We start from the raw sequence: 55883 nt of genomic DNA, 5'->3' as shown, positions 1-55883 counted from the left end.
GACCCTTTCCCAACCTGACGGGCAAGACAGTCCTGTTAGTCGATGACGGCATTGCTACGGGGGCAACGTTCCAGGCGGCCATTGCCACATTGCGTCAGTACCATCCTCGCGAAATCATCGCTGCCGTGCCGGTGGCACCGCTAGACACCTGTCGGGAACTGCAGCGAGAGGTGGATCGATTAATTTGCTTGAGAACCCCCGAACCATTTTATGCTATCGGCCTGTGGTACGACCACTTCGATCAAACCTGCGATCGAGAAGTGCAGCAGTTACTCGAATGGGCGAATCAATCGTTGCCAGCCAGCGATCGCGTCGCGGTGAAGTCCCATGCCTGCAGCTATTAGGCGGATTGGAATCATAGCTTTTTAGGCGCTTGTAAGATACAAGGGTCTGATACAGCGCGATCGCAGTTTTCACTGGGGTTTGCCCGCACGCGCAGATTGAGGAATCCAGCCCATGCCCGCTACCCTTCCCCGTCTCGATCGCCTCCACATTGAAGTCACCAATGTCTGTAATTTCAAATGTGAATTTTGCCCCGATGCGATTATGGAGCGCAAGCGGGGGCACATGGACTTGGGGTTGTTAGAACGGCTGTTGGACGAAATTGCCGAGGGGCAACTGGCGAAGATCGTCACCTTTCACCTGATGGGGGAGCCCCTCATTTATCCCCATATCTTTGAGGCGATTGCCTTAGCCGTAGAACGCGAGCTGGAATTACACCTCACCACCAACGGCAGCACCTTTGCCATCCGTCCCGACCATGTGGAGCGCCTCGTCGCCTCCGGCATTCCTAAGGTCACCATCTCGCTGCAAACCCCCGATACCGAGACCTTTACCATTCGCGGTGCGCCCCCCCGCCTCCAGCCCGATCGCTACTTTGACGGCATCACTCAGTACGTCCAAACCAACCTTGCGGACCAGCATTCTAAAACGCGAGTCAATATCAAGTTTTTGGATTCCACCCCCCATCCGTTTTTAGTTCCCCACAAGCCGCTCAAAATTGTGGAAGGGCGAGAACACATGCAGGTGGAATTGAATCGATGGGCTGACATCCTGTTTGAGGGCTATCCCGATCCGCCCGATCGCCAGTGGATGGAGCAGCAGATTCGCCAGCACAAACCGGGACGCTGGCAGGTGGTGGAGTTACACCCCAAGTTAGGCTTGGAAACGTTCCCGCTGGATAGTTGGGGGAATGTGGAGTTGGGGGCTGCCGTGATTCCGGCGAAGTTTGGCACCTGTAATGGGGCGTCGAGTCAGGCGGGAGTGCTGTATGACGGAACGGTGGTGCCCTGTTGTAAGGATTATGAGGGGATAATTCCGCTGGGAACGGTGGTAGATCGGCCTCTGGCGGAAGTGTTGAACGATCGCCCTGCTTGTGCCTTGCGGCAGGGGTTCGATCGCCTGCAGGTGACAAATCCAGCCTGTCAGAGATGCATTGGGGCGGATACGCGGCAGAAGGCGGTGGCTCGGCAGTTGGCATCGATCGCCTACTTTAAGATCTATACCCCCCTGATGCGTCGCTTGCAGCCGGGGTGGGGAGAGGTTTGAGGACAAAAAAAATTACTATAGGAAAACGTTGGGGAGAACTCCGAACGACCTTCGCTGTGTGATGGGGATACTTCGTTGGCGATCGCTGGCATTCACTGCATCTTAGATTTATATGGCTGTCCGCCCGATCTACTCAATGATTTGGCCTTTGTGAAACAAACCCTCAAAGAAGCCGTCGCGCGATCGCAAGCCACCCTCATCCGAGACATCAACCATCAATTCGAGCCCTGCGGCATTACGGCGATCGCCTTACTGGCCGAATCTCACCTCTCCGTTCACACTTGGCCGGAAGAGGGGTATGTGGCGATTGATGCCTTTACCTGCGGCACCAGCGCTCAACCGGACGCCGCTTGCCAATACCTGATCTGCGCCTTTAAAGCCAGCAGTCACTCCTACCAAAGCATCGCCCGCCACATCCGCGCTACGCCGACGGCCGCCACCGCAGCTGCCAGCGATCGGAGGACCTCTCATGTCCGTTAAGCTTGCCCCCGCAACCTTCTGGCTCAACGACATCGCGAACGAGTGGGAGGTTCACCTGCACGGCATCAAGCGGCTGTTGCTGCACCGCACCACCGCCGTTCAAGACCTGCAAATTGTCGAGCACGGCACCTATGGTAAAACCCTGATTCTGGATGGGAAGCTGCAATCGACCGCCGCCGACGAGTTTATCTATCACGAAACCCTCGTGCATCCTGCCGCTGTTGCTTGCCAAACCCTCCGCAACGTACTGATCTTGGGGGGCGGCGAAGGGGCCACCGTGCGGGAGGTGTTGCGCTGGCAGTCCGTCGAACGAGTGGCGATGGTGGATATCGATGGCGAAGTGGTGGACGCCTGCCGGACGTATCTGCCAGAAATGCACGCCAATGCTTGGGACGATCCTCGGGTGGAAGTCATCATTGGCGACGCCCTCCAATACGTCGCCACAACCGACGAGCGTTGGGATTTGATTGTGGACGATCTGTCCGAACCGGTGGAATCTGGTCCGGCCGTCAAACTGTTCGTGCGGGAATTCTACGCACAAGTTCAAGCCATCCTCGCCCCCGATGGTGTCTTTGCGATGCAAGCGGGGTCCGCCTCCCCCGTCCAAATTGAATTGTTTGCTCGCACCCTCGCCACCCTCCGCAGCGTCTTTCCCTACACCCAAACGGCGATCGCCTACATTCCCAGCTTCACCGTCCCCTGGGGGTTCGTCCTAGCCTCAGCCAAACCATTTGACTCTCGTCCCGACCCCGCCGCGATCGATCGCCTGTTAGCTCAAAACAGCCACGGCGGTTTCCGGTTGATGGATGGAGAGACCCTCCTGGGTACGTTGCAGGTGCCGAAATATTTGCGAGCGGCGATCGCCGCCGAAAACCGTCCCTTTACCCTCGCCGATATCGACGACCTCAGCACAACGCTTTAGGAGTCGGTGACACGAGGAAACAGCCGATGCTAAACTACTAAAGCCTAATCGGTACGGCGGGCGTAGCCAAGTGGTTAAGGCATCGGATTGTGGTTCCGACATTCGTGGGTTCGATTCCCATCGTCCGCCCTTGTCTCAACTCGAATGCGAACTCGGCCTATTGCCTACCGTTGGCATGCCCATCTGAAGAGGATTGACTGTCAGAGTGAGAGGAAACCGAGCGTGATGCGAGCCATCAAATTTGGCGCAGTGATTTGCACCTTACTCTGTCTGTTGTTGGGGGGTGTGGTGGTGTTTATTTACGATGGCAATAACGAGCTCGGCCTCACGATTGGCTGGATTGCCTGCGGTTTTGGAGTAGCTGCTGTTATTTTTGGACTGACGACTCAGTTGCTCAGATGGAAGAAGAGATAGCCGGACATCTGTCAGGAGAGGGAGCGCTGCATGACCGTCGAACTGTATTATTGGACGACTCCAAACGGCCACAAAATTACGATTTTTCTGGAGGAGGCCGAAGTTCCCTACGAGATCGTCCCCGTCAATATCGGTCGGGGGGATCAGTTCGCACCCGAATTTCTCGCGATTTCCCCCAACAACCGAATTCCGGCGATCGTCGATCGCTCCCCCAGCGATGGCGGCGATCCCATTGCCCTGTTCGAGTCAGGCGCAATCTTGACCTACCTAGCTGAGAAAACGGGCCAGTTCCTGCCTGCCGATCTGCGCCAGCGCTACGAGGTGATGCAGTGGCTCTTTTGGCAAGTGGGTGGCTTGGGACCAATGCTGGGACAAAACCACCATTTCAGCCAGTATGCACCGGAGAAGATTCCCTACGCGATCGATCGCTACGTCCAAGAAACCACTCGTCTCTACAACGTCCTGAATACCCGGCTGGCCGAGCGCGAGTTTGTCGCAGGCGAGTACTCGATCGCCGATATGGCTGCCTATCCGTGGATTGTGCCCTACCGAAGTCAGGGGCAAGATTTGGCAGATGTTCCCAACCTCGAGCGCTGGTTTGAGGCGATCGCCGCCCGACCGGCAGTGCAGCGCGCTTATGCTAAGGCAAAGGAAATCAACAGCTCTAAAGGGATGAGCGCAGAGGCGAAGAAGATCCTGTTCGGTCAAACCCGGGCCGAGAAACCCAGTTAGGTTTTTGCCTCAGCCGATCCTGTTTCTTTCCCTGCGAACCTCGCTGCCGAAAGCGCGCTCGACGGCAAAAATCTCTTGTTTCGAGCCAACCCTAAGTCACCATAACCTTAGTTTGGCCGGGGCTGGAGATCTTGATGACCCCTCCCCAAGCACAATTGCAGACGGCGGTATTGGGTAAAGCGGGGAAGTTGTTGACCGTTACTTTGACCGCTCCTGGCTTCCAGGGACCGGTCGGCACGGGAATGCAGGGCATGGGGGTCAGCACCCCTAAGGCTGCAGCGGTTGCCGATGCCACCGTCGGATTGGCTAGGGACGTACAGGTTCCGAAGGGAAGAATATTTACGAGCGGGACAAAGTCCATGATGGTGGCTGCTGGTGGGGTGGGGGTGACCACTGGCGGACCCTTGGGAATCACGACTAGGCTGCTGGGGGCCGAGCCAAAGGGAATGCATTGCAGGGTTGCCCCCATGCAGGTTTGTATTGGCACGATCGAAATCCTCTTGGCAAATACAGCGGATTGCAAACGATTGAAATTGAGCAACTGACAGGGTAATGCCCTACTTTACTGCCTAACTTTCAACAGATCGGAGCTGCCCGTGCGCCAGCGATGTCTGATAGCGGACCGAAACCCAGTCGAGTTACATTTTGGGGGGGATTTTTTCTGATGGAATGCAGCTCAGACCTTACCAAACGTTAGCGATCGCCGCGATCGAGTCCAGTTGGGAGCACTGCGATCGCACCCTCGTTCAAATGGCGACGGGGTCCGGTAAGACGATTGTCTTCGCCCATCTGCTAAAGCAGCGCTTGCGGGGTCAGAGCAGGCAGGGGTTTGTCCTGGTTCACCGTCAAGAATTATTGCAACAGGCTGTTGCCAAAATTCAGCAGGTGTGGCCTCAAGTCGAGATTGGCATCGTGCAGCGGCAGCGGGAGGAGTTGGATAAGCAAGTGGTGGTGGCCAGTATTCCATCGCTGTATCGCCGACTCGATCGCATCGATCCCGCTGCGATCGGCTTAGTAGTGGTGGACGAAGCCCATCATGCCCCTGCCCGCAGTTGGCAACTGACGATCGATCGCCTCACCTCTGCGGGCGCGAAATGCCTGGGGGTGACCGCCACGCCCGAGCGGGATAAACGGGTGGGATTGGGGGAAGTGTTTGAGGAATTGTGTTTTACGCGATCGCTGCCCGACTTGATTCCCGACTATCTCTGCGATTTGCGGGCCGTGCGCTTGCAGACGGAGCTGGACTTAGATGGAGTGCGATCGCGACAGGGGGATTTTGTGGTGGGGGAGTTGGAGAAAGCGGTTAACACTAGCGCTCGCAACCAGTCGATCGTGGAAGGGTGGATGCGCTATGGAGAGGGGCGGCAGGCGGTGGTGTATTGCGTCTCGGTGCAACATGCGCTGCAGGTGGCAGAAACCTTTCGGCAATTTGGGATTGCGGCGGCAACGGTGAGCGGGCGGCAGTCGAGGGGCGATCGACAGGCGGCGATCGCGCAGTTTCAAGCGGGGCAATTGCCAATTCTGACCAATTGTCTCGTCCTGACAGAAGGGTGGGATTATCCACATCTGCAGTGTTTAATTATGGCCCGTCCCACCCAGTCTTCCCTGCTGTTTACCCAAACACTGGGGCGCGGGACTCGCAAAGCTGACGGCAAAACTGACTGTCTGATTATCGATATTGCGGACAACACGAGGCGGCACAACATCCAAACGGTTCACAAACTATTTGGCTTGGCAGCCCGAACCGATTTATCGCAGGTGGGCGTCTGTCAGCGGGTGAAAGAAAAAGAGCGAGCGGAGATCGAGCGCTTGCAGCGAGAAGCAAATTTGCTGCATCGGATGGATGTGGAGATTGTAGATTTGCTCCTGTCGGCGGAGGCCACATTGCCCGGTCGGTTCGAGTGGACGCCTCTGGCGAAAGGCAGTTGGTTTCTCAAAATTCCCGAGCAGGAACCCAAATATGGTGGCGACCTGCTGCAAATTCATTACACTGCCGATACGGGAGCGAGTCTAGTTCACGTCAGCAAATACAAGCTGAAAGAACTGGCAGCAGCCCCCGCCTTGCAACATCTGGTTGAAATTGCCGATGCCTGGATCGATCGCCATTTGCGATTTGCGACAATATTGCTAGACCGAGCTGCAGATTGGCGCGATCGTCCTGCTACCGAAATGCAACAAAGCTATATTCGCAGCCTCCTGCGTCGCATCGAACCCGACGAACCAGAGTTGTATCGGCAGGTGATGGAACAGCTCCAACACATTGAATCGGCTGAAGCTTTACGGGAGTTTTACGACGCTCAGGGGGTGGAGATTCCCGCCAATATTGCCAGCCGCCGCCTGACGAGAGGATTGGCCAGTCAGCTGATTTCGTTTCTGAAGCAAAAAATGAGCTGAATCTAATCGATGGGCGAATGCTGCAATTTCAGGTTAAAACAGCATCGTTCAGAGTAGATAGGAAAACCGCAGCATGAATCTCATCCAACGCCTCATGGGTCAGAAACCCGACAATATCCACGCCAACGTCGAAATCTACACGTGGCAAACCTGTCCCTACTGCATCCGAGCCAAGCTGCTGCTGTGGCTCAAAGGGGTTGACTACACCGAATACAAAATTGATGGCGACGAAGCCGCCCGCACGAAGATGGCCGAGCGCGCCAACGGACGCCGCACCGTCCCCCAAATCTTCATCAACAATCGACACATTGGCGGCTGCGACGACCTGCACAGCCTGAATGCCCAGAAACAACTGGATTCACTATTGCAGCAGGCTGTCAGCTAAGCGATCGCGCCTGCTGGAAATCGCTACAGCTTGGTCCCGCAATCGACACAAAAGTTGTGGCTGGCGGGGTTCTTGGCATTGCAACTGGGGCAGTAGATCAGCTCTGCTGCCCGTTCTAGCTTGCGATCGGGAATGCCCAGCATGTTGGCATTGGACCGACCCGGAGCCACCATCGGATAGCAATTTTCCTCGCGATGTACGCGAAAATCTGCCAAAACCGGGCCTTCTGCCCGCACAAACTCCTGCATCGCATCTTCCAACTGGTCGGGATGGTCGGCCATAATGCCCTTCACCCCAAAGGCCTCGGCCAGCTTGACAAAATCGGGCATTCCAGCGGCCATGTTGGAGTGGGAATAGCGCTGGCCGTAGAAACTCTCCTGCCACTGGCGCACCATCCCCTGCCACTGGTTGTTGATAATGGCAACCTTGGCGCCAATGCCGTATTGAGCTGCTGTCCCCAACTCCTGTAGGTTCATCTGGAAGCTGGCATCGCCACTGATGCAAATTACCTCTTCCTCCGGCAGTGCCACCTTCACCCCCAGCGCTGCAGGGTAGCCGTAGCCCATCGTGCCCAATCCCGCACTCGAGATCCACTGACGCGGCCCGTTGCGCAAAAATTGAGCGGCCCACATTTGGTGTTGGCCCACATCGGTGGTGTAGTAAGCAGTGGGGGCATGGCGGCGGAAGGCGTCGATGACTTGTTGGGGGGAAAGCATTCCTTCGTAGGTGGGAACCACCAGAGGATAGTCGGCTTTCCAGCGATCGATTCGATCGAGCCAAGCACGAGTTTTCTGCTGGGGCACAGTCATCTTATTGAGTTGAGCCAGCAGGTCAATTAAGACCGTCCGCACATCTCCGACAATGGGAATCTCCGGGCCGCGATTTTTGCCCACTTCAGCGGGATCGATGTCGATGTGAATCACCTTGGCGCGGGAGGCAAATTCCTCCAACTTGCCAGTGACGCGATCGTCAAACCGCGCTCCTACGGCCACCAGGAGATCGCATTCGGCGACCGTGTAGTTGGCGTAGGCAGTGCCGTGCATGCCCAACATACCCACCGACAGAGGATGGTTCTCATCGAAGGCCCCTTTGCCCATCAGGGTGGTGGTGACGGGAATTTGGAGCAGTTCTGCCAGTTGGTGCAATTCCTGGTGAGCGCCCGAGGTGATGGCACCGCCACCGGCGTAGAGTAACGGCTGCTGAGCGGCCAATAGAGCTTTGGCGGCAGCGTGGATCTGGCGAGGATTGCCTCGGACATTGGGCTTGTAACCCGGCAGGCGGATGCCACTGACAGGGGTGTAGTCAAATTCTTCCAGACCGACATCTTTAGGCACGTCGATCAGAACGGGACCGGGTCGTCCGGTTTGGGCGATGTGGAACGCTTCGGCAACGATGCGGCTGATGTCGTTTAGATCGCGGATGACATAGGAATGCTTGACCGCAGGCAGGGTAATGCCAAAGGTATCGGTCTCTTGGAAAGCGTCGGTGCCGATGGCGTGGCGAGGCACTTGGCCGGTAATGGCCACCATCGGGATCGAGTCCATGTAGGCCGTAGCGAGCCCGGTGACGAGGTTGGTGGCTCCGGGACCGGAGGTTGCAAAACACACTCCCACTTTGCCAGTAGCGCGGGCGTAGCCGTCGGCAGCGTGACTGGCCCCTTGCTCGTGGCGGACGAGGAAATGTTGGATATCTCCCTCGGCTTCAGCCTTATAGAGTTCGTCGTAGATGGGCAGAATAGCCCCACCGGGGTAGCCGAAAATATGCTTTACTCCCTGGCGGCGCAGACTATCGACCAGCGCGTATCCACCTGTTGCCACGAGTAGTCTCCAGCGTTGATGCAAATGTTAGCGAGGGGGTCGATCGCCTCAGTCAGTGTTCCATTCAGAACCAGTATCTTAGAGAACAAACCAGTGTCTGAGAAAACACTGTCTAAATACCGCGATCGAACTCAGCAAGAATTTATTGAGCTCTTAGTCTAACAGGTTTTCTCGATTCTGTAGTTATCAATACCTGAAATAATTTCATTTTCTTGCGATTGATGACAAATGGAGGCAGACTCTCACCTCCGTCGGTCTCGAGACTTCGCGGACGACCAGTCTGGAGTGTGTCGCACGGGCGATCGCCAGCGCTTCCAGCTAGAGCCCGTCCAATCGCTGAGGGAATGACTCATGGCCCCAATTTCGAGGCCGATCGCTACCCCCGCGAGCACACAGCTGTTAGGATATCCCGAGTCTCCTGCAGGAGATTGTGCCCAAGCCCAGCCCTGCTGCAGCCAATTTAGGGGTTGCCAGGGCCACCCGTGCAAGCGATGTCCTAAATACAGAATGCCGAGGACGGGCAGAGCGAGCCAGAGGGCTAGGTAAACAATCCGAATCCCGGTACCGAGAATGGGGCCGTGGGACCAAACCGAGCGGTGTTTGCACAGGCGGCGGTAGGGCAGCCAAATCCAGCGGAGCCACAGCCAACGCTGGTATTGATGCGATCGCGTATCCAGATCGCCACTGAACATCAAGCCGGAGAAGAGAAAGGCTGCCCCCACGGCTAAGGCGATCGCCGCGCTGCCAGAAAGCAATCCTGCCACCAGGGTGACGGCAGGCAGGCTCCAGAGGGTAATGCGATCGTGGGTGCGACCGGAGGGCATTCATCACAGGGGGTTCACCTGAGCCCGAACTTAGCCAAAATTGGCACAGTTGGCGAGCGCGGGAGCAATCCAGTTCGAGGTGTGGGCGATCGCCGCCAAGTCGAGCTCCCGCTCTAACAAACAGGCGTGGCCGCTCTTTGGCAGCACTTCCAGCGTGGCGTTGGGCAGGCGTCGGGCGAGTTTGCGAGCCTCTTTGACTGAGGGCAAAATGCGATCGCGCTGACTGGCCAGCAGCAGGGTGGGACACTCAAACTGCTCTAGCGGCAATGTCTGCGCATCGAACTGTTGCAAGAGGTGCAATCGTTCCAGCACTGCTTTCTTATTAACCGATCGCATGGCCTGTAAAAAGCGCTGGCGGTCTTCCTGTTGCAAGCGAGGAATTTCAGCCAACCAGTGGAGTCCCTTTTCCATCAGGGCGTTCAAGATCGTTTCGGGGACCGTTCGCAGCAGGTGGCAAGCAGTCCACATCAGGGCGTTGTGACGAAAGGCAGAGGCCGAATTGATCGCAATCAAACCAGCCACGCGATCGGGGTATTGAGCCGCCACTTGTAACGCCAGACAGCCCCCAAACGATTCGCCGCAGAGAATCGCGGGACCGTCGGCGAGATGGCGATCGCGCACTGATTCGGCGAGATGGAACCAACTGCGAACGGGGGAGGCATTAAAACTGAAATTGCGAATCTCAAACTGGGAGGCCAACTGTCGAGCTTGCCGATAAAACAGATCCCCAGTGCCGTCCATGCCGGGTAAGTACACCAGTGGAGGGCGATCGCGGCGGCGATCGGGTAGGGCAGTAGGGGATTGAATCATGCAGGTTATGGGTCGAGAAGTTGTTGGATAGAGGTTTGAGCGCGGCCGACGAGGCAATCGATCGCGTCGTTGGCCTGAGGACCGCGAGCCTGCTGGCGATCGGCAGCATCGATCCAGATGGGAGGAGCAATGGCTACATCGACTTCTCGGTATAGCACGACTGGGTGACCCTGGCGGGTTTGAAAGATGGGTTCTTCAGGGTCGAACCAGCGAAACAGGAACATGGGTAAGTCGGGGGCGGAGATTTCGCGGCGGACGCGGATGGCCAGGGGCAGAATGGCCAGGGGGGTAGCTCGCGATCGCAGGGCGAGATGGGCAAACCCCCGCTGAAACGGAGCCATTTGATGGGGCTGACTGCGGCGGGTCATATGTTCGCCCCCTTCGGGGAACAGCCCCACGGCACTGCCGCTATGGAGGTGGCGAGCCGCTTGACGGAAAAATCGAGTTTGGCAGCTGCGCCCTTGCTCTAGGGGAATGCAGCCCATGCGATCGATCGCCTGCCGCAGTCCGGGCACTTGGGTCATGAAGTAATGACAGGCAAAGTGAACGTCCTGCTGCAGGGCAGCCATCACCACAAGGGGGTCCATAAAGCTGCGGTGATTGCTAATGGCAACGATCGCCCCCGACGGAATGCGATCGCGTCCGCTGACAGTCAGTTGGGTTTGGCTGAGGGCCAAACTGGTTTCCGCTAATTGCAGGGGAGAGGGTTGCAGGACAGAGACGAGCACAGTGGAATGGGATGGGGGTGGAGGGTTCGGTCGCAGCAGTTCTCCTCTATCTTAAGAAACTTTGCGCGGGGGTAGGGTAATGATACCCAGTGGGAGTCGGACCATGGAGCCATTGAAAGTTAATTTTTTCCGTCACGGGATTGCCGTCGATCGCTCTCCAGACCGCAAAGAATTCGAGCGCGAGTTGACGCCGAAGGGACGCGATCGCACTGCCCAAATCGCCCGCTGGCTCTACGACCGAGGAGATCGGTGGGATGCCCTGCTCTCCAGTCCGTTGCTGCGGGCCAAACAGACAGCGCAGATCTTGGTAGAAGCACAGTTAGCTGCCGATGTGGAACGGTTCGAGGCGCTGGCTCCAGGGGGAGAGTTTTCGGACTTGGCGGCTTGGGGGCGATCGCATGCCGAGACAACAGCGATCGGAGTGGTGGGACACCAGCCCAATTTGTCCAACTGGATTGAACTTGCTGTTTGGGGGCAGGCCAGTGGCAGTATTCAGCTCAAAAAAGCAGGTCTGGCTTGTGTCGAGTTTCCGGGGGGGCGCATTCGACTCGGTGCAGGGGTATTGCTGGAATTGCTAACGCCCAAATCGATGCTGGGAACGCAACTAAGAGCTCGAGATCGATGAAGATAGGGATGGGAGGAGATGCTTGGCGTCCAGTTCAAACGCAATAATGGTTACAATCTGCCTGCCCCCCTGGCCGCCCCATCATGTCTGAAGACCTGCAACCCTCTCTATTCAATTTAGAGTCCGATCCCCAACCTCCGACCCCCGAGGTCGATCGCGATCGCATTCCCTACGATGCCAGCATCCCGATCCCCCCCGGCACCTACAGCAGCTTGGAACTGCTCGCCACCCATTGCGCTCAGTGCCAGCGGTGCGAGTTGCATACCGGTCGCACCAATATTGTCGTACAGCGGGGCAACCCCAGCGCTGCTGTGATGATTGTTGGAGAGGGTCCGGGCCAAAACGAAGACGAACAGGGCAAGCCTTTTGTGGGGAAATCGGGGCAGTTATTAGACAAAATTTTGCAGTCTGTCGCATTCGATCCTGCCGAAGATGTCTACATCTGTAATGTGGTGAAATGTCGTCCCCCCGGCAATCGCGCCCCCACCCCCGCTGAAATGGAAGCCTGCAAGCCTTACTTAATGGAACAAATTCGCATCATCGATCCCAAAATTATCTTGCTGACGGGAGCAACCGCCGTGCGTGCAATTCTGAAGGAAAAACGGGGGATTACGAAAATTCGCGGCCAGTGGTTTGAGTGGGAAGGCCGTCTGGCCATGCCGATTTTTCACCCCGCTTATCTGCTGCGCAATCAATCTCGCAAACCGGGCAGTCCCAAATGGTTGATGTGGCAGGATATTCAGGCTGTTAAGGCGAAGTACGAAGAGCTGGGGTTGGGACTGGAGTTTTAGCAGCAATTTCTAAAGTATTACTTAGTCGAGCAAATGCGAAGATATACACGTCTCCTAGTAATGATATCGACAAGAAATAATTGTTAGATAATTGTCATCTAAGGCATAGACAAGACGATTGGTATCATCAATACGACGCGACCAAAAACCCGACAGGTTTTCTTTCAAAGGTTCAGGCTTGCCAATCCCTTCAAAGGGAAGACTTTTAGTTGCTTTGATAAGTTTATTAATTCTTTTAAGAGTCTTTTTGTCCTGACTTTGCCAATAGATATAGTCGTTCCAAGCTTCATCAGTCCAGGCTAGTTTCCGATTACTCATCTAATAAGTCTTTCTCGGTTACCTGTCCCCGTTTGTATTGGGCAATTGAACGTTCTAAGTGAGCAGCATTAGCCGGAGACTGTAATAAATGAACCGTTTCAAGCAAACTATTGAAGTACTCGAGTGACATCACTACTGCATCATCAGCATCTCGTCTGGCGATGATGGTATAGTCAGCATCATCGATTACCCTATCTAAAACCGTTTTCAATTTATTTCTAGCTTCACTAAAGGTAACTATTTCCATCTCGACAACCTGACCGCTTACTTGTACAAGTGTATCTTAGCTCATCTGAGATTCCAGGCTCCAGTATCCACAAAAGCCACGGGCAATCTTTGGAGTTCGGCTAGAGAATGTTGTCGTAGTTTTGTCCTGAGAGGAGGCTTCGTTTTCTAAAGACAGGTTGGCGATCGCTGCTAGAAGATCGGCAGGAGCTGTTGGTTGGCTCGAACTGGAAAATGCCATAACTAATATGATTGGCGATACAAAACAGACATCAATTTCTAACCCACCGACAAGACCGGCGCAATCTCCAATAGCGCGACATCGGGAAACTTTTCTCGAATTTGCTCCAAGCTCCAAATGTTCTTGCACAGTAGCACCGGCCGATCCCAGCTATCCCGCACGAGCTCTGCCCCGTAGAGCCCCGTGAAGTCACCGGCCACATCCCAACCCCCCTCAATCCAACGGGCAACTGTGTAAATCAGGGGTTCCAGACGGCTTTCGACGTTGTATTCGCTCTGCAGGCGATATTGCACCACTTCAAACTGAAGCTGGCCTACGGCTGCCAAAATCGGATCTCGCTTGGCTTCGTCCAGCGAATACATCACTTGCACCGCCCCCTCCTCTTTGAGTTGGTCGATCCCCTTGTTAAACTGCTTGAACTTGGAAGGATTGGGGTTGCGCAACCAGTTAAATAGCTCGGGTGAAAAGCTGGGAATACCTCCGTATTGCAGCGGTTGGCCCGTACACACCGTATCGCCAATTTGGAAGGTACCGGGGTTGACCAAGCCCACAATGTCGCCGGGAAAAGCCGATTCCACCGTTTCCCGCTGCTGGGCAAATAACTTCTGGGGGCGAGACAGGCGTACCTCTTTACCCGTGCGGACGTGCCGAACCGTCATATCCTTATCGAAGCGACCGGAACAAACGCGAATGAAGGCAATCCGATCGCGGTGTCGCGGGTCCATATTTGCCTGCAGCTTGAACACAAAGCCCGAAAACTCTTCAGTCTCGGGTTCGACGGTGCCCGCCGTGCTCTGGCGCGGCATCGGATGCAGCGAGAGGTCTAGGAAGTCATCCAGAAATAACTGCAGGCCAAAACTGGTCGTGGCACTGCCGAAAAATACAGGCGTCATGCGACCCTCGCGAACCGCCGCCCGATCCAATTCGGCCGCCACTTCATCTAAAATTTCCAGCTCTTCGATCGCCTGCTCGTAACTGTCCCGATCGAGCAGCTCGGCTAATTTGGGATCGTCCAAACCCGCCACTTCTATCGCTGTTGCCTTTTGGCCGCGCTCCGATCGCTCGAATAGATGAACTTCTTGGCGCTGGCGATCGTAAACCCCGCTAAACCGATCGCCCGATCCAATCGGCCAATTCATCGGATAGGGGGTCAATTTTAGCGTCGATTCGATCTCGTCAATCAACTCGAACGGCTCCATCGTGGGGCGATCCATTTTGTTGATGAAGGTGAAGATAGGCAACTGACGCATTTTGCACACCTCAAATAATTTGAGGGTCTGGGCCTCCAATCCCTTCGCACCGTCCAGCAACATGACCGCATTATCAGCCGCTGATAGCGTCCGGTAGGTGTCTTCACTAAAGTCTTGGTGACCGGGGGTATCTAACAGGTTGAGCTGTTTGTCCCGATAGGCAAATTGCAGCACCGTCGAGGTAATCGAAATTCCCCGCTGCTGCTCCATCTTCATCCAATCGGAGGTGGCATGCCGCTGTGCCCGCTTAGCCTTCACCGCTCCCGCTTGATTCACGGCCCCGCCATACAGCAACAGTTTTTCGGTCAGCGTGGTCTTGCCCGCATCTGGGTGAGAAATAATGGCAAACGTCCGTCGTCGTTCGATTTCGTTGGCGATCGTAGAAATTTGGCTCATGCAAGGACTGGGGATTGAGGGTGAGGGAATTGAGGAGCGAGGAATTGAGATCGAGTGACATCTATTCCCTAAAAACCTAACGTGCCAATGGAGTCTCAGCCAAATGCGATGGCATTAATTGGGGCAACTCCACCACAAACGTCGTCCGATCGTCGCCACTGCAGGCGCAAATGGAACCGTTCAGTTGCTCGACCAATTGTTTGACGAGAGCCAATCCGAGACCCGTGCCCCCCTGCTTCCAGCGATCGATGGAAGGCACCCGATAAAACTTGTCGAAGACGTGGGGCAAGGCAGAGTCAGGAATCTCAACGCCCGTGTTGGTGACAACCAGTTGAATGCGGTCCGGTTCGGTTTTGGCGGAGAGGGCGATTTGTCCGCCTGGAGGGGTGTACTTATTGGCATTGTGCAGCAGTTCGGTGACAATGCGTTCCAAACTAGAGGGATCGGTGGAAAAGGCCGGGAGTGCGGAAGGCAGATCGAGCTGAAAATCTTGCTGGCGATCGCGAGCTCGCTCGCGGAAGGTGGCGGCCCGTTCGGGCAGCCACGCCTCGAGACGAATCGTCTGGAGCTGGGGGGTGTATCCGCGCCCGTCCAGCCGCTGCAGCTTGAGTAAATCATCGATCAATTTGATTTCGCGATCGCATTCCTGTTTGAGAATGTGGAAATATCTGACTGTCGAATCCTGCTGGGCCAGTGGTTTTTGCAACTCTTCCTCTAGGTTGAGCTGCCGCTTGAGCCGCAACTCCAACATCTGGATCGCCATGCGCATCGTGGTAATCGGGGTGCGCAGTTCGTGGGAAACCGTGTCGAGAAAATCATCTTTGAGCTGATTGATGCGCTCTAACTCCTGCACCTGGCGCTGGGACGCTTGATAGAGGCGGGCCTGACGAATGGCGATCGCACATTGGTTGGCGATCTGCTGCACAATTCGCACTTCTAAGTCTCCAAAGGAGCAAGCGCGAGGCCGATACAGCCATAAATTTCCCAAGACGCCGCGATCGTCCAAAATTGGACAGGCCAGAACGGCACATTGCTGGGCATCAGCCCGCACAAACTCGCCATCGAGGGGGCAAAACTGCAGGTGATTGCCGCCAATCAGCTGGTGTTGGATGCGATCGTTCGGATTGATGCGGGCGCGGTAGCCTCGCAACGATGGAAAAGTGGTGGTGTGCTCGTAACGAATGGTGTAATCGGTGTGACTTTCGCTATAGAGAGCAGTTTCGCAACAATCGACCCCCAAACCGAAGCTTAATTCCTCCACAACGGTCTGCAACACTCGATCTTCATCCAGACTGTCTCTCACTTTATCGGCGATCGACTTGAGCAACTCTTCTAACTCCAATGCCTGTTGCAATTGAAAGGTCCGAGACCGAATTTGTCGTTCTAGGTCGAAGTTGAGTCGCTGTGCCTGCTTGTATTGTTCGGCTTGTTCGATCGCCGTTTCCAATTGCTCGACAAACGCCATCAGAGGGGCTGCCGAAGCTAAATCGGTATCGCTGTAAGCAGCCACGATCGCGCACCCCCATAACTGCCCTTGTGCTTGTAACGGGATTGCCAGCCAGGGATCGGGCAGGTTTCGAACGAGTTCCGCAGGCACCTCGCCCGCCAGCGCTTCCTCTACCGTCAGAGTTGCCAGCAGTTGGCGTTTTTCCACTAGCCGCCAATCGAGGCCGGGGGCCGATATTTCTAACGCCAGGGGAGCCTCGAGTGCTCGTCCGCCGGAGTAGAGACTTACCACCTGCCAGTGATGGTGGCTGTGGTTGTAATGCCAAATAGATGAGTGAGGAAGATTGAAATCTGAGGCGAGTAATTTAGTGGCGGTGGCAAAGATGGTTTTGAGGTGCAGCGAATGGTGCAGGGCACGGGCGGTGCGATTGAGAGAACACTGAGGATTCTCTTGCGACTGTGCCGCGTCAACGGGTTGCCGAGGTTCTAAAACAGACTGCGATCTCAGGGGTTTATCGCCGTTTGTGCCGAGCCGGTCTCGGCCTAGAGGCACGCTTTCCGTTGCGCACAGCAATAACAAGCCTGTCCCCAGCTCGGGAGCCGCCCGGATGACTGCCTGCATCGACATCCATTCTTTCTGCCGAAAGATTGTCTGCAATGTCCCCTGCCACAATTCGGCTGCGGATGCAATTAGGGCCTGTTTGAACTCAGCCCGATCTCCAGGCGCGATCCACTCGATCGCAGACCGCCCGATGGCTGCTTCTGGCTCAATCTCCAGCACCTGCGCAGCCAGCGCCCCGATCTGCACAATTCTGGATCGAGTATCTATCGCTACACAGAATGCAGGTAAGTCGCGATAGAGCGCTTGAAAACTACGAATAACACCTTGACTGACTGAAACTCGCGCTAGGGCCTTGCGGGCTTGCCAGCAGGGGGCATGTCGCGAGCGACTCGCAGAGAGATGGGATCTTCGCAACTTAGGCGGGCAATGCTTCACAATTTCTCTCCTCCCGCTCGATATCCCACAGACAGTCTCAACGGCTCGGAATATGCCTTATGCGCTTTATCCAAAACCTGCCTTAAACCGCACATGAATGTCATCAATTTTATCTATTATCTATTTTTAATAATAACTTAAGATCTATTAAAGTCTCATAAAAGTTAGATGGCTCGCGACTCAATGGGGACGCAAGGATTAGCTCCATTTAGGGCAATCTCGCCAGACTGTCCTAAGCCAACCCCACTTTCACTCCTACAAGTTACCCACCCTTACAGCGAGAACTCGACTCTCGAGATCGGAATCTCACTTTAGGTATTAAAACTAACTCCAAAAATTGACTTTTTATCTTTATATTCTTGATAATTCATCTTGTTTGCAAACTTTTTCCGTTGAAATTATACCTCTATCTGTGATTTAAGTGTCAATGAATAAGCTTTTTCTCTCTAGGTGGAGAACTGGCGATTCAAGCGTTTGAGAAGTTTGCGAGGCCGCGATGATTGGCTGGGGAGTCAGGCAAGCCGACTAAGCTGCACTCTCGATCGCTGCAGCTAAAGCAGCTTCAAACTGTTCTAGCGGTACCGCTCCGCTCAAAGGAATGCCGTTGAGGGTGAAGAAGGGAGTTCCTTGCAGTCCGAGCTGTTGGGCCATCTCGAGGTCTGTCCGAATGGCGGCGTTGGCCTTGGGGCGATCGCTATTGAAGCGGTCGAGGTCTAATCTCAGAGTGCTCGCCAATTCGAGATAGTAATCTTCACCGAGTCGATCTTGGTGGCTAAACAGAGCATCGTGGTATTGCCAAAATTTCCCTTGCTGGTGGGCTGCCCAGGCTGCCTGTGCTGCGGGGAGCGCTTCGGGGTGAATTTGCTGGAGCGGGAAATGTTTGAAGACCAACGCGACCTTGCTGTGGGCGTTGACAAATGCTTCGACCGTCGCTTGCGATCGCGCACAGAAGGGGCACTGAAAATCTGAAAACTCGTAGAGGACGTATGCCAAGTCTTCTGCCCCTCGGGTTGGCGATGTGCCAATCTGTCCGGCAGGATCGTTGGCGAACGGCTGCAGCGCTCTAGCTTGTTGTTCTTCCCGTGCGACGGTAGCGGCGGCCTGCTGTTCGGCTTGGTAGGTTTGGACGGATTCAATAATGACCTGAGGATTGGAGCGAATAATTTCGATTACTTGGCTTTGTAACTGCTCGGGCGAAGGACCGCAACCGGCTAGGCACAGGCTGCAGATTGCCACAAGCAGACACCAACGACGCAGATTAGCCACCATAGTTTCAATTCCCGATCGCAGAGGTTTTGTAGTTCATATTGCCCAACTGAGCGGCAGGCACGAAGTTCCAGGATGCATGCCTATCGGCGGCGTCCGGCAAAAACCTAACATTAACTCCTGACTTTGCTCAACCTCAGCACCAATCGCGTGGAATTTACGCCATTCACGCTGAAGTCACGCAAGACTTTCAATAGCCTGTCCCTGGTCTACAAGAATGAGAACGAGTATCATTATCATGACTTGACTCAATCGCTTGTTACCCCTTGCCATTCTTGACTATGAAACTCTTCAGCTCGTCCCGCCGCTGTGCAGCCCTAGTGTTTGGGGCCGTTGCCTGTGTGTCAGTCCTGCCCTCGGCCGCAAGCGGCCCTGCAGAAGAAGCGAGTACCTTTCGCCAGCATGACGCCCACGTCCACGGGAGCGTTCAGATGAATGTAGCCATTGAGGATGACTCACTCTACATCGAACTCTCGAGCCCCGCTGTTAACATTGTCGGCTTCGAGCACAGCCCCAATACTGAAGCGCAGGAGGAAGCCATCCACGAGGCATTAGAAGCGCTGGAGAACGGTGCCGACCTGTTTGAATTTCCTGCTGAGGCGAACTGCAATCTGTCCGATGTCGATGTTGACACCGATATCGTGGGCGAACATAGCGACTCCCACGAGCAGAAAGAAGCACGCCACGCTGAAGGAAGTCATTCTGCTGAAGGAAGTCATTCTGCTGAAGGAAGTCATTCTATTGATGGAGGTCATTCTATTGATGGAGGTCATTCTACTGATGGAGGTCATTCTACTGATGGAGGTCATTCTACTGATGGAGGTCATTCTAACGATCGCGCCATCCACAGTGAGTTCGAGGCAAGCTACCGCTTCACCTGCGCAAGACCGGACAGACTTCAACAAATCGATGTCGAGCTTTTCTCTCGATTCTCAGGCATAGAGGAAATAGAGGTGCAGGCCCTGACTGCAACGGGGCAGATAGCGGCTGAGCTGACACCAACGAATACGACACTATCTTGGTAAAGGATTGAGGGCCTGTGCTTGTGACACCCAACAATCGGGACGATCGGGCTAGCGATCGCGCTGTGGAGAATGGCGCGATCGCACTGACTGACTTGAAATACAGTTGGCGTAAAAACTCCAAGCCCCTCCTCGATATCCCAAGCTTGCGGATCGAGTCAGGCAAGACAATCTTCGTTGAAGGCCCCAGTGGCAGTGGCAAGAGTACCCTCCTCAGTCTGTTGGCCGGTGTGATTACCCCCCAGCAGGGGACGGTCGCAGTGCTCGATCGGCGGATAGACCGCATGAGTGGTCCCCATCGAGACCAGTTCCGTGCCGATCGCATTGGCTTCATCTTCCAGATGTTCAATCTCATTCCCTATCTATCTGTGGTGGACAATGTGACGCTACCCTGTCGGTTTTCTCGACGGCGACGACAGCAGGCGCAGCATCAGTCTGCCGATCTGAAGGCAGAAGCACTTCGCTTGCTGGAGCATCTGGACATGGCAAAACCAGAGTTGCTGAAGCAGCCGGTTAGCTATCTCAGCGTCGGCCAGCAACAGCGGGTGGCGGCGGCCAGAGCCCTGATGGGAGCCCCCGAACTGATCGTCGCTGACGAGCCCACATCTTCTCTCGATCGCGATCGCCGCGAAGCCTTCATTCGACTCCTGTTTGCAGAATGCGATCGGGAACGAAGCACCCTAGTCTTCGTGAGCCACGATCGCACGCTGGCCAGACTGTTCGATCGCACCATTCATCTCGCCGAGATTAACCGAGCCGGTCATTTGTCATAAGGCCATTTGTCAGAAGGAGCGATGCCAATGTCCATCTTCAGCTTGGCCCTCAAAAGTCTGTGGAACCGCAAGGTTACAGCGGGGTTAACCACTTTGTCCATCGGCCTCAGCGTCGCGATGCTATTGGGGGTGGAACGCATTCACACCGAAGCGCGGGCTAGCTTTACCAACACCCTATCGGGAACGGATTTAATTGTCGGAGCTCGCACTGGCGCAGTGCAATTGCTGCTCTATTCCGTCTTTCGCATTGGCTATGCCACCCACAATATCTCTTGGGAAACAGCTCGGGAGATCGAAGCCCATCCGGCGGTCAAATGGACGATTCCCATCTCCTTGGGAGATTCGCACCAGGGTTACCGCGTGATGGGCACCACAACCGATTACTTCGAGCACTTTCGCTTCGCTCGCGATCGCGGCTTGACCTTCTCCCGAGGTCAAAGGTTTGAAGCAGTCTACGATGCTGTGCTGGGAGCTGAAGTGGCTGAAAAGCTAGGGTACGCTCTCGGCGATGCGATTGTCATTGCCCACGGTGCCGGCCAAATTAGCTTGCTCGAACATGACGACAAGCCCTTTCGCGTGGTGGGAATTTTAAACCGGACGGGCACGCCGGTAGACCAAACCGTTCACATCAGCCTGGAAGGGCTCGAAGCGATTCATATTGACTGGCAGGATGGTGCTCCGCCCCGTCCGGGTCAAGCCATTCCCCCCGAGGTGGCAGCAAGGCTCGCCCTCTCTCCCCAAGCTGTGACTGCCGTGCTGGTGAGGCTGAACTCCCGCATTGCGGCATTCGAATTTCAACGCTTCGCCAACAACTATCCTGCCGAGCCGCTGTTGGCTATCCTCCCTGGCGTCACTCTGCAAGAACTGTGGGAGGCGATCGGGGTGGCCGAACGAGCGCTGGCGGTGGTGTCGGGATTTGTCGCGGCTGTGGGGCTGTCTGGAATGCTCGTCGCCCTCTTGACCAGCCTCAACGAGCGTCGTCGGGAGATGGCGATCTTGCGATCGGTGGGAGCTCGCCCGCTGCATATTTTTGCGCTGATTGTGGGGGAGGCGGGGGTCTTAACCGTTGCAGGAGTGGCGACAGGGATAGCGCTACTCTACGGCTTGTTATGGGTGGCTCGACCCGTTATCCTAGCAAGATTCGGTTTGTTCGTCGCGATCGGCGGGCTGACAGGTTACGAGCTCATCCTGATTGCGATCGTGTGCGGAGCAGGTACCTTAATAGGGATAATTCCTGGTTATCTCAGTTATCGTTACTCTCTCGCGGATGGCATGTCAGTTCGGATCTGAACAAGTTTTTTGCATCAGCTGACTTGTAGAACATCATTAGAGAGATCGCTCGGAGGCCCTTGATGAAAAAGTTGTCTGCAGCCTTAGTCATACTAGCCACTTTGATGGTGCTGCCCGCGCGCAGCGAGAACGCCCGCGAACTGTCTTGGGAAGACTTGGCCCCCCAGATTGAGTTTGAAGATCCCTACCGAGGCTTGACTCCCGAGCAAGTGGCCGACTTTAGCCTCGTTTATTGGATGATTCAGCGACAGCAAGTCGGCCCGGAAATGAGTGAGGCCGAGCGGATACCGTTGGAAGCACAATATCGGGAATCCGTCAGCGCATTGGAGGCTTCGGGCTTCGACATTGACAGCGCGATCGCCAAACAAGATGAGATTAACGAGAGACAGCGGCTTGCAGATAGGAGCGTAGTTGCAGAGCTCAATACTCTGAATGTCAAGATACCCGGTTATGCTCTGCCGCTAGAGTATTCAGACGATAATCGGGTAACTGAGTTTCTCTTGGTTCCCTACGTAGGAGCCTGTATCCACGTACCGCCCCCCCCTCCCAATCAGATCGTCCACGTCCAATCGGAACGAGGGATAGAAATCAATAGCTTGTTCGAACCGGTTTGGGTTTCTGGCAGGCTGACCACTCAGCAAACGGAACAAGACCTTTCGTTTGTGGATGGAGCCGCAAGTATTGATGTCGGTTACGCCCTTGAGGCCAACCTGATTGAAGCTTATACCGAATAGCTATCAATCTCGGCCTACCCCGCTTGAATACAACAACAAACCCAAAAAGAACGTTACAGAGAGCATGTTGGCATAAATAACAATTTTCGAGATGCTTCGAGCGTGCAGCAGCAGGCGAATTTTCGTAACTGCCTTTTGCTGTTCTCACTCCTGCTTTAAAGTCACGCGATACAGTAATGAAAGCTACAGCGCGACTCGGCGGGAGTGCTCCTGCAGGGTCTTCTCACATTCATAGCCCAAGTCTTGTTCTATGAGATTTTGTTTTTCCATGCCTAGTTGGGGTACTCAACTGCGTTCTTGTCTGCTCCGCTCCCTCAGTGGGGCGCTCGCTGCCAGCCTATTCACCCTAACTGCCGCCCGTGCAGCTGAAGAAGTGTCTCTCCATCTCGGGGGGGCCCAACGATCGATCGATGTGGACGATCTGACCGTGTTTGTGACCTCCGACGAAATCCCTGACGGCTTGCGCTGGTATGCCAGACAATTTAATGACGGACAGGTGGAAGAATTTCGAGAATTACTCGTCACGCCTTTCGAAATAGACCCCATAACGGTGTCGAGTTTTGTCAAATCGCAATTGGGCGAAGCACTGCTCAAACGGCTGCTCGTGCTGTTTAAAACCAACAATCGCGACACGACATTTAAGGCGTTGCGGGCTGCTTTAGTCTTGGCTGCGTTTGAGGAGGACGGCCTATCTATCCTCAATGTGATTGAAAAGTGGCCGCTGCGGCAGGTGCGGCTGGACTTCAATGTCGCCCTCAAGGCAATCGACAATGCCAAGCAACTGTTTGTTGAAGCCGAGCTGATTGGGCGCGAGCTGCGACAGAAGGCGGTGCGAGAGCTGGCCGCGACCGACCTACCCCCCTTACCCGATCTCAGCCAAGCAGGGCCTTATGCCTGGCGTGTCAGGACCCTGCGCCTGAGCAACCCCGATCGCCAGCGCCTCAAGGGGATCTTTGTCGATCTCTACGTCCCTAGCGACCTCCCCGAGCCCGCTCCCCTCTTAGTCATCTCCCACGGTTTTGCCTCCAGCCGCGACACGTTTGCCTATCTGGCCGAACACTTGGCCTCTCATGGCTTTGCCGTGGCGGCGATCGAACATCCCACCAGCAGTACTGTGACCGTGCAGCGGTTTTTGCAAGGGGACGTAGAGCCAGTTGCCTCCGAAGTATTTATCGAGCGACCCAAAGACATTTCGGTGGTGTTGGACGAATTAGAATCCCTGACGGCTTCGGACGGAGTGTTGTACAACCGGATTGCTGTCGATCGCGTTGGGGTTATCGGTCAATCGCTGGGGGGCTACACAGCCCTAGCTGTGGGAGGAGCAAGCCTCGACTTCGAATTTGCCAGACGACGGTGCGATGCCTCGCTGCAATCGCTACCTTTCAACCTCTCCGTTCTATTGCAGTGCCGCCTGCTGGAAATTCCTGCCGACACCTACACACTCAAAGACGATCGCGTTGCTGCGGTCTTGGCCCTCAATCCAATTACGAGTTCCATGTTCGGCCCCCTCGGCATGAGTCAACTGGAGCTCCCCCTCGCCATCTTTGCCTCTAAAAATGACTTTTTTGCCCCAGCCATTCCCGAGCAGATCTATCCGTTTGTCTGGGCAGGCAGCACCGACAAACACCTGATTTTGGTGGAAGAAGGCACCCATTTTTCCTTTCTAGGGGACACCACCGCCACCAGTGGCATCGCTTTTGACCTACCAGCCGAAATATTAGGCCCCGATCCCAGCTTGACTCACCCTGTCATACAAGCGTTTGCCACCGCCTTTTTCGAGATCCATTTGGCCGATCGCCCCGAGCGGCAACCCTATTTGAGCAATAGTTATCTGCGATCGATTGCAGCAGCGCCATTTACGTTCTCTGCAACCCAATCCCTCGATAAGACAGATGTCGATACAGCGATCGCCGCTCCGCTATCGGAAGAAGGGGTCAATTTCAATCCATCGTTTTAGTCAAGCGTCGGGTCTAGCGATCGCCCTCCAATTCCGGCACCAACACAAACGGCTGCACGATTGCCGCGATCGTTTCTGCTTTGCCCGATTGGCGATCGCGCCTGTCAATTTCGGCTTGGTCTGCCACCATCGCCAATCCAGCATCTAGCCAATTCTTCACCTGCTCGGTATTGTCAGTGGCGATCGCTTCTCCGACATCGAGCAGATCTAAGCTGCGGCTGACCACCACCATGCGACCGGCCAAAGCATGCGATCGCAGCCAGCCCCACTCCGCAGGAGCCATCGATTCTGCTAGCAGGGCACGCACGTCACTCACAACCGACCTCAAATTCGCCATTACTGCGATCGCCCCAAACCCGCTCAAAGCCTTATTTATCGGGCCAGACTGCCAGAACGATTCATTTTTCAACATACCATCCGCGCTGGAGCGCATGGCAACAGCGTTGCGCTCGCTCCCCAGCAAATTTCGGGCATAACAAGTTCAAAATCACCTTAAGATAATAAGGAATTTCCCTGCAGACCATTCGGCCCGTGCTTATTGCCTGCCACCTCCCTCGATACGTTGCGATCGCCAATACGGACTGCATCTTTTTTAAGGGTCCGTTACATGCGTTACCATGCCCTTCAGGGCGATCGCGCCCCCTTCGCCCCCAGAGGGAGCCCATCTGCTGCGATCGATTCACGTCCCGATCTGTTTGAAAAACCGTTTGAAGACCTAAGTCTGACCCGAAGGAGAGAACATGGCCCAGAATATCGACCGCGTAGTACTGATCGGCGTTGCAGGAGATTCAGGTTGCGGCAAATCCACCTTTCTGCGGCGGTTGAGCGACTTATTTGGCGAAGACCTGATTACTACCATCTGCCTGGACGACTACCACTCCCTCGATCGCTATCAGCGCAAAGAAAAAGGCGTCACGGCCCTCGATCCTGCCGCCAATAACTTCGACCTCATGTACGAGCAGGTGGCGGCGCTCAAGTCCGGTCGCAGTATCATGAAGCCCATTTATAACCATGAAACGGGTCTGATCGATCCTCCCGAAAAAATTGACCCCAACCACATTATCGTGATCGAGGGCTTGCATCCGATGTACGACGAGCGGGTGCGCAATCTGCTCGACTTCAGCGTCTATCTCGACATCAGCTCCGAAATTAAAGTGGCCTGGAAAGTGCAGCGGGACATGGCAGAGCGCGGCCATACCTACGATGACGTTCTGCGTTCCATTGAAGCCCGCCGCCCCGACTTCGAAGCCTATATTGACGTGCAAAAGCAATATGCCGATGTGGTTATCGAAGTGCTGCCCACCGATCTTCTGCCCGAGCTCGACAAAGAGCACAAGATCTTAAAGGTGCGTTTGATTCAAACTGAAGGAGTAGATAACTTCGAGCCAGCCTATCTATTTGACGAAGGCTCCACCATTGACTGGATCCCCTGCGGGACCAAGCTGACCTGCTCGTATCCCGGTATCAAGCTGCACTACGGACCCAGCACTTTCCACGGCAAGCCCGTTTCTCTCTTGGAAATTGACGGCCAAATCGATAATCTCGAAGAAGTGATCTACCTCGAAAATCACCTCAGCAGCCTGTCTACTAAGCAGTATGGCGAACTGACCGAATTGCTGCGCAAACATCCCGAATACCCCGGTTCCCGCAATGGTTCCGGTTTATTCCAAGTGATTGTGGGCCTCAAGCTGCGGGCCATTTACGAAACCATCACTTCCCAAGCCCAGTTGGCTGCGGTCTAGCAATGGTACTGAACTGACAGCGGTGCGAGTCCCGAGCTGGAGGAGCGATCGCGCCTCAGGGCTAAACTTGTAAAAGACGACAATAAAGATACACCCTAACGGAGAGCCGGATCGTGCTGCTATCGAAAGGATTCGAGGTGGAAATGTACACGGGTACTCCAGAGGGGGTGAGTGTTGGCTTTTCCGATCGCATTGCCGCTGCTCTGCCCGGTTTCGCGCGCGAGCCCGACAACCGCAATGTGGAGTACATAACCGATCCGATCTTCAGCTACGATCGTCTGCCCTGCACTCTGCTCGCGCCTCGCGCTCAGCTGCGTCAGTTCTTAAGGCGGCAGGGTAACTATACACTTCTGCCCGGTAGCACGCTGGCCTTGGGTGGAAGCGATCGCTTCCACCGTTCCGATCCCGACAATCCCTATCACAGCTATATCGAGAAAACCTATGGCACCGATGTGGTGACGGCTAGCGTGCATATCAACCTCGGTATTGACGATCCCGAGCGTTTGATACAAGCCACCCGGTTACTGCGGGCTGAGGCAGCTTTGTACTTAGCCATCAGTGCGGCGTCCCCCTTTCTCGATGGCCAGGTGACGGGTTTTCATTCCAGCCGCTGGAGCATGTTTCCCAGAACGCCAGCTCGGGTGCCGCTGTTTTTAAACCAACAGCATTATATCGATTGGACCTACGAGCAGTTGGCAGCAGGCACGATGCAAAATGTGCGCCATCTGTGGCTATCGGTGCGCCCCAACGGTCCCCAGCGACCCGAGCAACTCAATCGGGTGGAGGTACGGATTTCGGAGATGGTGGGAGATCCGATCTCTTTATTGGCGATGACGGCATTGATGGAGGCGCGGCTGTTGCAGATGTTGCGCGATCCCGAGCGCTTCGATCCGCTGAATGGGGCGTTTGCGCCGTCAGAGATGGCTGAGATTTGCGATCGCAATGAAGCGGCGGCAGCAAAAGATTCGCTCGATGCCCGCTTAATTCACTGGAAAACGGGGCAAGAAATTGTGGCGGCTGAGTGGATCGAACAGCAGTATGCCGAGGCGTGGCTGACCGTTCACCCATTGGGCTTTAGTTGTTTTTTATCGCCGCTGCAAAAGATCTTGAGGGAGGGGAACGAGACTCAGCGCTGGTTGCGCCAGGTGAATGCTGGCCGGAGCGTGCAGCAGGTTTATCGCGACGCCATCCAGGATTTGGAGCAGCGAGAAATTGAGCTGATGGAAGCGATCTGCACTCCTGCTATGGGTCGGGCAACTGGAATGGACCTCTTGCCTACATAAGCAAGCGCGAGTTTCGCGACAAATAGTTGGGGTAACCGTATCGCGACTCCTGCTGGCTGAGCGAGCCAAAGCTAGATTCCTAACAAAAAATTGCTACACTAGGCTATCGGTAAGCGATCGAAGGGCGATCTCGCATGAGTCATGCAAGCGAAAACAAAAACGCTATCACCCTTGCCGACGTCATGACTGGAATTGACGAGCTCAGACAAGCCACTGAAGAGCAAGGAGAAAGGTTGTCGGGTAAACTCGAAGTCTTGACCGGGCAAGTTGGCAAACTCACTGAGGGATTGACGGAAATTCGAATGGGTTTTACAGAAATCCGAATGGATTTTACAGAGATTAAAGAAACAGCGATTAGGCAAGAGGGTAATATTTCTCGGCTTGTGAATGTCGTGGAACGTCAATCCCAAATGCTGGAAACCTTGTTACAAGAGCGCCAATAATAGGGATGCTCTCCACTTTTTCGTACGTTCTCTACGTCTGTAGATCGGTTTGTAGGGCGATCCCCGATTTCGGTAGGTTGGGTTTCGTTATCTCAACTCAGCATTATCTCTGCATTCGGTCTTTCGCCGTCAGCCCTTCGTAATTGGTTTGTAGCGGACTCCGCTCTAGAATGGGGGAGGTTTATCTTTCTTTACATTTAAAGCTTGCATGACGCTGTCTTCCCTCGGACTCAATCGCCTTCGCTGGAGCCCCGAGCTCGCCGCTATCCTCTTGGTCTACTTCGTCCAAGGGGCTCTCGGTCTGGCTCAACTGGCCATGAGCTTTTACTTCAAAGACGAATTGGGCGTCAGTCCGGCCCAAATGGCAGCCCTGCTGGGCATCACTTCCATCCCTTGGACCATCAAACCTCTCTACGGTTGGATGTCCGATCGCTACCCCATCGCCCGCTATCGCCGCCGACCCTATCTCCTGCTCTCGGGAACATTGGGCTGTCTCGCCTGGTCTGCCCTCGCCACCATCGTGCATTCCGCTTGGGCCGCCACAGTCGCAATGACGGTCAGCTCGCTGTCGATCGCGATCGCCGATGTGATTGTGGATGCGATCGTGGTGGAACGCACTCGTCTCGAAGATCGCGCTGGGGCGGGAACCTTGCAGTCTTTGGCTTGGGGCTCCACCGCCGTAGGCTCGATTGCGACCGCCTATTGGGGCGGAGCCCTACTCGATCGCCTCTCCCCCCAAGCCGTCTTTGGTCTGACGGCAACCTTGCCATTGCTCGTCGCCATCGCCGCTCTGGCGATCGCCGAAACACCTCTCCCTCAAAGCGATCGAGCCTCTATCGATCGAGCCTCTACTAGCTGGACCCAAGTCCAACAAGTCTGGCGAGCCATCAAGCTGCCCAGCATTCTCCTGCCCACCGCTTTCATCGTGGTCTGGCAAGCCACCCCCAGTGCCGAATCTGCCTTTTTCTACTTCGTCACCAACGATTTGGGGTTCGGCCCCGAGTTTCTCGGTCGAGTGCGCTTAGCCACTAGCATTGCCTCCCTCATCGGAATTGGCATTTTTCAACGCTGGCTGCGTGCCGTCCCACTCCGCTCCATCCTGTTCTGGATAACCCTGATTTCATTTGGTTTGGGCATGACCAGCCTCATTCTCGTGACCCACACCAACCGCTTGTGGGGCATTCCAGACGAATGGTTCAGCCTCGGAGATAGTGTCGTCCTGACCGCTGCCGGACAAATTGCCTTTATGCCCATTTTGGTCTTGGCCGCGCGACTGTGTCCTGCAGGCATCGAAGCCACCCTGTTTGCTTTGCTAATGTCCCTCCTCAACTTATCCGGCCTGCTCTCTAAAGAGCTGGGGGCATTGCTCATGCAAGGGTTGGGGGTGACTGAAACGGAGTTTTCCGCCATGACGGCGCTCGTGGTTATCACCAATCTCACCACCCTCCTGCCCCTCCCTCTCCTGCGCTGGCTGCCAGATGACTCGGCTACGGGCAAGCCTGAGCCAGAGGCGATCGAAGACCTGTTGTTAGATCTCAAAGCTGAATCGCCAGCTTCGTCCCAAATGGAGGAACTCGCTGGCAATACAGTGGCGATATCGAGTTCAATTGCTCCATCGACGGGAGAGAGTTGATTCCGTATTGAGCGACTGTACTCTAAGCCGAGATCGATCCCAACAGATTCCTTAAACTGCGTCTATTCAGCCTTCTTCGCCACAATAAACACTGCTTTGCCCTTGCCTGGTTGCCATTGGTAGTCAATCTGAAAATCGGCATCGGTCAAACTATCCTCCAATTCTTTGGCTTAAGGTACTCGCGCGAGATCTGCAGTTAATCCATAATCAATGCTGTCCCATGCGCTCCTTGCCGGTAAAGAGCATACTCGACAAACCTGTGGCCAAGTCCCTGCATATTCATCCGACTTCGGGCTCTTGCCAACTTTTGGCGATCTGGAAAATAACCCGTCAATATCTTCTGGAGTTGGGTACGTCTAAGCGTCAGGCAATTTTGACCGGCCTTAGCCGTAAAGGTTATTGGCGCTTGTCAAGAACGCTGGCGACGCACAGTGGGATGACTAATGAGTGGCTAAAAGAGCAGGGATTGCTATCAATTCGCGACCTTTGGATGAAAGCCCAAGGGTATGCGAAATAGCCTCAATTCATATTTGCTCCGCGATATTGAACCGCCCTGTGCGGACCCGCTTGCAGGGTGGTGTGGGAGGGGGGAGTTAAACACTTCTCCCTATCCCGATTAGGTTTGATGGCCCACTTGCAACAGATAAGCCAATTATGGCGATCGCAGGTTAGCACCTCCCAATTTTACCAACAAAACTTAAGGAAAGCAGAAACCTAATGTTCGACACATAACCGAAGATAGTATCGAATGCATGGGGTTCGCCCCGGTCCATGCGTTTGTTAGATTTCCAGTCAAAGAAGGTTGATGAAATCTTCAACTGGGATCCGGGCCTGTTTGAGGATGTGTGAAAGAGTAGACCGTTTGATCGGCTTGTGAGCCGGTACGGTGAGCTTGAGGGTCTCGTCGACAGTGTGTTTTTGGAGCCGGATGTGGCTGCCTTTTTGGCGCACAACAACCCAGCCATCACGCTTAAGCGCTTTGATTACAGCGTTGTAATTTACGCTGGGAACTTTGGTCATATAGCGATCTGGACAACTTCTGAATCAGGTCTGAAGTCCCAGTCATCCTCGATAGGTTCCAGATACAACTCAATCGCCTCGCGGATGTTGGCCAGCGCTTCATCTTTGGTATCGCCCTCACTGATGCAACCCGGCAGCCCCAGGGCAAGAGCCGTGTACCCACCTTCGTCACTGGGTTCCAAGATGATTTGCAGTTCCATCGCCTTTTACCTCCGCAGCCATGCTATTTCAGGGGGGCTGTCCCGGTCAACCTAACGTCGCTAATCAGCCGCGCGGCTTTTTGCGTCGGCTGCATTAGCATTGTTATGGGCTTTTACAAATACCAAGCGAATTTCAGACTCACCTTCCTCTGTTTTAGCGTTGATGATAATATTACCATCTCGCTCAAATCTTAAATCTTCAAGCTTTGTTTGAAATTCCTCAATTTTCTTGTCTTGTCCCCTGAAAATTGTTCCAATTGATTTCCGGTAAATACTATCCAGAACTGACACAACTTCACTGCAATGCTCATATATCGCATCGTCTAGTTTAACTGTTCGACTATCCCTCTTCTGTCAAGTCAGTCATGATGGAGCCAATATCCGCTATACAGATGGCATGGAGAAAATATAAATATAAGCTCCAGATGTATACGGGGCAAAGACTAGAGGGTTTATTCTTATTCATAAGAGAGCTCTATATTCAAGAGCAAAAGCTTTCCACAACTTTAAATCCGATCGTCAAACTGACGGCAAATGCAGAGATGAAATCCTCAAATCCTTACAGAACAGCTATTACAGGCGAGAAGCATTCTTTTTTCAAGTAGCTCAATCCTAAAAAAGTTATCTATCAATTTATCGAGCTTATCCCAATACGACAGAAGAGGGATAGTACTTTTTCATACAGATATACTTGCTTACTGCCGATATTATTTAGGAGGCTTTTTATTTAAAGTTGTTAGCCCAATCTTTCCCTATTTTTTTAAACGAGCCAGCAAATTATATGATGTAGTTTTCTTTTCTTCTCGCGAGCAACTTGACAAGTATAAACCTATGATAGATACCCGTACTGAGTATCTTGCTTATCAGGGGGTTGATTGTCAAAAATTTAAACCTCAAAATATCCTTTATAATCCTATACCTGGTGATACCCGCCCAACTCTTCTATTCGTTGGCCGTCTTGCGCGAGAGAAGAATATCACTCAACTCTTACATATTTTTCCAATAGTTTCTGCTAAAATTCCTGATATTCAACTAATTATAGTGGGCACTGGTCCCCAAGAAGAGGAACTTCGAGAGCTTGTCCAAAGGTTGAGATTAAACATATACATATGGGGTATTTCAACTGGAACTGAATTATTGGGTTGGTTTTCCCGAGCTGATGTATTCGTAAATCCTTCTATTACTGAAAACTTCTGTACAACGACTAATGAAGCGCTTGCCTCTGGCACGCCTGTTGTTGCTTGCATATCTTCCTCAACTTCTGAGCAGGTTAACCACGGTCAGAATGGTTTTCTGGCCGAACCGAATAATCCATTAGACTTTGCCAACAAGGTAATCTCTATTCTTGAAAATCCCTTACTTAAGGCAAATATGTCTAAGAACGATCGTTCTTTTGTGCTTAAATATGATTGGCCTAATTGTATGAATAATTTTGAGACAAAGCTTTATAAGTTGATTCGTGAATACTCTATTTCTAATAAAGATAAATCTCTTGTTCCTTGATTTCAGATTCTATTGTAAAAAAATCCGATAAAGACTGAAGCCAGCCTTCAATGATAAGATAGGCTGGTTTTTGGAGAATGACACTTTGGCAATTTTTTTGTGGGAATTATCCTGTATAAGTGTTACATAGATGCTTTGAGCTACGAGAGCTCGACTCAAACAGGGAGTGAACCGGTGACATCAGCCGCAAATCGAGTGTCCCTATCCAAGCTATCTCAGGCTGGATTGATTGGGTTTTTAGTTCTATTGGGTTTAGCTGTCGGTGTATCTGCCCAAGACTCTGAAGCAGGTTTGCAGAAAGACCTCAGCAGCGATCGCCCCAGTTGGTTGAGTACCTCGGGCAGCCGCCGCAGTGACGCGTCCGATTCTATTACCGTCGAGCTGGGTCAAGAGGTTTTAGTCGATCGCCTCAACGACGAGCCTGCCGCTGCTCGCCGCTCTGCCCCTCCCTCGCGGGTGATTCTGATGGAGCGGTCTAGCGGCCAGCAATTTATTCTCAATCCCGGCCAGGATATTGCGCTAATCTTGCCCCTCGATAAAGTGAGGGGCGGTCTCTATCAGGGATTGCTCTATCCGCTACCCTATATCGCTCCTGTCTCTTCCGGCTACGGCATTCGAGTTCACCCCATTACCGGCCTGGAGAGTTTCCATCAGGGCATCGATTTAGCTGCCCCTGCCGGTACCCCCGTTCTAGCCGCTTACTCCGGTCAAGTCATTGCAGCTGGCCCTGCAGGCAATTTGGGCAATGCCGTGGTGTTAGCCCACGACAACAGTCGCCGCACCCGCTATGGTCACATGTCTAGCATTGTCGCCCAGCCCAACACCTGGGTGGAGCAAGGGCAGTTGATTGGCTATGTGGGCTCGACGGGGCGATCGACGGGACCGCACTTGCATTTTGAGTTTTGGACTCGGGCTAGTGGGCAGTGGTTGGCGATCGATATTAGCGAGCAATTGAGGTTAGCCGTGGCGGCAGTGCGATCGCCTGCCGAGACTTCGCTAGGCAATATCAATGCGATCGGAGGAAACTGAGGGCATCGGTTTTCCTAGTGCGCTGCGATCGGTGCTGTCGTTAATCTAGCGATGATATGTGGTCTCGCGCACAGCAGAGTTGGGTTGTTGGCGTGCGACCTTCTGCTTGCGACCTCCCAAGCCCAACAGGCCCCAGTTGGCCCGCGCTTCAATCGCGTCCAGCAACATTGTTTGGCACATTCAGTGTCTCGACTTTATCGAGAGAGAAGAGAGGATAAACATACTCGGGTTCAGACTTGATTTGTGGGAATACTCAGCCACTATGCCACAACCTTAGCCTTTGACCAAACACCATTTTCATCTTCATCGTACTGCTCGCGAATCATTTCCCAAGCAGTTTGTTCGGCTTTTGTTTCATCGTCAGTTGCGTCCAAAACAGCGTTGTAAGACTCGATAAAAGCCACCTGTGCATCTTCAGAAAGATGAGAGCGGATTTCGGGCGATAAGTCTTCAGCACCATCGCAATGACCGGAACGCTGACGCGGTAAAGTGCTCTGGCTGATATGAACTTCTTCACCGCCAGCGCTTTCCATCAAGAGTTGAAACTCGCCCGTGCGATCGGCAGGCACCTCAGCCATCACGATAAACTCGCCCGCTTGCAGCCGCGTTTGATAAATTGTTGCCTTGTCTTCGGGCATGCCCAGCGCTGTTAGTGCCGATACTAGGCCAATGCCCGCACTGCCCGCGATCGCGCCACTGGCAGCCCCGAGTAACACCGCGCTGATGGGGCCAGCGGCCACCACCGTACCGACGAACGGCACAAACAATAAACCCACACCGGTTAACAAGCTCAGTAGCGAACCGAACAGCGAGCCGAAAATGGCGCCTGTTCTCAGCCCGCCTAAGATAACGTCTTTCTTGGAGATAAAGCCTGTAATTTTCGTCTCGGACTTAAAGTTGCGACCCATCACAGAAATGTAATCGTTAGGAACGCCGCGATCGAGTAAGCGGCGCATCAAGCCATCAATCTGTTCTTGCTCTTTAAAAACAGCAGATATTGTCCGCTCGGCAGTATAGTTTTCAGCCTTCTCAGTCATGTTGAAACTCCTTAACTCTTGTGTGTTAGCGATTGCCTGTGGGAGCGATCGTGCTGTCGGACGACAGTCAGTGCGGTTTCGCGATACAAGCTCACTGCAATACCTGAGGGCTAGTTCGTGCCAGCAGGTTGACGATCTTCAATCCCAAACCGAATGTTGCTCGGTTCTAAACTCTGACCTTCAATGAACGAGCGCAACATCCAAGCCATCTCCTCGTGCTGCTCCATCATTCCTGTTAAGAAATCTGCCGTTCCTTCATCGTGAAACTGTTTGCTACAGGCATCGAGGTGCTGGCGCAGATTGCGAATAATCGTCTCGTGGTTTTCCATTAAGCGAGACACCATCTGAGTCGTGTTGGGAATATCGCCGGGATGCTCGCCAATCGTGGCGTGCTGCAAAAATCCCGCTACAGTGCCGACTGGGTATCCGCCTAGGGCACGCACGCGCTCGGCATAGGCGTCGATATTGGTGCTTAAAGCTTCGTAATGCTCGTCCCACAGTTCGTGCAGCGAACGAAACTGAGGCCCAACCACATCCCAGTGATACTTTTTAGTCTTGACAAGTAATAAGTATGCATCCGATAAATCTTGGTTGAGTAAATCAATGACCCCTTGCCGCTGCTCGTCACTCAGACCAATATTAATGCTTCTCATGAAAAGCCCCGTCAAATCTACACACCTCTATTCAATAAAATTCCAAATAAATTAAAATCTACCTAGAAGGTGATTTATTAGAATTTCTATCTCTATCGCAAGTGCGATCGCCCTATCGCCTTGCAATAATCCAGACTGCATGAACGATACCGGGAATATATCCGAACAACGTCAACAAAACATTCAGCCAAAACTGACCTGTAAGCCCCACTTGGAGAAAAACCCCCAGTGGTGGTAGCAGAATTGCACAAGCCAACCGAATAAGATCTACAGCCTTAATTTCTCTCATCAACAAAGCCCATCAAGATCGATCGATTGTTCGATCGGTATATTGCTCCCAATACCATTACATCATTGGCTCGAAGCCTGCGAGTCCTTAATGAATTTAATTGCCAAACATATCTTCTACTCTGTCGGCTATATCTTCAGCAGTATCTTGGACGTTTGATTGAAATTTTTCGAGGTTACTTTGAGTTTTTCCAATGGCTTGCTTTGTTTGACCTTTCACTTGGCGAGCTGCTCCCTTTGCCTGACCAGTCACTTGACCGACAGAGCGCTCAACTTTACCGGTAACTTCTTCCACTTTCCCTTCAACTTGGTTACGTGCGCTCGACTGACTAATGGCAAATATACTGGAGTCATGCAGTAACGAAGCCGTTGCCTCGCGATTGAAGCCAATAACAATCAGAGCTAAAGTTATACAGGCTATTGTCGCGGCCATCCGACGCAATGCAGTCAGAAATCGAGCTAAGCGCAATCCTAAAATCATCTTGTTTATCCAATCAGTACAGCCTTTATTGTGCGGCAATTGTGCGCTGACATACATCGCTCTAAAGCTAGACTTGACTGTAGTCTTTTCGTGTCTCTATTAAACTTTTGATAGAGAGATTCATCTGCGAGAGTTCAGACTGATGCACAAAAGTGCCGTTACTCTCGGTTTTTACTGAACGTGTCTCTCCTAAAGTCGAGCTGAAACCGACTAGCGATCGCGAGCCCATCAGCATTTCTCGTCAAACCAGAGCAACTTCCTTCTTGACGGTTACGGTGCTACCGCATGAGAGCGATAGACAAGCTTGCGAGCTTCGAGATACTATTTCTGGGTCGAGCGCGCTGGTCGTGTCTGCGGAACTTCCTCCAACATGACGATAATGCCCGTGCGTCCAGTTTCGAGGGTCGCATCACTCATCATGTCCTGAACGCCCACTTGCAGACTATCTTCCACAATCTGTTTAATGTCGGGGCGGAGGGCTTCGTCCAAGCTATCGCGCACGTCTTCAGCCAGTTCGGAGTCGCTCTCAGTTGACAAAAGCTGCTCGGCTGGAGTGATAGAGCCTTCAACCACGATCGCCACTTGCTGCTGCGAGAGTTGACAGGTCACCTGACTCGGGCGATGGCCGAGACGCTCGGCAAACAGACTAGACATGCGCTGCGATAGCGTTCGTTCGAGTTGTCCGCTAGTGGGCAAGTCTTCGTTAGTATCGCTCATGTGCTGTAGCTGCCGTATCGTTCCTAACTATCAATCATAAAGTAGGACGGTAGCTACAGCACCACAGCAGCAGGGCAGTGGATCGCCACTAACAAGTTAAGCAGACAGATCCACTTAAGTTACTAACAACGATGCACTGCTAACAAAAATTGAGGAATCGCGCCCAGCACTTCCGCTCAACGGAAAACTAGCGATGGCGGGTCGCGAATTACACGTTTTAATTTAGGTTGCTATTGACAGATTAAATTATCTTTGTGGAATTAGCTTGTATCTTTAGTAAGAAGTTTGATTGATTGTCAACTTTTCCAATCCCCTACGAGACAGTTCCACTGCTCGGGGGTATCGAACGGGTATATCGAAGGGCTCGAAAGGGATGTCGAGCGGTATACCGCTATCGATAGTTTGTAAATTGCAGGGGCACGGGATAGTCACTTTCCTTTAAAAGTTGGATAGCCGCTTGCAGCACATCTTTGTCTTTAGCCGATACCCGCAGCGAGTCTCCTTGAATCGATGCTTGGACTTTTTTGAAGGCATCGCGAATTTGCTTGACCATTTTCTTGGCCAGCTCTTTTTCAATCCCCTTTTTGAGGGTAACCACTTGGCGGATGCGATTGCCACTGGCGCTCTCGGGCGTACCGAACTCGAAGATCTTTTGGGAAAGATTGCTTTTGGAGGCTTGGATGCGCAAAATATCTTGGATCGCCTTGAGGGAGAGATCGCTGTCGGTGTTGATGGTGAGGGAAGCGTCGTCGAGATCGAGGGTACTTTTGCTGGATTTGAGATCGTAACGGGTTTTGACTTCTCGCATGGCTCGATCGACAGCATTCACCAAGTCTTGGCGATCGAAGTCGCTCACCACGTCAAATGAATAGCTGGAAGCCATCAAAATACCTCAAATGCTTCAGGGACCGATTTCCATCCTATCTTGCTGGGGAAAGCTGAGAACGGTCTGGTGTGCGCCGCCTGCAAGACAGGCGGCGCACGATCTTGAAGAGATCGGTCACGATCGCCTCTAACTGTAAAATTTGACGCGATTGTCACTCCATTACCTGCTTCTGTTGGGTATGGTTATGGAACGTGTGGAGTTAAACCCGGACTGCCCTCCAGCCGAACCGGAAGGCGAGTGCCATCGCTCGTTTGAAGCGATTTTAGCAATGCTTTTTAAGCTTGGGAGATAGCGATGAGAGGCGATCTCAACGGCAAATCAAGACTGTGGCTAGCTGGCTGGATTGGCGGAGGGGCGATCGCCCTCGGGGCCGCAATGGGATTGGCGAACCGAATACCGCAGGCAGTCGTCTCTCCCTCAGCCCGAGCCCAACAGATTTTTAGCTCCGAACGAGAGGCCGAACGGTCTTTCTTACAAGCCGCCGAGGCATTAGAGCACAGTCGGGCAGCCCTCGCCCTCTCGCTGCTCGAAAACCTCGAGGTCGGCTTACCCAACTTGGCCGATCGGGTCTTGATGATGCGGGCGATCGCCTATGAAACCGCAGCCAGTCCCGTCTCTGCCGAACGTACCTGGACCGAGCTGATCGACAGCCATCCCCGCAGCCCCCTCGTTCCCCGCGCACTCTTGGGGCTGAGGCGCACCGATGAGTTGCGATCGCGCTTCCCCAATCACTCCGTCACAGTGGAGTATTTGCAGGCGGCGATCGAGCAACAGCCCCACAATGTCGAGTTGATTCGCCACCTGGCCCAGATCGCCCCCGACAGCGAAGGGCTCTCCCCCCACATCAACCGTTGGGTGGAGCTCAGCCGCGCCAGCTTCGGCCCCGATGACTGGCAGTTGGTTGCCGATGCCTATTGGGCACAACGGGAATACGGTCGGGCCTCTCGCGCCTATCAACGCACCCGCGTCACATCCCAAAATCTCTATCGCCTCGGACGCGCCCACCACATTAGTCGCGAACCGATTGCTGCTGCCGCTGCCTATGGTAGACTGCTCGCCCAATTCCCCAACGCGGCAGAAACGGGAGAGGCTCGCTTGCGCTGGGCCGAAGTCGTCAATACCGCCACCGCCATCTCTCTCCTGCAGCAGGAAGCCGAGTTCGATCGCGACACGTCCCCTCGGGCGCTGCAACGCCTCGCGCGCACTTACGCGCAGTCCCGCAGCCCCGTCTCGGCAGCAGCAGCCCGACAGGAATTGTGGCAGCGCTTTCCCCAGCACTCGGCAGCAGCAGCAGTGGCTTGGGAGGTGGCGCTGCAGCGGGCCGCAGCGGGGAATTTCTCCGGGGCAGCGACGCTGGCCCAGCAAATTGCGTCGGAACAGCCCAGTACCGATTGGGGGGCGCAGTTACGCTTTTGGGCGGGGAAATGGATGGCGCGGGCAGGCAATCACGCGGGCGCGGCAGAAGCCTACCGGTTGGTGTTGCAAGATGCCCGATCGAGTTACTACGCTTGGCGGGCGGCGGCTCTGCTCGGGCTTCCTACCGGAGATTTTCGCGTTGGCCGCACTGCGGTTTCGCCGAACTACAATCCCGCGCTTCTGCCACTCCCCCAAGCTTCTGCGGCAGTGCAGCAGTTGCACCAGATGGGGGCAGCAGATGCGGCTTGGCAGCAATGGAGTTGGGAAGCAGCGGGGCGGCAGAACGAAACCGCAGCTGCTTTATTTACCGGCGGTGTACTGCGCAATCGCGGCAGCAGTTATTTCGATCGCCTCAGCGGCATCAATCAAGTGGCCAGCCTACTGACATTGGCCAAACAAGGGGACCCCGTCGCCCGTCAACTGCAACAGCGACCAGACTTTTGGCAAACGGTTTATCCCCTGCACCACTACGAAACGCTCGTGGCCGAGACGGCAGCATTCAACCTCAATCCGCTGGTGATGGCGGGGTTGATTCGCCAGGAATCGCGCTTCGAACCCGAGATCGTATCTCGTTCGGGGGCATTGGGGTTAACTCAGGTGTTGCCCAGTACGGGGGCCTGGATTGCCGGACAAATTGGTCGACCCCGCTTCGATTTGCGCAATCCAGAAGACAACTTACACTTTGGCGCTTGGTATCTCGACTACACCCATCGCACCTACCAAAACAACTCCATGTTGGCGATCGCCAGCTACAATGCCGGTCCTGGGAATGTTGCCAAGTGGATGCGGGAACGCAGTTTAGCTGACCCCGATCTGTTTGTGGAGCAAATTCCGTTTAACGAGACCCGTCATTATGTCAAAGCGGTGTTGGGCAATTATTGGAATTACCTGCAAATCTACGCGCCAGACACCAATAATTTGAGCGCCTTGGTTCAGTCTGCGGTGCGATCGCCTCAGAGTTAATGGAGTGGGGCGATCGGGTTTGGCCGAGATAGATTAGCGCCTCGATCTGGGTATCTTGAATAGCAATATTGCAAATTCACGTTCCCCAGGAGTTCAATTGTGAGTGACCCCGTTCGACTGTCTTGGCGTCGTCTGATGACTCAGCGAGCTCCGATCGCATTGATGATGACGGGTTTATTCCTCGTTTACAGTTGCTTTCTGCTGTTCGAGAGCGATCTATTTAAACTCGCCGCCATCACCATTGGCTTACTGCTGTTAGCTGCCGGTATTTGGTATGACTCCAGCCCATTTTTGTCGAATGAGCGGCATTACGTTGTCTTGCGTGCTGAGGTCGAACACTTCATCAAGCTGACTCGGCAGCTCAACAGAGCCGCAGTTGACGGCGCCGACGGGGAAACCGTTGAGGGCATCAAAGCGTCCATGCACGCTTCTGTGGAACAGATGCATCGAGTGGCTGGTTTGAGCGATTCGGAGCCGTCTCCCCAAACCTTATCGACCGGCATCCCGGCCAACGCCGAATAGCGATCGCCATTCGAGACTCGATCCTGTATTCTGGTTTATCTACAACTATCGCCTGCGGGACAAATTCGATGTCCCAGTGGTCAGTTTGGCGATCTTGAGTGACGAGCAGGCCAATTGGCGACCCAATGAATTTGCAACGAATCTGTGGGGCTGCGAGCTGAGCTTTCGCTTTCCCACGGTGAAGCTGTTAGATTACGGGCAACGCTGGAAAGAACTGGAAACCAGCCAGAATGTGTTTTCCACGGTAGTGATGGCGCATTTGAAGGCTCAGGCAACGCGGGGTCAGCCAAACGAGCGTAAGGGTTGGAAATGGAGTTTGACTCGGCGATTGTACGAGCGTGGTTACGAGCGTCAGGCGATCTTGAGTCTGTATCGGTTTATCGATTGGGTCATGCAGTTACCCGAGGAATTGGAGCTAGAATTTCGGACAGAGTTGGAGCAATGGGAGCAGGAGGGTCGGATGCCTTATCTCAGTACGATCGAGCGCATGGCACACCAAGAAGGCCGCAAAGAAGGTCGCGAAGAAGGACTCGAACAAGGTCGCGAACAGGGAGAGCGGGCATTGATTTTGCGCCTGCTCGCGCGACGATTCGGGGAAATGTCTGCGCAGCGCCAAGCTCGCATAGCAGCACTGGCACTGCCTCAGTTGGAAGCACTGGGGGAAGCGCTATTGGATTTCCAGAGTGGGGCGGAACTGGATAGTTGGTTGGATGAATGTGATTCGTGAAGACGATCGCCTCGGCCTTGCGTTCAAATAGAACAACGCTCGACCGAACGATTTCCAAAGCATTGAGTGGCCCGATCGGTCTGTGATTAATCTGCGAATCTCTAAAGCGAGCTTTGGCAAAACGATGCACAGTCGCACCCGAAACGCGATCGCGATCGGCCTCGTCCTGTTGGGCGTTGGAGCGATCGTTCGCTTGCTCCCCTATCTCGCCCCCATTCGCACCGCCGATATTGCCCAAGACGATCGCGCCATCACCTTCCGCGATCGCAATCGCCTCCTACTCGGAACTTTGCTAACCCGCGATCGCAACCACACTGCCGTCGTCCCTCTAGACGAGATCTCTCCCCACTTCATTCAAGCCATATTGGCCGCCGAAGACGCCGACTTTTACGATCGCGGCCCCGTCGATCTGCCCGCGATTGCTCGCGCCAGCTACCAAGCCATCCGCCACCGTCGCATTGTCAGTGGGGCGTCAACCGTCACAATGCAACTGGCCCGCCTGTTGCAGCCTGCCCCCCGCACAATTCCCCATAAAGTGCGGGAAATTTGGCGATCGTGGCAACTGGCTGCGGGCATGACCAAAGACGAAATCCTGACGGCCTATGTCAATCGCTTGCCAATGGGGGGCAACATCTACGGCATCGAAGCCGCCGCCCGCATTTACTTCGGCACCCCCGCCGCCGATCTCAGCCTCGCTCAAGCCAGCCTGCTGGCGGCCATCCCCAACAACCCCAACGGACTCAATCCCTATTACCACTGGGATGCACTGCTGCGTCGCCAAACCTACACGATCGAACGCATGCTGGAGGAAGGGCTCATTACCCGTGCAGAGGCCAACCGCGCCTATACCGAAACCCTCTCTCTGCAAGACCGCCAGCACGGCATCGTTGCCGCCCCCCATTTCCTCTTTTGGGCTGCCGCACAGCTCCCCGCAAAACACGGCACCGAAGTCGTCACCACCCTCGATCGCCCCCTGCAACAGTTTGTCGAAACCCAAGTGCGAGAGGTGGTCCGCGCCCTGGCCGATCGCAACGTACGGCAAGCAGCGGCGATCGCGATCGACAATCGCACGGGGGAAATTCTGGCCTACGTCGGCTCCCCCAACTACTTCGCCGGACAGGACGCCGCCCAATTCGATGGCGTACAAGCCTTACGTCAACCGGGCTCCACCCTCAAACCTTTCCTCTACCAACTCGCCTTCGAGAACCGTACCCTCCGCCCCAACACTGTCCTGGCCGACATTCCCACCTACTACGCCCTCCCCGACGCCCGCATCTACCGTCCCGTCGATTTCGATCGCACCTTTCTCGGTCCCGTCCGAGTGCGGTTGGCGCTGGCCAATTCCCTCAACGTTCCGGCAGTGCGCGTGTTGGAGCGGTTGGGGGTGCAAGCCTTTCTAGATCGCCTGCAGCAATTGGGGTTCGAGCACTTGAACGAGTCGGCAGAGCATTACGGATTGGGGCTGTCGTTAGGGGGAGGGGAAGCGAGTCTGTGGGAACTGGCGCGAGCCTATGCGACGCTGGCACGGCAAGGGGAGGGGATTGAGTTGAGGGCGATCGCCGCTGGGGATCGGTCTCCAGGCGAGCGGGGAGAAACTCGGCTAGGGACTGCCAATAGCTGGGCTTTGGTGACGGATATGTTGGGCGATCGCTATGCGCGATCGGAGGCGTTTGGGGTCGATTCGGTGCTGAATCTATCTTTTCCAGCGGCAGTGAAAACCGGCACGTCATCGAATTTTCGCGATACCTGGACCATCGGCTTTTCAGCTGATTACACCGTCGCCACCTGGATGGGAAATTTTGATGGGGAACCGATGCAGGAGGTGTCGGGGGTGGATGGGGCGGCTCCGTTGTGGCATCGGATTATGTTGCACTTGCACGAAGATCGCGAGCCTACAGCCTTACCGGAGCCAGAGAACATGGTGCTGCGTCCCATCTGTGCGCTGTCGGGGCTCAAACCCACTGATGCCTGTCCCACGGTGGTGCAGGAATACATTTTCGAGCGAGATCTCGACGAGTACGATCGCCATCTCGATTCCTTGTATCAGCTCGTGGATGGCGAAGTTCGGTTGCAATTGCCGCCAGAGTACGACGAATGGCTGGCGTTGCAGGGGAGTACGCTGCTGTCCGATCGCGAGCTCAAAATCCTGTCTCCCCGAGAGGGCGATCGCTTTGTTTTCTATCCCGATCCGGCGATCGCTCCCGAGGCTACCCAGCAATTGGAATTTCGCTTGGCGGAATTTGCTGGGGGATCTGTGGAATGGCGTCTGAACGATCGGCTATTGCCCGAGCCTGACAGTAACAGCTTATTTTGGGAACTACAGCCGGGGGTTTGGACTTTAGAAGTGGCGAGTGGAGAGTTACGCGATCGAGTCACTTTTGCAGTCCAATCTACTCCTCAACGTCCTTTTAAGCCAGGATTTTCTCTTGTGGAATCTGCTCCTTAGCTATTCTCCAATATCTAGTTAATTCCTAATGGGTAGATCGCCAAATGTAGATATAATACCTGTAAGTTCCGCAATAATTTCATGAGGAAGATCGTCTAGTTTTAGCGTCAGCAATAGCGTGACAAATTCTTCAGATCTCAAGATGTCACCTTCGTATTTGGCGACGTTAATGACTCTTCCGCCTCCAGGCGATCGCGCCCAGGTCAAGTAAGCCAGATTGCGATCGTTGTAGAACTCCGTCAACCGCCTAGCAATCTCCTGACATCGCAGCAATGGAGTCCATTCGCCAAAGCTGCTTTCGAATACGATGACATCTGCATTGCCTAAATCTGTCCGGGTAACCAATGTTGAGGGATCGCCCCCATCACAGAAAAAGAAAGTATTTTGGTAACGTATCTGAAGGCTTGAGGAAGTAGGCATTGGCTCAGCCATCGCATCAGCCCAAAACAGAGAGCTGAAACTGCTAACACAGCCAGTCACCATCAGTACTGACAAGGTTGTCAAGAGGCTAGATTTAGCGTTCTTCAACTTCCTGTCAACCCCAACTTTATTAACCTCCAATATTGCAAGTGGCTTTACAGATTTAAATGGCTAATGTATGAGTGGATTGCCATCGCTAGACAAAGAGGTGACACCCTTAATTCCTGCTAAAATTTCCTGCGGATCGTCATCTGGCTTGAGTGTAATCAATAGCCGAACCAGATCGTCGAAGCCAAGCTCCAGAGCCTGAAGGTGATCCCAATCCACTTTTGAGATACAAACAACATTGGTGCCATTTGGCATCTGCTCAATTGTAAGATAGCTGATTATACCTAATTCATGAAAGTTTTGCGCTCTTTCCGCAATCTCTTGACAACGCTTTAGAGGTGGCCATCCGTTAAATCCTTCATATTGAAACTCAATCAATCGGGAATTTCCTAAATCAGAGCGGAAGACCAATGTCGGACGACCGAAGTTCTCACTATCACAATAGTATGTTTCACTATGTTTCTCTAGAGTGTCTGTATCAGTTTGGCTACTGGCATTTATGCTGGCAGAACTTAAGCAATTAAAACCGATTGAAGCCAGAGATATTAGAATCAAGCGAGGCAAAAAATGACTGATTGTGCTGCTCATGTCTCGATCTCCCTAAATGCACTACAACTCAAAGTTATTTCGCCAAAATAATAGCCTATCTCACTCTTATTCTAGGAGTGTAATTGATGCAAACACCTTCTCGGCATCGGGCAAATTATTCTCATAATCATCCAGCTCGGAAGTGTAGGTAATCAAAATAAAGTAATCTCTTGGCGTTATTGGCTCTATAATAATTCTTCTCCTTCTAAGGCTATACTCTCCATCATTTCCAGAGTAGACAATCTCGCGAGCCGGTCGATCTCCCAGTTGAATTCTTTCATCACTTTCAAGGCTAAAGGTCCCAAGCTGCTTAATCCTAGCGATCTGTGTCTCTGCATACTCATCAAAGTACACAGGGGGGACAATCTGTTCGATCTTAACTAGAATATTTGCCCGATAGGAGAATTCATTTCGATCGGGGGCCAGAAGCTGAAATAAATCCTTGGTGCCGGTTAAAACATTGGGTGGAAAGTTCTCGATGGGACGCCTCAACTCCCACGAGTTAGGATATTCAACACTGATTCCATAGTTTGTATTCCTATGAATACTGATTGTGTTCGAAGAGGTTGGCGAGCGTGGATTGCTAAGAGTTGGAGGGCTGGCGGCAGTATCCGAGCACTGTCCGTTGACTTTCGGCTGCCCTTCAGCACAGGGGCGGAGATTTTGCCAAGCCAGGTAACCGACACTGCTGACAAGTAAGGCGATCGCTCCGACCGCTACAGCAATTGGGGAAAAACGAATGGGACGCTTCTCAGTTAAGAGGGGTTCGACTTCATCCTGAAGCAGTCCGCACTCCGGGCAAAATTTTCCATGCACCTCGTACTCATCATGCTTGCGATCGGTATTGCCGTTTGTTGTGATACCGCGACATTTCCAAGACATATCAACTCGGCTCCCGTTGCAAAGCTCTATTCGATCGCAAAAAGACTTTACCGGACTCAGCGCGATTGCTCGACCCCACAAACCTCTCAGTGCTTTGCTGGAGCTGGCATATGCTGGCCTTCTCTGTTGAGATGAGATCGCGCCAGCCATTTTGTTCAGGTCTTCAGTCTCTGCGGGCGTATGGCCAGCATAGCAAGTCCAGTAAAGCCGAATCAGTCAGCCATCATGGATGGCTGCACAACAGATGGCTATCGTTTAGTAACAGAGTAGGCTAGCCGAATCGCCACTGGATAGGGTTTTCCCCGCAAAGAATCGGGTGCTCTCGATTAGTATGAGCTGCGCGTTCGTAAACTCATATCGGACTGCCAAGGGATAGCCCTAGAATCTCTGCCATCTGGCGATCGGCTAACTTAGTTTCAATCCGGTCAATACTCACAACTGGTAGGTTCGATAACTATGTCTGACGAACCCAAGGCGGTCCATCCATCGGAACCTGCAGCATTCGAAACCGAGCTGAGTTTCGATCGCTCGCCTAAAGCTGCGGCTGCCTACCTTTCGCCCCAGCAAGTGTTTTCCAAACAGGGATTGCAACAGCTCAATCAGCGCTCCGATCGCAAAGGGACTTTGCAGCTAGCTGGCCACGCGATCGCGATCGGGGCGAGCGGTTATTGCTGGCTCGCACATCTCCACAATCTTTGGATTGGCTTGCCTGCATTGGCGTTCTACGGCTTCAGTATTGCGATTCTGTTCATGCCCCTACACGAATGCGTCCATCGGACGGCATTCGCCAGCAATCGTGCCAATGACATCGTGGCTTGGTTCGCTGGGCTGTTTTCCCTGTATAACAGCACCTTTTACTGGCGCTACCACCAGTGGCACCACCGCTACACCCGCATTCCCGGCAAAGATCCAGAGCTGGCCGACCTAACTCCGACCAACGTATGGGAATACCTGTGGCTAGTCAGCGGCATTCCTTGGTGGATCGGCAAACTGAAAACCCACTTCCTCTGTGCTACGGGGCAGATGGCAGACATGCCCTATATTCCCAACAGTGCCCGCAGGCAGGTACAGCGATCGGTGCAAGTGCAGTTGTTGGTTTATGCTTTTGCGATCGCCGCTTCCCTCTACTTGCAACAACCCTGGTTTGTGCTGGGATGGTTGCTGCCTCTGGCGATCGGGCAGCCGATATTGCGGATGATTCTGTTAGCCGAACACACAGACTGCAGCCTAGACGCCAACCCCCTCACCAATACCCGCACCACATTGACTTGGGCACCCTTGCGATTCCTGCTCTGGAATATGCCCTTCCATGCCGAACATCACTTCTGCCCCTCAATTCCGTTTCACGCCCTCGGCAGCGCCCACCAGAAACTCAGACCCCACCTCAATCGCGTCGATCCCGGCTACCTATCGGTCAACCTGAAAATCTTGCAAAAACTGCGTCGTGGAGAACGAGTCAATTCCCCCGAGTTGCCGTATGTCTGAATGTTTGACGCTCGCAGACTTCCCGCTGCAATGTGGGGTGACACTGCCGGAGATTCAACTGGTCTATGAAACCTACGGGACTCTCAACGGCGATCGCAGCAATGCCATCCTCTATCCCACCTCCTACGGAGCCCACCATACCGATTTAGAGTGGCTCATCCGTGTCGAGGGCATTCTCAACCCCGCAGCTTATTTCATCATCGCCGTTAACGCCCTGGGAAACGGACTATCCAGCTCTCCTAGCAATCAGCCTCTGTGCGGCTTGGCAGAGCAACAGTTTTGGTTTACCCACTGGGACAACGTGCGGCTGCAAGCCCATCTCGTCCGCGAAGTGCTGAAGATCGATCGCTTGGCACTCGTCTACGGCTGGTCGATGGGGGCTCAGCAGGCTTATCACTGGGGAGCGTTATATCCCGATCGCGTCGCGCGAATGGCTGCTCTCTGCGGCACTGCCCGCACCACTCCTCACAATCGGATCTTTCTGCAAAGCCTGCGCTCGGCCTTAACCAGCGATCCAAGCTGGACGGGGAGCAGGTTTGAGGGGGTGCCCGAACGGGGGTTTCGGACCTTTGCCCAAATCTACGCTAGCTGGGCAGCCTCTCAGGCGTATTACCGCGAGGGACTGTTTTACTCGCTGGGCTACGCTTCATTGGAAGATTACCTCCTGCGGGGTTGGGAAGCTAGCTATCGCAAATGCGATCCGCGCAATTTAATTGCCATGCTCGATACATGGTTGCATTGCGATGTCGGAGATAATCCCCTCTATTGCGGCAATTACGAGGCGGCTTTGGGGGCCATCCAGGCTCAAACATTGGTGATGCCCGCTGAAACAGATTTGTACTTTACGCCGGAAGACTGTGCCGCAGAAGCCAAACTCATTCCCAAGGGGCAGTATTTACCAATCCCGTCGATTTGGGGACACCGTGCTGGCAATCCTTACCAAAATCCCGAAGACGAACGATTTATCCGAGAAGCTGTAGACCATTTGCTGAGGAGTGGTGATTAATGCTGTCTGAGTTAGCTCGCGATCGCGGCATTCGCTATTTTCTGATTTCCTTCACAGATTTATTCGGGGTGCAGCGCTCGAAGCTAGTGCCCGCAGTGGCGATCGATACGATCGCCCAAGCTGGAGCGGGGTTTGCTGGGTTTGCAGCTTGGTTGGATATGACCCCAGCCGATCCAGATATTTTGGCCATTCCCGATCGCGATCGCCTCATACAACTGCCTTGGCAGCCCGATGTGGTTTGGATGCCAGCGGATCTGTATAGCGTGACTGGAGAGGCGATCGCCCAAACCCCCAGACTGGTCTTGAAACGGGTGTTAGCTGAAGCTGAAGGCCAAAGCTACCAGGTGAAAACGGGGGTGGAGTGCGAGTATTTTCTCCTCAGTGCCGATGGCGAGAGTATTTCTGACGGGCTCGATCGCGCCTCCAAGCCCTGTTACGACCAGCAGGCGTTGATGCGCCGCTACGATGTCATCTCGGAAATTTGCGATGCCATGCTAGAGCTGGGTTGGGAATCGTATCAAAACGATCACGAGGATGCCAACGGCCAATTTGAGATGAATTGGAAGTATGCAGATGCTTTGGTCACAGCCGATCGACATGCCTTTTTCAAATACATGGTGAAGGCGATCGCGGCTAAGCACGGTTTCCGAGCCACCTTTATGCCGAAACCCTTCACCCACTTAACGGGGAATGGCTGCCACCTGCACCTCTCCGTGTGGGATACCGCTGGCAGCACGAATTTGTTTGACGATCCCCAAGGGGAATTGGGGCTATCCGACCTGGCCTACCAGTTTATCGCTGGCGTCTTGCATCACGCGGAGGCGATTTGCGCCTTCAGCAATCCCACTGTCAATTCCTACAAGCGCCTGAACGCCTCAACCACAACGTCTGGAGCAACTTGGTCCCCCACCACCGCCACCTACGGCGGCAACAATCGCACCCATGCAATTCGCATTCCCGCTGCCGGTCGGTTTGAGTTCCGCCTTCCCGATGGGTCTGCCAATCCCTATTTACTGCCTGCGGCTGTGATTGCGGCGGGGTTAGATGGCATGGCGGAAAAGCGAGATCCTGGGCCGCGATCGGAGGCAAATACCTACACCGATTCCCCTGCCCCAGATGTCAAGCGACTGCCCGAAAACCTTCTCGATGCTCTGCGCGGTTTGGAGGCGAATTCGGTGATGGGCGATCGCCTCGGCCCAGAAATCATCTCTGCCTATCTCAAGCTCAAGCGTAAGGCATGGTCGGATTACTCCGCCCATCTCAGCTCTTGGGAGTTGGAGCACACTTTGGATTGCTAGAGGGCTAAACGGCGATCGTAATTGGGATCGTTCGGTAAGTGGCAGAGCTCAGGCCATTTCGACTAAATCGTTCGCCAGATCGAGAAATTCATCGCGTTTGAGGTAAGACACATCTCCCACCCACTGGCCCAGTTTGACAATATATACTTCGCTAATGACTGGGCTGCGCAGATTGGGAGAAAAAGACTTGATCAAAGCGATCGCCGACTGGCGCGGCACAATTGACTCGTAGGCCGGTTCGTCGCGAGTTTTGACCACAAACGACATGCCCGTCTCGTCGGCGATCGCCAGCCGCAATTCCTGCTCGATCACCTCTTCCACATAGAGGTCGCCATTCGCATCAATCTGTTCGATCTCGTCAACCAGCACCTCTCGGCTGTCCACCCGCTCGATCTGACCGAAAAAAAACCAGCCGTAAGGCAGCTCCCGATAAGCCTTGTTGCGGCGGGAAATCTCAAATAGCGGCCCCCACACAAACGGATAGAGGACAGACAGTACCCCCACCACAAAGAAAATAAACCCCACCCCCGTTTCGCTAAACAGGGTGGAAATCACCAGTAAGGCTGCCCCCGCCCCGATCGCCACAATCAGCCGCTCTAAGTTGAGAAACACATTACTGATGTAATCGCTGTATTGCGAACCGGTGGGGGCGAGGGGAAGGACTGCATCCAGCTCTTCGAGGGTCAGTTCGATCAGCATAAATCGGGGGAAAGACTGCGGTTCGAGCCTATCGCAAAAATCGGGCGGATGAGCGCGGGCCGACGAGCATCGAGGCGAAATGGCCCGCGACTTGCGGTGAGAGGGCTAACCCAGACAAGGATGCTCGACCCTAAGATACTCCAATAGCTAAAGACCCACCCGTTGCTTGACGGCAGCCAGCGTTTGTTGCGCAATCGGCTCGACTCGCGCTTTGCCCTGGCTCAAGATCTCCAGCACGCGATCGCGATCGGCTGACAGCCGATCGTACTGCTCTCGAATGGGCCGTAACGCCTCAATGACAGCCTCTGTCAGTTGAGCTTTCAGCTTGGCCGCCCCTTGCCCCTTAAACTGCTCTACAACCTCAGCTTGCGCGAGCCCCGATAGCACCTGATAAATTCCTAAAAGATTGGAAATCTCGGGGCGGTTCTCGTCAAAAAAGAGATCGCGATTGCTATCCGTTTTAGCCCGCTTGATTTTGCGTTTAATATCGTCGGGATTATCCAGCAAATAAATACAGCTATCCCGATTGGGATTGGATTTAGACATCTTGCTGGTTCCATCCGTCAAGCTCATGACGCGAGCCAGCACCTGCGGCATATCAGCTTTAGGCACGGGCATCGTATAGCCATAGCGACCATTAAAGCGACGGATAATTTCGCGAGCCAGTTCGAGGTGTTGTCTCTGGTCTTCTCCCACCGGGACTAGGGTGGCCTGGTAGATGGCAATATCGGCGGCCATTAAGATTGGATAGGTTTTTAAACCGGAGCCAACGAATTCCTGCTTTCTGGCCTTTTCCTTAAACTGCGTCATTTGTTCCAGACGCCCTTCTGGTGTCAAGCAGCTAAAAATCCAGGCCAGCTCGGTGTGATAGCCCCCCAGATCGCTTTGGCGAAACAGGGTGGCCTTGTCTAAATCCAAGCCGCAGGCCACCAAGGTTGCGACCGTTTTGAAAATGCGATCGCGCAAATCGGCAGGGTCGGGCAATGTCGTCAAGCTATGCAAGTCAGCCAGAAAGAAAAAATTCTCGTCATAGTTCTCGACTTGCTTTTGCCAATTAACAACGGCCCCCAAATAGTTTCCCAGCGTCATATCTCCTGACGGCTGAATCCCAGAAACAACCCGATTCTGCGCCGATTGCCGCACCGCTGCATAGCCAAAATCGTAGATACGCAGCCTTGCGGTTTCCGACTCTGTCTCAAAACCGAGGTCTTCGAGCAATGCCTTAAAGTCTTCCCCACTGATTTCAAGTGCGGAGGTGTTGTCTGGCGATCGCAAATAAATCTTCTCGCGATCGAACGCCGACTCGTCTAACACAACCCTTTGCACCTGACCCTGCTGGACAACGGCCAGCCCATCCTCGACCTTGCGAGCGTCCCGGACAGTCAGGGACATCCCCACAATACGTTCGAGATCTCGCAAATCTGGCAAAGTCCCGGAACTGTCTGAGTTGTTCTGACAAATAAAGATTAACGTCGGGCGATCGTCCCCCAACAGGAAGGCACTCAAGACTCGATCTGAATCGAAGTCGCGGACGAGACTGTGGCGATATTTCCTTTTGCGTAAAATTTCAGCGCTATCCATTCTGCCTCAGATCCTTCGACTCCGTTCGCCATTGACAGGCTTCGACTCCGCTCGGTCTAGCGAGCTCTCCTATGCCTCTGTCCGCGCTCGTGCAACAGCATCACTAACCATATCATTCCTCAACATTGGCATCCTCGACCCGCCCCTCAGTTCGTGCCGGACTGGCTGACTGCTTGCCAGACAATCCGAAGGAATGGGGCAGCAGATTACGATCGAGCTTGTGGAGATCCTCAATCGAGTGGGAGAGAGGGCGATCGCGTGCTAACTATAAAGACTGAGGATGAAGGGGTGCTTGGCTTGAAAATCGCAATGGTTGGGCTGGTTTCGCTCGGACAACTGCTGCTGGCTGCTGGTGCCGGACGGGCAGAACCCGTCACCGATATACCGGCACAGTTGGAGGATGTGGAGTCTGCCAATGGCCTCGATGCCGAGCTCGTCGACAGCAGCCCCGTCCTGCAGCGCTGGTTGGAAGAGACCCCCAACCTGCTCGACGAAATTCGCAACACCCCCGCCGTACCCTTCCGCCTGCGCGGAGGGCTGGCCAGCAACCGCGAATGGACTGCCGGTGCAGAAGACATTCCCCTCTACGATCGCCTCACCCTCAGCGGCGATTACCGAGCTGCCTTTGACGAGCAATCAGACATCGAATTCGGTGCCTCCCTGCGCTATTACCTATTGCGTCGGGGGTCGTACTTCAACATCGCCCCGCAACTGGGATTTCGCCACCTCGACCTAGCCGATAACCTGACAGAAGGGGTATTGGTGGGATTGGTGGGGACGATTGCACTGGCACCGGGAACTGCCGATTTGGTGGTGACCTACGGCTTACTCGACCCATTGGCATCGGATGAAGCCACCCTGGGCTCGGTCACCACCGCCTACCACTTATCGCCAGAACTCCGCATCGCCGGTCAAGTCAACTGGCGCAACACCATCAATCAAAATGACATTGCTGTGGGTGTTTTACTAGAACTTGCACTGTGACATTTCTCCGACACTCTTATCGATACATCAATCGCGACATGTTTTTTCATGTTGACTGAGGCGATCGTATCCGGTTCGCCCGCTACACTAGATTCGTGGCCGAAGGTGCAATGCAGCCGCCAACCGGACACTGACAGCTACAAGATCGCGAATCCCCGTGTTCTGAATTCCTATGACTAGTCACAGCATTTCCCCTTCCCAGGCAGAATCCTCTGCCCCCCCCCGCCGCTATACCGAAGCGGAAGTTGCCGAACTTGCCGAACGGCTGGAGCGCGACGAGTACACTTCAGTATTTGGTTGTCTGGAAGATTGGCATGCCCTCAAGGCAATCTCCTTCCAGCAGCCTGAATTGGTGGTTCCTTATGTCCATCTCCTGGAATTAGAAGTGGACGAAGATTGAGCCGTACAAGTCAACCTGCGACTCACTCTGTCCGTTGGGGCTAGGCAGACCCAGCCCTAACGGACAACAAAAATCTATTGCACCCGCAGAGGTCTATTGCGGAAACTGGACCTCAGTGTGATTTGATTTGGGTGTACCGTTATCTCCAACCGAGGCGATTGCATGCGCTGGAGCGATTCCTTCCGCCGAACTAAAATCGTTGCCACGATTGGCCCTGCCACTTCCAAGCCAGATATGTTGCGTCAACTGGTACTCAGTGGCGCGACGACGCTACGGCTGAATTTTTCCCACGGCAGCCACGACGACCACCGCCGCAGCATTCGACTCATCCGTCAGGTGGCCTACGAGTTGGGTATTCAAGTGGCTATCTTGCAAGACCTACAAGGCCCTAAAATTCGCCTCGGCAAATTCGCAGAGGGGCCGATCTCGCTGGCAGCGGGCGATCCCTACGTGTTGACGAGCACCCCCATGCCAGGGACGCAGGAGCGCAGTTGCATTACCTACGACAGGCTGGCCCGCGAAGTCCCCGTAGGAGCCATCATTTTGCTCGATGACGGTCGCGTGGAAATGCGGGTGGAGCGGGTGGATGCCGAAGCGGGAGAACTGCACTGCCGCACCGTCATCGGCGGAGTGCTCTCCAATAGCAAAGGGGTAAACTTTCCCGGCATACGCCTCTCGATTCGGGCGATTACCCCGAAAGATCGCGAGGACTTGCGCTTTGGTCTCAGCCAAGGGATCGATTGGGTTGCCCTCAGCTTTGTGCGAGAGCCCTCAGATGTGATTGAGTTGCGCCAGCTCATGTCGGCACTCGGTCGTCGCGTACCGATTATTGTCAAATTTGAAAAGCACGAAGCGGTGGAGCAACTGGAGGAAATTCTCCGTCTGTCGGACGGAGTTATGGTAGCGCGGGGAGATTTGGGGGTCGAAGTCCCGCCTGAGGATGTACCTGTCTTGCAAAAGCGTCTGATTGCCACTGCCAATCGCCTCGGCATTCCGGTGATCACGGCGACTCAAATGCTGGATAGTATGGCCCACAGCCCCCGCGCCACCCGTGCCGAGATTTCGGATGTGGCCAATGCCATCTTGGATGGCACCGATGCCGTCATGCTCTCCAACGAAACTGCCGTGGGGAAATACCCTGTCGAAGCGGTGAAAACTATGGCCCAGATTGCCTGCCGCATCGAGCAGGAATATGTTTCCCCCATTCGCCAACTGCCGCAACTACCCACTCTCCACGCCAGTGCAGGTAGCGGCGATCGCGATCTGCCCAAAACCAATATTCCCGATGCCATTAGCCGGTCGGTGGGTAAAATTGCTCAGCAATTAGAGGCGGCGGCGATTATGAGCCTGACCAAATCGGGGGCCACTGCCCGGAATGTGTCTAAGTTTCGCCCCCGTACCCCAATTCTCGCCATTACCCCCCAAGTGACGGTGGCCCGACAACTCCAGCTAGTCTGGGGGGTTCACCCCCTCGTGTTGGCAGATCTAGCCTCCACTAGCCAGACTTTTGAGGTGGCCCTCAACACAGCCCAAGAGCAAAACATGCTGCAAGATGGCGATCTGGTGGTGATGACTGCCGGGACCATTCAGGGGTTTTCGGGCTCGACAGACCTGATCAAAGTGGAAATGGTGAAGTCGGTGGTCGCTACTGGCCAAGGATTCGGTCGCGGCTGCGTCAGCGGTCCGGCCCGCATCGTGCGCTCCGGTCTGGAGTCGAGCAAGCTGACAAAAGGAGAGATCTTAGTGGTGTCGTCCACTAATGCCAACTATGTGGAGGCGATGAAACACGCTGCCGGCGTGATTGCTGAAGAAGAGGGAGCAGCATCCCACGCTGCGGTAATTGCTATGCGCTTGGGGCTGCCGGTGATGGTGGGAGTCAAGGGGGCAACCAGTCTGATTCGAGATGGAGCCATTGTCACGATTGACACAGAGAAAGGTCGGGTGACATCGGGGGTGGGTCGAGCCTCCCTTCGCAATCGTTAGAACGGTTGCGAACGGCTGATTTCCTCCAGTTGAATGGAGCGAATCGCCTGCTCGATTTGGGCCTTCAGCTCGGGATCTTCCCGCAGTTGAATCGTGAGGCGGTTATAGTCGGGAACCGACAGGTTATGGCTTTCAATCACTGCCGTAGCATCTCGGATAAATTGCCGCCGGATTTCATTTTGGGCGGTTGTGTCAGCAGTATTGTTGGTTTCTTCTAGCGCTTTTAAACGGAAGGGCTCGATTTCCAGCAACACCCGTGCAAACAGTTCTACCGTGTCTGGCGCGATGTCTGGTGCGATCGCATCTTCCTCCTGAGCCCTTACCGCTTGCGATCGCAAATCTATCCAACGACTACTGCCACCCCCCGTACCGACTGCCACCCCCAGCAATAAAGGCAGGCACAGAGACAGGCCGAAATGCAAACTGAATTGGGGCCAGATTTTCATCGAGACTTATCCTCAATTGACACTGATGATGCTTAATTGACACTTCTCATATAGTATCGAACCACTGATATCCCCTCCGCAGGCGATCGCGCTCGGGATTCCTACAGACTGACTTACCGTAAAGACTGACTTACTGTAAAGACTGACTTGCCGAGAGGATGTTCCGGGCCAAAATGAAGGCGATGCCTGCTCTGTCGCGCAATCGATGTCATCTCTACCACCTATGGGTAATCTAGGAGGGAGGAACGGAGAGTGTTCGATCGCCTGCTAGCGTTGCTTTCACGCAATTGACTTGCACCGATGGCTAGAGTTCTATGCCCCTCTGTGTTGTTAGTTCGCTCCCTTTCACCATCTCGCAGTTCCGCACCTTAAGCCGGTGTCCGCACGCACCCCCATCCCTTCAAACAGACCGTTCACCTGCATTGAGACCGTTTCCTGCAATGACAGCTCGTATTTTGATCGTTGAGGACGAACTCAGCATTCGTACCCTCCTGCAACGCTACCTCGAACAACAAGGCTACACCGTTGAAGTGGCTGAAAGTGGAGCAGTGGCGCTAGAGCACTTTCATGCCTTTCAGCCCAATTTAGTGGTGCTCGATCTCAACCTACCGGACATGAATGGCTACGAA

At 54.0% G+C, this 55883-nt stretch carries 60 protein-coding genes and 1 tRNA gene (2 of these 61 running past the window's edge); 34 read left to right on the top strand and 27 right to left on the bottom strand.

The window, feature by feature from the left end; all coding sequences use genetic code 11:
* The 7 genes from SYN7336_RS21585 to SYN7336_RS21555 all read left to right on the top strand — a co-directional run.
* A protein-coding gene (locus SYN7336_RS21585; protein ID WP_017328031.1) for a phosphoribosyltransferase crosses the window boundary here: on the top strand, positions 1-344 show its 3' portion. The gene continues 355 nt to the left of window position 1, outside the view; 344 of the gene's 699 nt are visible here — the last part of the coding sequence; the start codon falls outside the window, past its left edge; its stop codon occupies positions 342-344.
* Positions 345-456: 112 nt separating this feature from the next.
* Positions 457-1548: a radical SAM/SPASM domain-containing protein gene (locus SYN7336_RS21580; protein ID WP_017328030.1), complete on the top strand. Its 1092-nt coding sequence runs from the start codon at positions 457-459 to the stop codon at positions 1546-1548.
* A gap of 75 nt (positions 1549-1623) precedes the next feature.
* Positions 1624-2028: an adenosylmethionine decarboxylase gene (speD, locus tag SYN7336_RS21575; protein WP_017328029.1), complete on the top strand. Its 405-nt coding sequence runs from the start codon at positions 1624-1626 to the stop codon at positions 2026-2028.
* Positions 2018-2950, top strand: a complete 933-nt coding sequence (locus tag SYN7336_RS21570; RefSeq protein WP_017328028.1) for a hypothetical protein — start codon at positions 2018-2020, stop codon at positions 2948-2950. Before speD ends, SYN7336_RS21570 begins: the two co-directional genes overlap by 11 nt.
* A gap of 56 nt (positions 2951-3006) precedes the next feature.
* A tRNA-His gene (locus tag SYN7336_RS21565) sits at positions 3007-3079 on the top strand.
* 93 nt (positions 3080-3172) lie between these two features.
* On the top strand, positions 3173-3364 hold the full coding sequence (locus SYN7336_RS21560; protein ID WP_227498558.1) for a hypothetical protein: 192 nt from the start codon (positions 3173-3175) through the stop codon (positions 3362-3364).
* 30 nt (positions 3365-3394) lie between these two features.
* Positions 3395-4096: a glutathione S-transferase N-terminal domain-containing protein gene (locus SYN7336_RS21555; protein ID WP_017328026.1), complete on the top strand. Its 702-nt coding sequence runs from the start codon at positions 3395-3397 to the stop codon at positions 4094-4096.
* A gap of 91 nt (positions 4097-4187) precedes the next feature.
* On the opposite strand, the gene SYN7336_RS29340 is transcribed toward SYN7336_RS21555, so the two are convergent.
* On the bottom strand, positions 4188-4583 hold the full coding sequence (locus tag SYN7336_RS29340) for a DUF4280 domain-containing protein (protein ID WP_071590915.1): 396 nt from the start codon (positions 4581-4583) through the stop codon (positions 4188-4190).
* A gap of 182 nt (positions 4584-4765) precedes the next feature.
* Here SYN7336_RS29340 and SYN7336_RS28400 point away from each other — a divergent pair, with 182 nt between their 5' ends.
* Together SYN7336_RS28400 and grxC are read left to right on the top strand one after the other, a co-directional pair.
* Entirely contained in the window at positions 4766-6490 is a 1725-nt protein-coding gene (locus tag SYN7336_RS28400; protein ID WP_017328024.1) for a DEAD/DEAH box helicase, read from the top strand.
* 73 nt (positions 6491-6563) lie between these two features.
* The gene (gene grxC / locus SYN7336_RS21540; protein WP_017328023.1) at positions 6564-6875 is read left to right on the top strand and encodes a glutaredoxin 3; all 312 of its coding nucleotides are present in this window, start codon (positions 6564-6566) and stop codon (positions 6873-6875) included.
* A 23-nt stretch (positions 6876-6898) separates the two neighbouring features.
* On the opposite strand, the gene ilvB is transcribed toward grxC, so the two are convergent.
* The 4 genes from ilvB to SYN7336_RS27210 form a co-directional block, all read right to left on the bottom strand.
* Positions 6899-8692 (bottom strand): biosynthetic-type acetolactate synthase large subunit, encoded by a 1794-nt coding sequence (gene ilvB / locus SYN7336_RS21535; RefSeq protein WP_038026172.1) that lies wholly within the window; start codon positions 8690-8692, stop codon positions 6899-6901.
* Between the two features lie 242 nt (positions 8693-8934).
* A complete protein-coding gene (locus tag SYN7336_RS21530; RefSeq protein WP_017328021.1) occupies positions 8935-9516 on the bottom strand; it encodes a metal-binding protein in 582 nt (193 codons plus the stop codon).
* Between the two features lie 30 nt (positions 9517-9546).
* A complete protein-coding gene (locus SYN7336_RS27215) occupies positions 9547-10326 on the bottom strand; it encodes an alpha/beta fold hydrolase (protein ID WP_017328020.1) in 780 nt (259 codons plus the stop codon).
* Positions 10327-10331: 5 nt separating this feature from the next.
* Entirely contained in the window at positions 10332-11054 is a 723-nt protein-coding gene (locus SYN7336_RS27210) for a 1-acyl-sn-glycerol-3-phosphate acyltransferase (protein ID WP_017328019.1), read from the bottom strand.
* Between the two features lie 103 nt (positions 11055-11157).
* On the opposite strand from SYN7336_RS27210, the gene sixA reads away from it, so the two are divergent.
* On the top strand, positions 11158-11679 hold the full coding sequence (sixA, locus tag SYN7336_RS21515; protein WP_017328018.1) for a phosphohistidine phosphatase SixA: 522 nt from the start codon (positions 11158-11160) through the stop codon (positions 11677-11679).
* A gap of 83 nt (positions 11680-11762) precedes the next feature.
* A complete protein-coding gene (locus SYN7336_RS21510) occupies positions 11763-12470 on the top strand; it encodes a uracil-DNA glycosylase family protein (RefSeq protein ID WP_017328017.1) in 708 nt (235 codons plus the stop codon).
* A gap of 54 nt (positions 12471-12524) precedes the next feature.
* Here the strand turns inward: SYN7336_RS21510 and SYN7336_RS29335 are convergent, their stop codons facing one another.
* The 5 genes from SYN7336_RS29335 to SYN7336_RS21490 all read right to left on the bottom strand — a co-directional run bounded on the left by SYN7336_RS29335 (position 12525) and on the right by SYN7336_RS21490 (position 18612).
* Entirely contained in the window at positions 12525-12788 is a 264-nt protein-coding gene (locus SYN7336_RS29335; protein WP_071590834.1) for a Txe/YoeB family addiction module toxin, read from the bottom strand.
* The gene (locus tag SYN7336_RS21505; RefSeq protein WP_017328016.1) at positions 12781-13035 is read right to left on the bottom strand and encodes a type II toxin-antitoxin system Phd/YefM family antitoxin; all 255 of its coding nucleotides are present in this window, start codon (positions 13033-13035) and stop codon (positions 12781-12783) included. The genes SYN7336_RS29335 and SYN7336_RS21505 overlap by 8 nt, the downstream gene beginning before the upstream one ends.
* A gap of 257 nt (positions 13036-13292) precedes the next feature.
* Complete coding sequence (locus tag SYN7336_RS21500; RefSeq protein WP_017328015.1) at positions 13293-14900, bottom strand: peptide chain release factor 3; 1608 nt, start codon at positions 14898-14900, stop codon at positions 13293-13295.
* A gap of 76 nt (positions 14901-14976) precedes the next feature.
* Positions 14977-17154, bottom strand: coding sequence for a GAF domain-containing sensor histidine kinase (locus SYN7336_RS28395; protein WP_017328014.1), 2178 nt, complete (start codon positions 17152-17154; stop codon positions 14977-14979).
* A gap of 714 nt (positions 17155-17868) precedes the next feature.
* Positions 17869-18612, bottom strand: coding sequence for a thioredoxin domain-containing protein (locus tag SYN7336_RS21490; protein WP_017328013.1), 744 nt, complete (start codon positions 18610-18612; stop codon positions 17869-17871).
* Between the two features lie 278 nt (positions 18613-18890).
* Between SYN7336_RS21490 and SYN7336_RS29330 the strand changes: the two genes are divergently transcribed.
* The 5 genes from SYN7336_RS29330 to SYN7336_RS21460 all read left to right on the top strand — a co-directional run bounded on the left by SYN7336_RS29330 (position 18891) and on the right by SYN7336_RS21460 (position 24385).
* Positions 18891-19634: a DUF2796 domain-containing protein gene (locus SYN7336_RS29330; RefSeq protein WP_071590833.1), complete on the top strand. Its 744-nt coding sequence runs from the start codon at positions 18891-18893 to the stop codon at positions 19632-19634.
* Between the two features lie 20 nt (positions 19635-19654).
* Positions 19655-20404 (top strand): ABC transporter ATP-binding protein, encoded by a 750-nt coding sequence (locus tag SYN7336_RS21475; protein WP_017328010.1) that lies wholly within the window; start codon positions 19655-19657, stop codon positions 20402-20404.
* A 27-nt stretch (positions 20405-20431) separates the two neighbouring features.
* Positions 20432-21694: an ABC transporter permease gene (locus tag SYN7336_RS21470; protein ID WP_017328009.1), complete on the top strand. Its 1263-nt coding sequence runs from the start codon at positions 20432-20434 to the stop codon at positions 21692-21694.
* A gap of 62 nt (positions 21695-21756) precedes the next feature.
* Positions 21757-22428 (top strand): DUF3299 domain-containing protein, encoded by a 672-nt coding sequence (locus SYN7336_RS21465; RefSeq protein WP_017328008.1) that lies wholly within the window; start codon positions 21757-21759, stop codon positions 22426-22428.
* 268 nt (positions 22429-22696) lie between these two features.
* Positions 22697-24385, top strand: a complete 1689-nt coding sequence (locus SYN7336_RS21460) for an alpha/beta hydrolase (RefSeq protein ID WP_017328007.1) — start codon at positions 22697-22699, stop codon at positions 24383-24385.
* A 13-nt stretch (positions 24386-24398) separates the two neighbouring features.
* On the opposite strand, the gene SYN7336_RS21455 is transcribed toward SYN7336_RS21460, so the two are convergent.
* Entirely contained in the window at positions 24399-24818 is a 420-nt protein-coding gene (locus tag SYN7336_RS21455; RefSeq protein ID WP_017328006.1) for a DUF2288 family protein, read from the bottom strand.
* A gap of 307 nt (positions 24819-25125) precedes the next feature.
* On the opposite strand from SYN7336_RS21455, the gene SYN7336_RS21450 reads away from it, so the two are divergent.
* From SYN7336_RS21450 to SYN7336_RS30200, 5 genes are all read left to right on the top strand, one after another.
* Entirely contained in the window at positions 25126-26127 is a 1002-nt protein-coding gene (locus SYN7336_RS21450) for a phosphoribulokinase (RefSeq protein WP_017328005.1), read from the top strand.
* Between the two features lie 113 nt (positions 26128-26240).
* Positions 26241-27410 carry a glutamate--cysteine ligase gene (gene gshA, locus SYN7336_RS21445; protein WP_017328004.1) on the top strand — a complete coding sequence of 390 codons (1170 nt, stop codon included), beginning with the start codon at positions 26241-26243 and terminating at the stop codon, positions 27408-27410.
* Positions 27411-27544: 134 nt separating this feature from the next.
* A complete protein-coding gene (locus SYN7336_RS21440) occupies positions 27545-27853 on the top strand; it encodes a hypothetical protein (protein WP_017328003.1) in 309 nt (102 codons plus the stop codon).
* Between the two features lie 208 nt (positions 27854-28061).
* A complete protein-coding gene (locus SYN7336_RS21435) occupies positions 28062-29486 on the top strand; it encodes a folate/biopterin family MFS transporter (RefSeq protein ID WP_017328002.1) in 1425 nt (474 codons plus the stop codon).
* Positions 29487-29745: 259 nt separating this feature from the next.
* Positions 29746-30003 carry a hypothetical protein gene (locus SYN7336_RS30200; protein WP_227498557.1) on the top strand — a complete coding sequence of 86 codons (258 nt, stop codon included), beginning with the start codon at positions 29746-29748 and terminating at the stop codon, positions 30001-30003.
* A gap of 275 nt (positions 30004-30278) precedes the next feature.
* Here SYN7336_RS30200 and SYN7336_RS21420 read toward each other — a convergent pair whose 3' ends face one another.
* The 3 genes from SYN7336_RS21420 to SYN7336_RS21410 are packed head-to-tail and all read right to left on the bottom strand — an operon-like array spanning position 30279 to position 30997.
* Positions 30279-30506 carry a type II toxin-antitoxin system HicA family toxin gene (locus SYN7336_RS21420; RefSeq protein ID WP_017327999.1) on the bottom strand — a complete coding sequence of 76 codons (228 nt, stop codon included), beginning with the start codon at positions 30504-30506 and terminating at the stop codon, positions 30279-30281.
* Entirely contained in the window at positions 30503-30706 is a 204-nt protein-coding gene (locus SYN7336_RS21415) for a type II toxin-antitoxin system HicB family antitoxin (protein ID WP_017327998.1), read from the bottom strand. The genes SYN7336_RS21420 and SYN7336_RS21415 overlap by 4 nt, the downstream gene beginning before the upstream one ends.
* A 60-nt stretch (positions 30707-30766) precedes the next feature.
* Complete coding sequence (locus SYN7336_RS21410) at positions 30767-30997, bottom strand: hypothetical protein (RefSeq protein ID WP_017327997.1); 231 nt, start codon at positions 30995-30997, stop codon at positions 30767-30769.
* Positions 30998-31537: 540 nt separating this feature from the next.
* Here SYN7336_RS21410 and SYN7336_RS27195 point away from each other — a divergent pair.
* Positions 31538-32209 (top strand): glycosyltransferase family 4 protein, encoded by a 672-nt coding sequence (locus SYN7336_RS27195; RefSeq protein WP_017327995.1) that lies wholly within the window; start codon positions 31538-31540, stop codon positions 32207-32209.
* Between the two features lie 174 nt (positions 32210-32383).
* Positions 32384-33238 carry a M23 family metallopeptidase gene (locus SYN7336_RS28390; RefSeq protein WP_227498556.1) on the top strand — a complete coding sequence of 285 codons (855 nt, stop codon included), beginning with the start codon at positions 32384-32386 and terminating at the stop codon, positions 33236-33238.
* 45 nt (positions 33239-33283) lie between these two features.
* Here the strand turns inward: SYN7336_RS28390 and SYN7336_RS32795 are convergent, their stop codons facing one another.
* The 7 genes from SYN7336_RS32795 to SYN7336_RS21365 form a co-directional block, all read right to left on the bottom strand.
* Entirely contained in the window at positions 33284-33418 is a 135-nt protein-coding gene (locus SYN7336_RS32795; protein ID WP_255346685.1) for a hypothetical protein, read from the bottom strand.
* 80 nt (positions 33419-33498) lie between these two features.
* Positions 33499-34275 (bottom strand): ChaB family protein, encoded by a 777-nt coding sequence (locus SYN7336_RS21390; protein WP_017327992.1) that lies wholly within the window; start codon positions 34273-34275, stop codon positions 33499-33501.
* 110 nt (positions 34276-34385) lie between these two features.
* Positions 34386-34928 (bottom strand): Dps family protein, encoded by a 543-nt coding sequence (locus tag SYN7336_RS21385; protein ID WP_017327991.1) that lies wholly within the window; start codon positions 34926-34928, stop codon positions 34386-34388.
* A gap of 112 nt (positions 34929-35040) precedes the next feature.
* Positions 35041-35217: a YqaE/Pmp3 family membrane protein gene (locus SYN7336_RS29320; protein ID WP_017327990.1), complete on the bottom strand. Its 177-nt coding sequence runs from the start codon at positions 35215-35217 to the stop codon at positions 35041-35043.
* A gap of 96 nt (positions 35218-35313) precedes the next feature.
* Entirely contained in the window at positions 35314-35754 is a 441-nt protein-coding gene (locus SYN7336_RS27185; RefSeq protein WP_156820271.1) for a CsbD family protein, read from the bottom strand.
* Positions 35755-36018: 264 nt separating this feature from the next.
* The gene (locus tag SYN7336_RS21370) at positions 36019-36414 is read right to left on the bottom strand and encodes a DUF2294 domain-containing protein (RefSeq protein ID WP_017327988.1); all 396 of its coding nucleotides are present in this window, start codon (positions 36412-36414) and stop codon (positions 36019-36021) included.
* Positions 36415-36805: 391 nt separating this feature from the next.
* Entirely contained in the window at positions 36806-37297 is a 492-nt protein-coding gene (locus SYN7336_RS21365) for a YajQ family cyclic di-GMP-binding protein (RefSeq protein WP_017327987.1), read from the bottom strand.
* A gap of 297 nt (positions 37298-37594) precedes the next feature.
* Here SYN7336_RS21365 and SYN7336_RS27180 point away from each other — a divergent pair, with 297 nt between their 5' ends.
* From SYN7336_RS27180 to pbpC, 4 genes are all read left to right on the top strand, one after another.
* Entirely contained in the window at positions 37595-39679 is a 2085-nt protein-coding gene (locus SYN7336_RS27180; protein ID WP_017327986.1) for a lytic transglycosylase domain-containing protein, read from the top strand.
* A gap of 99 nt (positions 39680-39778) precedes the next feature.
* Positions 39779-40201 carry a hypothetical protein gene (locus SYN7336_RS21355; RefSeq protein ID WP_156820270.1) on the top strand — a complete coding sequence of 141 codons (423 nt, stop codon included), beginning with the start codon at positions 39779-39781 and terminating at the stop codon, positions 40199-40201.
* Between the two features lie 76 nt (positions 40202-40277).
* Positions 40278-40928: a DUF4351 domain-containing protein gene (locus SYN7336_RS27175; protein ID WP_017327984.1), complete on the top strand. Its 651-nt coding sequence runs from the start codon at positions 40278-40280 to the stop codon at positions 40926-40928.
* A gap of 124 nt (positions 40929-41052) precedes the next feature.
* Positions 41053-43374 (top strand): penicillin-binding protein 1C, encoded by a 2322-nt coding sequence (gene pbpC, locus SYN7336_RS21345; protein WP_038027421.1) that lies wholly within the window; start codon positions 41053-41055, stop codon positions 43372-43374.
* 18 nt (positions 43375-43392) lie between these two features.
* Here pbpC and SYN7336_RS31595 read toward each other — a convergent pair whose 3' ends face one another.
* From SYN7336_RS31595 to SYN7336_RS21330, 3 genes are all read right to left on the bottom strand, one after another.
* The gene (locus SYN7336_RS31595; protein WP_227498705.1) at positions 43393-43794 is read right to left on the bottom strand and encodes a COP23 domain-containing protein; all 402 of its coding nucleotides are present in this window, start codon (positions 43792-43794) and stop codon (positions 43393-43395) included.
* Positions 43795-43965: 171 nt separating this feature from the next.
* Complete coding sequence (locus tag SYN7336_RS29315; protein WP_071590832.1) at positions 43966-44490, bottom strand: COP23 domain-containing protein; 525 nt, start codon at positions 44488-44490, stop codon at positions 43966-43968.
* A gap of 66 nt (positions 44491-44556) precedes the next feature.
* Positions 44557-45372, bottom strand: coding sequence for a hypothetical protein (locus SYN7336_RS21330; RefSeq protein ID WP_017327980.1), 816 nt, complete (start codon positions 45370-45372; stop codon positions 44557-44559).
* A gap of 456 nt (positions 45373-45828) precedes the next feature.
* Between SYN7336_RS21330 and SYN7336_RS21325 the strand changes: the two genes are divergently transcribed.
* From SYN7336_RS21325 to glnT, 3 genes are read left to right on the top strand one after another with little or no spacing between them, the layout of a single operon-like run.
* Positions 45829-46857, top strand: coding sequence for a fatty acid desaturase family protein (locus tag SYN7336_RS21325; protein WP_017327979.1), 1029 nt, complete (start codon positions 45829-45831; stop codon positions 46855-46857).
* Positions 46850-47863, top strand: a complete 1014-nt coding sequence (locus SYN7336_RS21320) for an alpha/beta fold hydrolase (protein WP_017327978.1) — start codon at positions 46850-46852, stop codon at positions 47861-47863. Before SYN7336_RS21325 ends, SYN7336_RS21320 begins: the two co-directional genes overlap by 8 nt.
* Positions 47863-49161: a type III glutamate--ammonia ligase gene (gene glnT / locus SYN7336_RS21315; protein WP_017327977.1), complete on the top strand. Its 1299-nt coding sequence runs from the start codon at positions 47863-47865 to the stop codon at positions 49159-49161. The genes SYN7336_RS21320 and glnT overlap by 1 nt, the downstream gene beginning before the upstream one ends.
* Before the next feature lie 48 nt (positions 49162-49209).
* Here glnT and SYN7336_RS21310 read toward each other — a convergent pair whose 3' ends face one another.
* Positions 49210-49860, bottom strand: a complete 651-nt coding sequence (locus SYN7336_RS21310; RefSeq protein WP_017327976.1) for a hypothetical protein — start codon at positions 49858-49860, stop codon at positions 49210-49212.
* A 147-nt stretch (positions 49861-50007) separates the two neighbouring features.
* Positions 50008-51441, bottom strand: coding sequence for a tryptophan--tRNA ligase (gene trpS / locus SYN7336_RS21305; RefSeq protein WP_017327975.1), 1434 nt, complete (start codon positions 51439-51441; stop codon positions 50008-50010).
* A gap of 309 nt (positions 51442-51750) precedes the next feature.
* On the opposite strand from trpS, the gene SYN7336_RS27165 reads away from it, so the two are divergent.
* The 3 genes from SYN7336_RS27165 (at position 51751) to pyk (ending at position 54808) form a co-directional block, all read left to right on the top strand.
* Complete coding sequence (locus SYN7336_RS27165; RefSeq protein ID WP_156820267.1) at positions 51751-52425, top strand: hypothetical protein; 675 nt, start codon at positions 51751-51753, stop codon at positions 52423-52425.
* Positions 52426-52597: 172 nt separating this feature from the next.
* Positions 52598-52825, top strand: coding sequence for a DUF2555 domain-containing protein (locus SYN7336_RS21295; protein ID WP_017327973.1), 228 nt, complete (start codon positions 52598-52600; stop codon positions 52823-52825).
* Between the two features lie 162 nt (positions 52826-52987).
* Complete coding sequence (gene pyk, locus SYN7336_RS21290) at positions 52988-54808, top strand: pyruvate kinase (RefSeq protein WP_017327972.1); 1821 nt, start codon at positions 52988-52990, stop codon at positions 54806-54808.
* Here pyk and SYN7336_RS21285 read toward each other — a convergent pair.
* Positions 54805-55254, bottom strand: coding sequence for a DUF4168 domain-containing protein (locus SYN7336_RS21285; RefSeq protein ID WP_017327971.1), 450 nt, complete (start codon positions 55252-55254; stop codon positions 54805-54807). The genes pyk and SYN7336_RS21285 overlap by 4 nt on opposite strands.
* A gap of 440 nt (positions 55255-55694) precedes the next feature.
* On the opposite strand from SYN7336_RS21285, the gene SYN7336_RS21280 reads away from it, so the two are divergent.
* Positions 55695-55883, top strand: the 5' portion of a protein-coding gene (locus SYN7336_RS21280; RefSeq protein ID WP_017327970.1) for a response regulator transcription factor. The gene runs 546 nt beyond the window's last position; 189 of the gene's 735 nt are visible here — the first part of the coding sequence; the start codon lies at positions 55695-55697; its stop codon lies off the right edge, out of view.

The sequence above is a fragment of the Synechococcus sp. PCC 7336 genome (assembly GCF_000332275.1).
Classification (GTDB): domain Bacteria; phylum Cyanobacteriota; class Cyanobacteriia; order Thermostichales; family PCC-7336; genus PCC-7336.
This window is presented reverse-complemented; position numbering and strand designations above follow the sequence as displayed.

What these genes read in the sequence shown, in the direction of transcription:
- SYN7336_RS21310 (WP_017327976.1), bottom strand. Translation starts at nt 49,860, where the DNA reads ATGCTGATCGAACTGACCCTCGAAGAGCTGGATGCAGTCCTTCCCCTC.
- SYN7336_RS27195 (WP_017327995.1), top strand. Translation starts at nt 31,538, where the DNA reads ATGATAGATACCCGTACTGAGTATCTTGCTTATCAGGGGGTTGATTGT.
- SYN7336_RS21325 (WP_017327979.1), top strand. Translation starts at nt 45,829, where the DNA reads ATGTCTGACGAACCCAAGGCGGTCCATCCATCGGAACCTGCAGCATTC.
- SYN7336_RS31595 (WP_227498705.1), bottom strand. Translation starts at nt 43,794, where the DNA reads ATGCCTACTTCCTCAAGCCTTCAGATACGTTACCAAAATACTTTCTTT.
- SYN7336_RS21385 (WP_017327991.1), bottom strand. Translation starts at nt 34,928, where the DNA reads ATGAGAAGCATTAATATTGGTCTGAGTGACGAGCAGCGGCAAGGGGTC.
- SYN7336_RS21415 (WP_017327998.1), bottom strand. Translation starts at nt 30,706, where the DNA reads ATGGAACTGCAAATCATCTTGGAACCCAGTGACGAAGGTGGGTACACG.
- SYN7336_RS21320 (WP_017327978.1), top strand. Translation starts at nt 46,850, where the DNA reads ATGTCTGAATGTTTGACGCTCGCAGACTTCCCGCTGCAATGTGGGGTG.
- SYN7336_RS21435 (WP_017328002.1), top strand. Translation starts at nt 28,062, where the DNA reads ATGACGCTGTCTTCCCTCGGACTCAATCGCCTTCGCTGGAGCCCCGAG.
- SYN7336_RS21420 (WP_017327999.1), bottom strand. Translation starts at nt 30,506, where the DNA reads ATGACCAAAGTTCCCAGCGTAAATTACAACGCTGTAATCAAAGCGCTT.
- SYN7336_RS21390 (WP_017327992.1), bottom strand. Translation starts at nt 34,275, where the DNA reads ATGACTGAGAAGGCTGAAAACTATACTGCCGAGCGGACAATATCTGCT.
- SYN7336_RS21295 (WP_017327973.1), top strand. Translation starts at nt 52,598, where the DNA reads ATGACTAGTCACAGCATTTCCCCTTCCCAGGCAGAATCCTCTGCCCCC.
- SYN7336_RS21365 (WP_017327987.1), bottom strand. Translation starts at nt 37,297, where the DNA reads ATGGCTTCCAGCTATTCATTTGACGTGGTGAGCGACTTCGATCGCCAA.
- SYN7336_RS21530 (WP_017328021.1), bottom strand. Translation starts at nt 9,516, where the DNA reads ATGCCCTCCGGTCGCACCCACGATCGCATTACCCTCTGGAGCCTGCCT.
- SYN7336_RS29335 (WP_071590834.1), bottom strand. Translation starts at nt 12,788, where the DNA reads ATGAGTAATCGGAAACTAGCCTGGACTGATGAAGCTTGGAACGACTAT.
- SYN7336_RS21455 (WP_017328006.1), bottom strand. Translation starts at nt 24,818, where the DNA reads ATGCGCTCCAGCGCGGATGGTATGTTGAAAAATGAATCGTTCTGGCAG.
- SYN7336_RS21285 (WP_017327971.1), bottom strand. Translation starts at nt 55,254, where the DNA reads ATGAAAATCTGGCCCCAATTCAGTTTGCATTTCGGCCTGTCTCTGTGC.
- SYN7336_RS21505 (WP_017328016.1), bottom strand. Translation starts at nt 13,035, where the DNA reads ATGGAAATAGTTACCTTTAGTGAAGCTAGAAATAAATTGAAAACGGTT.
- pyk (WP_017327972.1), top strand. Translation starts at nt 52,988, where the DNA reads ATGCGCTGGAGCGATTCCTTCCGCCGAACTAAAATCGTTGCCACGATT.
- SYN7336_RS21510 (WP_017328017.1), top strand. Translation starts at nt 11,763, where the DNA reads ATGTCTGAAGACCTGCAACCCTCTCTATTCAATTTAGAGTCCGATCCC.
- SYN7336_RS21370 (WP_017327988.1), bottom strand. Translation starts at nt 36,414, where the DNA reads ATGAGCGATACTAACGAAGACTTGCCCACTAGCGGACAACTCGAACGA.
- SYN7336_RS27165 (WP_156820267.1), top strand. Translation starts at nt 51,751, where the DNA reads ATGGTTGGGCTGGTTTCGCTCGGACAACTGCTGCTGGCTGCTGGTGCC.
- SYN7336_RS21465 (WP_017328008.1), top strand. Translation starts at nt 21,757, where the DNA reads ATGAAAAAGTTGTCTGCAGCCTTAGTCATACTAGCCACTTTGATGGTG.
- SYN7336_RS29320 (WP_017327990.1), bottom strand. Translation starts at nt 35,217, where the DNA reads ATGAGAGAAATTAAGGCTGTAGATCTTATTCGGTTGGCTTGTGCAATT.
- pbpC (WP_038027421.1), top strand. Translation starts at nt 41,053, where the DNA reads ATGCACAGTCGCACCCGAAACGCGATCGCGATCGGCCTCGTCCTGTTG.
- grxC (WP_017328023.1), top strand. Translation starts at nt 6,564, where the DNA reads ATGAATCTCATCCAACGCCTCATGGGTCAGAAACCCGACAATATCCAC.
- SYN7336_RS27185 (WP_156820271.1), bottom strand. Translation starts at nt 35,754, where the DNA reads ATGTATGTCAGCGCACAATTGCCGCACAATAAAGGCTGTACTGATTGG.
- SYN7336_RS21470 (WP_017328009.1), top strand. Translation starts at nt 20,432, where the DNA reads ATGTCCATCTTCAGCTTGGCCCTCAAAAGTCTGTGGAACCGCAAGGTT.
- SYN7336_RS29315 (WP_071590832.1), bottom strand. Translation starts at nt 44,490, where the DNA reads ATGAGCAGCACAATCAGTCATTTTTTGCCTCGCTTGATTCTAATATCT.
- SYN7336_RS21500 (WP_017328015.1), bottom strand. Translation starts at nt 14,900, where the DNA reads ATGAGCCAAATTTCTACGATCGCCAACGAAATCGAACGACGACGGACG.
- SYN7336_RS21330 (WP_017327980.1), bottom strand. Translation starts at nt 45,372, where the DNA reads ATGTCTTGGAAATGTCGCGGTATCACAACAAACGGCAATACCGATCGC.
- SYN7336_RS21490 (WP_017328013.1), bottom strand. Translation starts at nt 18,612, where the DNA reads ATGGTGGCTAATCTGCGTCGTTGGTGTCTGCTTGTGGCAATCTGCAGC.
- sixA (WP_017328018.1), top strand. Translation starts at nt 11,158, where the DNA reads ATGGAGCCATTGAAAGTTAATTTTTTCCGTCACGGGATTGCCGTCGAT.
- SYN7336_RS21580 (WP_017328030.1), top strand. Translation starts at nt 457, where the DNA reads ATGCCCGCTACCCTTCCCCGTCTCGATCGCCTCCACATTGAAGTCACC.
- SYN7336_RS27180 (WP_017327986.1), top strand. Translation starts at nt 37,595, where the DNA reads ATGAGAGGCGATCTCAACGGCAAATCAAGACTGTGGCTAGCTGGCTGG.
- SYN7336_RS21440 (WP_017328003.1), top strand. Translation starts at nt 27,545, where the DNA reads ATGAGTCATGCAAGCGAAAACAAAAACGCTATCACCCTTGCCGACGTC.
- SYN7336_RS28400 (WP_017328024.1), top strand. Translation starts at nt 4,766, where the DNA reads ATGCAGCTCAGACCTTACCAAACGTTAGCGATCGCCGCGATCGAGTCC.
- SYN7336_RS21570 (WP_017328028.1), top strand. Translation starts at nt 2,018, where the DNA reads ATGTCCGTTAAGCTTGCCCCCGCAACCTTCTGGCTCAACGACATCGCG.
- SYN7336_RS32795 (WP_255346685.1), bottom strand. Translation starts at nt 33,418, where the DNA reads ATGTGCCAAACAATGTTGCTGGACGCGATTGAAGCGCGGGCCAACTGG.
- SYN7336_RS29330 (WP_071590833.1), top strand. Translation starts at nt 18,891, where the DNA reads ATGAAACTCTTCAGCTCGTCCCGCCGCTGTGCAGCCCTAGTGTTTGGG.
- SYN7336_RS21460 (WP_017328007.1), top strand. Translation starts at nt 22,697, where the DNA reads ATGCCTAGTTGGGGTACTCAACTGCGTTCTTGTCTGCTCCGCTCCCTC.
- trpS (WP_017327975.1), bottom strand. Translation starts at nt 51,441, where the DNA reads ATGGATAGCGCTGAAATTTTACGCAAAAGGAAATATCGCCACAGTCTC.
- SYN7336_RS21450 (WP_017328005.1), top strand. Translation starts at nt 25,126, where the DNA reads ATGGCCCAGAATATCGACCGCGTAGTACTGATCGGCGTTGCAGGAGAT.
- SYN7336_RS21555 (WP_017328026.1), top strand. Translation starts at nt 3,395, where the DNA reads ATGACCGTCGAACTGTATTATTGGACGACTCCAAACGGCCACAAAATT.
- glnT (WP_017327977.1), top strand. Translation starts at nt 47,863, where the DNA reads ATGCTGTCTGAGTTAGCTCGCGATCGCGGCATTCGCTATTTTCTGATT.
- SYN7336_RS27215 (WP_017328020.1), bottom strand. Translation starts at nt 10,326, where the DNA reads ATGATTCAATCCCCTACTGCCCTACCCGATCGCCGCCGCGATCGCCCT.